The organism is Acetivibrio cellulolyticus CD2, from assembly GCF_000179595.2.
GTDB lineage: Bacteria > Bacillota > Clostridia > Acetivibrionales > Acetivibrionaceae > Acetivibrio > Acetivibrio cellulolyticus.
Genome location: NZ_JH556659.1, coordinates 632,006 through 689,676 on the forward strand (window position 1 = coordinate 632,006; position 57,671 = coordinate 689,676).

Below are 57,671 nucleotides of genomic sequence, written 5' to 3' on the forward strand. Positions count from 1 at the left end.
AAACTTGTTAACCTGTGTGGGATTAAGAACATGTATTTTAGTATTAAATCTATTTACAGAGGTATCTTGTTTTAAGAAATAAACAAGAGGATCACCATAGACAGAAGTAGATTCAAGACCAATAGTGATTGAGTCAAAGTTGTTTTTTTCAGCGAGTTGTGTAACTTTTTTAGAGAGAGTATTTGCACCTGGAACTGAGTTTAAAACAACAAATTTAGCAAGACTGGGTCCCTTCAGGATGGAGGATACGGACTTTATTGTCTTTGAGACTAACATCAATACCCACCAACAATGAATTTGACAATGAAATCACCACCTTTCTGATTAAAAATTTTGAGCTATTGAACTTAACTAATGCCCGTGGTACCTGACGCATCAACATCCTCGCAATTAGAATACACCTCTTGAATCTCTATGCACGACTCCTTGAACTGCCATACAGGAGAGAGATAAAAAGAGAAAAACACCCAGCGGTTTAAAGCTAACATCAGGCCAGGGGAACTGACTTTAACAGAAGCGACATAAAAATGCCCTACAGGAGTTGAACAGAACCATCCTCAATAGCCACTATTATTGTTACACGAGCATTAGTTAAGTTCAATAGCAACAAAATTAAGTTTTCAAGGAGCATTAGCTTTGAGTCAGTGCTAGAGAACAAAAAACTTTTTCAAGAATCCAGTTGACAACGAGCCTCCCCCATATGATTAGGCAGCCGAAGAGGCAGCCACCCTATCCCAGAAGAAGTACTTTGGAGAAGGCGCAAAGGGGATATGGCGGCTGCAGCCTTAGCAGGCTATCATATGGGCCCCACTCATTGTAAACCGCACTTAAAAAACTTTTTTGCACCCCAGCTACATTGCCTCAAAGAGTTTTCGTAAAGAAAACTCCCAGTTGATTTATGGTAAATGAACAAGGAAATGTAAGGGGTTCAACTGGAAAATCTAAGACTTAAACCTTACAAAATATATTATACGAGGAGTTATAATATTATGCTAAAGATGATATCATGGAATGTAAACGGTATAAGGGCTGTTATGGGGAAAGGGTTTACAGACTTCTTCCAAAAGGAAGATGCAGATATATTCTGCATTCAGGAAACAAAGGTACAGGAGGGACAAATTGAAATACCTTTTGAAGGTTATTATAAATATTGGAACTATGCAGAAAAGAAAGGTTACTCAGGAGTAGCGGTTTTTACCAAAATAAAGCCCATTACTGTATCTTATGGTATCGGAATAGAGGAACATGATAAAGAGGGAAGGGTTATTACTCTCGAATTTGATGAATACTATGTTGTAACAGTGTATACGCCTAATTCGCAGAGAGGGCTTACACGGCTTCATTATCGTATGAAGTGGGAAGATGATTTCCTTTCATATTTAAAATCTCTTGAGAGGTATAAACCGGTAATTGTTTGTGGGGATCTTAATGTAGCCCATAAGGAGATTGACCTAAAAAATCCTCAATCAAATAAAAAAAATGCAGGATTTACGGAAGAGGAAAGAAGCAAGTTTGATAGTTATGTAAATAATGGTTTTATTGATACTTTCAGATACTTTTATCCTGATAGGATAGGAGTATACACTTGGTGGTCATATATGTTTAATTCAAGGCAGAATAATGCAGGATGGAGAATAGACTATTTTATTGTTTCGGAGAGAATTAAGGATCGGCTTAAGGATGCGTTGGTTTATTCTGAAATCACTGGCTCTGATCACTGTCCTGTCGGTATTCTATTAGATTAAAACAGACTAAAAATCAGGAGCGGGTAAAAACGCTCCTGATTTTTATGAAGAATTTGATTTTTTATTTGTTATTCTAACTTATAGCCGTCTATTTCTGCTCTTCAAGCAGCAGACTTGATGTACTTGACAATTCTTGTTGTTTGGCGGTGATTTCCTGTATGGCGGCTGTAATATCCAGTATTTCATTATGGATGTTATGAAGGCTTCCGTCTAGAGTTTCTGATAGGGTAAGTATACTTGATATATTTTCAGATATTATTTTCTCATCTTTTTGTGTTGATTGTACTGTATTTCTTGTTTCTTCAGCGAGCTTTCTAACTTCATCTGCTACCACTGAAAAGCCTTTTCCGGCTTCACCGGCTCTGGCAGCTTCTATAGAGGCATTTAATGCCAGTAAATTAGTCTGCTCCGATATTCCAACAATCTGCTCTGTAACTTCTTTATAGTTATCGATGCTGTCTTTCATTTTACTTATGTTCAATTTTAGTTTTTCCGAAACAGATAATAATAAACTTGTAGACTCGGTTATATTGGTGACAGATTTAGCATTTTCGCAACTGCCGAGTGCTATATCATCTAAAAGTGCAATTATCTCATTAACTCTCTTGCCCAATATGCCAAGTTTTTGGTTTTTATCCTCATCCATTTTTTCAAGCTGATCCAGTACTCCCTGCAGATCGTGGTTTTTTTGTTCAACGAGTTCTTTTTGTTGAGATGCTTTCAAGTTGTAGTCAGCGCAGTTTTCAATGTGATTGAACCCGTTGAAAATTGATTTCACCATTTTGTGGCAATTGCCGTAACCACAGGAGAAACAATTTTTATTTTTGTCTTCATAAGTTGTCTTGAGCATTTTGCTAAAGATGTTATTATAGTCTGCTTCACTAGGTTCTTTAGGTAGCCCTATATCTTCTTTTGAATAATTTCTGGTAAAGTCCTCTAATTTAAGTTCTTTATTAAAATATTTAAATAGATTTTGAGGGTTTTTATTAAATTTTGAAGACTTGTTTGTTTTTAAACTGTGTACTTTTTCTTCAAGTTCAGTTATACTATTTTCTTTTATTGTGCCTGTTCCAATATTACAGCCGTTTTGACAATTTAAGATGTCAACTAAAAGTGGAAGAGTATTTCCGGAAGTGCATCTTTGGGCATACTCATCAAGGTACTTATAGGCCTGCTGTGGACCTTCAACTTGCTTAATAAAGGCATCTTTCGTATACAAGCAGACATTTTCCTTTAGTCCTCCAGGCATACTATAGATGTCACCTGCTAGATAAGAGTGGACGGCAAAATCCCATTTTGAAAATGATGATAAGTCTATACCTTTGCTTTTTATATAATCAAATAAATTTTTGAATGTAATGTTGTATTTCACAAGTTTATTGGTGTTAGGGTCTTGCATTTCTGATTTTTTAGCTATGCATGGGGACAAGAAGCCTAGTTTATCATTAACTTTAAGATACTTGTTTAGGTATATTGCAGTACACATCATTGGACTATGGATTGGAGACAGATAAGGTAGTATTTCATGTCTGTATTTTTGAACATAATTTACAACAGCAGGACATGGTTGCGCAACGACAGACTTTAGATTTCTATCTTTTATAGCACGAAGGTATGCCCATGTTGTTATGTCTGCACCTATCGAAACATCATAGAAATTAATTACTCCAAGACTCTTAAGAAATCCAAGAATCTGTTGATAGTTTGGGAAACTAATTTTAAATGCGGGGCCTGCAAGAATACTTATCTTTTCACCATTTTTAAGATCGTTAAGGAAGCTCTCAAGGTCATCCTGATATGATCTTGCCTGATGATCACAAGCATTTATGCATGAGCCGCATGTGATGCATTTAGATTCATCAATTTTGGTATAGCTTTTTCCATCTTTGATATAGGATATATTTGCACCTTCAACTGGACATACATATATGCACTTGTTGCAGCCAACACATTTCTCTTCTTTGCTGATTATGATATTATTATCCATATTATCTGCTCCTTGATTAACCCAAATTATTTATGATTACATATAATAGGTACTTTTATAGACTTCATATTTTGATTATCGGTTAATAAGAAAATTCTTTTAGTATTTTAGGGAAGAATTTTTTATGATAGTGTCTGGAAAAAATAGCGCGTTTTTTACATCAAAATAAAATAGGCCAACACATAACCAATGTTGGCCTATTTATTAAAAATTTGCGTAGCAAAAATTTAATAAACGAATATAATAAAATGTGCTAAATGCTCCAGAAATTTTTATTTAAGGATACTGGAAATATAACAACGGTTAGATTTTCACTTGCGGCCTTGTTTGTTCAAAAGAGTCCACGTGAAAAATCCGAAGTAATATTTCAGGTATTTCTTAACAATGAGCTTTAAAATGGAAGTTCGCTCACATCATTTTGTGAATTGTATTCTCCTACAGCACTTTGGAAAACTTCTGTGCCCGTATCTTGTAAAAGATCTGAAGACTTTTTACTGTCAGCGAAGGATACTTCTTCTGCGATAATTTCCGTTATATAATGCTTTTTACCTTCGGCATCATCCCAGGTTCGATTATGCAACCTTCCTATTACTGCAACTTGCTGTCCTTTACGGAAATAGTTGCTGCAAAATTCCGATGTTTTCTCCCATGCAACTACAGGAAAGAAATCGGCTTGTGGTTCATCTCCCTGCTTTGTAAATTTTCTGCTTACAGCAAGTCTGAACTGGCAGAGGGTTTTATTTGTGGTAGTGTGCCTTACTTCAGGGTCCTGGGTTAGTCTCCCAATTAGCATAACTTTGTTCATAAAATCAACCTACTTTCAAAAAACTTTCTATAAATAGTATATCAAACATATGTTCGGTTGTCCATAGTTTTTAAAAAATTTATTTACATTTTATTTACATTACATTAAACAAAAAAAGCAAAAAAATCACAGAATTTTTGCTACTGTAAGATAAAGTACTATTTCTTTTTATATAAAATACAATCTTTATCTGATAGGATTTTTATATAGTTAGCGTCACTTGATATATAGGTTTCAAGCAGATTGTTTTTTGAAATTATCAAGTATTCAAAGTCATATTTTTCGAATATATTTTTATAGTGTACTTTCCCTCTGATTGCATCAAGATAATCGGAATATACGGTGCAGTTACTATTATAGGCTTTCAAATAGATATCTTGTCTGGAGTCTATAAAAACCTTAAGGTCATTGAACATTATATATCCTCCATAGGCGTAATCATTGAAGAGGCTTATATTTTGATAATCTGTGTTTTCTTTGAGATATCTGATTGCGCTTACAGGGAATTTATCAAGATTAGCTGCTTCAAAATGATAGGTGAACTTAAAAAGTATAGAGAATAGCATTGTTGCTGCCATTATAGCATTAAAGGCTTTACTTATGGTTTTATCTGTGCCTGGGAATTTTATAGGTTTAAAATTGTGACTTTTATTTAGTATGTTTCCTAAGAGTGGACCTGTGAGTAGCATAAAATATGAATAGTATCTGATGCTGTATAAAGACATAAACATTAATCCAAAGTACATCAAAATGTGCTTAAGACTTATTTTGGATTTTGATAATATCATTATTACTATTCCTATAAGGAATGTTGCAAATATTAGCAGACCTTGAGCACCTTTAAAAGATGGGCTCTGCCATTCATAAACTGTTTGTGTATTGGAATCAAACAGTATAGTGAAGTACAGCATTTTTTGAGGACCATAAGGATTAATGAATGCAGCAGCGATGGAGCCTAAAAATACTAAAAATAGAAGCCTAAAGTCAGATTTATTACCTTCAGAGTATAGCTTTCCTTTTTCAAGTTTGATGATATTATCTGCAAGGTATGGAATGAAAAGAATTAGAAACATAGGAAGAGTACCAATATGAAGATTTGCCAAAATTATCGATAATATTGGAATAAATGCCAAGTATAGTTTTCGTTTGGATTTTATATAAGATTCGATAAGAAAGATTTCAAGCACAAATATTATGAAACTAAAGACATGGGGCCTAACTACAATAAATTTGAACAAATTTAATACATAAATAGACCCAAAAGTAAAAATGAAAGAAATATAGCTTAAATTACCGTTTAGCAGGTTGTTGGTTTGGTACAAAACAAAAATCAGGACGGACATCAGAATACATACCAATATAGCAAGTCCTTGAAAGCCAAAACTGCTGAATACCCTGTAAAAGATAAAGTCTGAAAGCCATTCATGGGGTGTATAACTCAAATGGTGTATTGAAAAAGGGTCTAGAGTTGGAAAGCCATGTTTAGAAATATACTCTCCAACCTTTATGTGAAAGAAAGTATCCCCATCGGATATGGTATAATTGGTGCTTATAACAAAAATGGCAATTAATAAAAAGAGGAGAACCATATGATATGTTCCTTTCAAGAGAAATTAATTTTGCGCTCATTATCAAGGTTCTTTTCCATATATTAGTTTTCCGTTTGTATATAATGTTATCTTATTTGAGGTGACATACCTTTGGGAAGGGTTGAAAGAATAGTCGTTTAATTGGCTAAAGTCTGTCCAGTTGTCTTTAGAAAGCCTTGTTTGTATCTCAATAATTTTTCCGGGTGATATAACTCCAGAGGTATTTGAGAAACCTATCTCAAGGTAATGGTCTGCATTACTTTTAGATGTGGATAGCTTTAAAAAGTTTCCGTAAACATTGGAAGATCCAGCAGTGCACCAATCGCACCAAAAGCTTTGTGGGATATTACTGTCAACAGTAAAGTAATATCTTATTTTTATTTCTGAAAGCTTTATGGCAGAGGCAGTATTGTTAATTAGTTTAAACATCGGGGTTATAGTGTTAGTAGAAGATGAAGAATTGCTACTGAAATACATTACCTGAAGCTCTCCTGAAGCTTTTGTAGAATTATTTACCTTTAGTGTAGGTGCAGAAAGTTTTTTTGTAGGAGTTGGATTAGCGACTTTGGTTGCAATAGGCATAATAACTTTAGTGGCAGATGTCTTAAGGGCATTTAAAGTAGTTGGAGTTGGTGCATTTTTTACTGTTTCAGAAGATGGTTTTGATGATTTTATTGCTTGAGAAATTGATGTTGATACAACTGACGGTGATACAACTGATGGTGATATGGCAGTTGATGGCAAAGCGGTAGCAGTCACGAGTACTTGATTTTTTTTATCAAGAGTGGTTTCAGGTAGTGTTTGACTGCTTGAGTTATTTATTGCAGTACTTTGAACTGATACAACTATTGAGTTTTGGTAATCAGTATTTGATGCTAATGTAGGAGTAGTTGAAGGAGGAGTGGAATAACTTTTCAGCATCATTACGACAGAAAACAGAAAAAAAACTCCTATTGCAAGCTTTATAATTATTCTTCTCTTTTTTACATCATAGAATATCCTCATTTAACATTTGTATATTGCACATTAAGCAATGTGAGTATACAATTTACCTCCTCTCTTATTATACAGATTTATATTTTCAGCATCCCTAAGTAAGTCCGCCCCATAAAGTGCTTATTATTAGAGGTACCATACCTAATACTGCAGATAAAACTACAGCCAATATTGGGTGAACTTTGAACTTAACTGTAGAAATAAGTATTATCAAAAAAACTGCAATACTCCATACATCTATTATATTATCGGAATTTGATAACTGACCTGTTAATAGAGATTTTATTTCGATAAAAGAAATTCCGGACTTAAAAATTGAGGTTCCTGCCATAAATACTACAGCTGAACCAACCATTCCTATCGTTACAGGTCTGATTCCTTGGAGTATTGATTCTATGATAGCATTTTCTTTAAACTGAATAAAAAAGTGGGCAATTATTACAATCAATATGAAGGAAGGCAGTGATACCCCCAGAGTAGCTGAAAATGATCCCAATATCCCTGCGGTTTTTGCTCCAACATAAGTTGCAGCATTTACAGCAAGCGGACCTGGAGTCATTTGTGATATTGCAATAATGTCTGCATACTCTTTTGCACCTATCCAGCCGTTTCGTTCAATTTCTGTCTGGATGAGAGGAATCATTGCATACCCCCCACCAAAGCTGAAAAGTCCTATTTTAAAGAAAGTCCAGAAAAGCAACAGTTGAATCATATCTTTTTTACCTTCCTTAACATATACATTATATAACCTGCAATTCCTCCGCCCAATACTATAACAATAGCATTTGTTTTGAAGAATACCATCAATATAAAGGCAATAGCTGCAAGAATGGCGGATACATAACTTTTTATTGTCTTCTTTGAAAGCTTTATTGCTGTTAAAAGTATTAGTGCAGTGACTCCTGCTCTTATACCTTCAAACGCTTTCTGAACAAATTCATTCTCATTTATCCCGGACATTACATAATAGATGGCAAGGATTATTAAAAAGGATGGAAGTATTACACCAAGGGCCGCAGATATAGCGCCTTTGATCTTAGCTATCTTATAGCCTACAAACATAGAGGTATTTATTGCAATTACCCCAGGTACTGATTGAACTATAGCAAAAATGTCTACAATTTCTTCTTCATTTACCCAATGCCTATGATCTACTACTTCTTTTTCGATCAATGGAAGCATCGCATATCCTCCACCTATAGTAAAGGCTCCTATTTTGAAAAAAGTAACGAATATTTCCCATAGTTCTTTTGTGTTTTTATTACTCATGAAATTTGAACCTCAAAATAAATTATTTGTTGTTATAATACCAATTAAAATAGGATTAGAAAAGGCCTTATGTTTAAAAAAATTACAAAGTACAATTAAATTATTTAAATTATAAATTTTAAAAAAATTTTTAAGACTTTTTTTTAGCACGTTCGTATTATATGTTGAGAAGAAAATGGTGTAGAGGAACATTATTTTGCAAGTATTTGAGTCTTGTAGTGTAAAAAGGAGTATTGCAAAATTGTATCCATTTTGATAAACAAAGTTTAAGGAGGAAAATATTTTATGGGACGCAAGTTGAAACGTTCAAAACACGATAAAGTTTTAGCTGGTGTTTGTGGTGGAGTAGCTGAGTATTTAAATTTGGATTCAACTATTATAAGGCTTGGTTTTGTGCTTCTGACTTTCTTTGGAGGGGTAGGTCCAATTGCTTATATAGTAGGTGTATTTATAATGCCTCAGCAGGAAAGCTATAAGCCTAACAACTTTTTTGATGAAGATAAAGATAACATAGGTGCGGAGTATGATAGTGAAAAAGACTTTACACAAGTAATGGGTGACAGTATGGACACTGGGAGTCAGGATTCTCAAAGAAGCGGAGCTTTTGTAGGCGTAAGTCTTATATTACTTGGGCTTATGTTTTTAGCAAAGCAATTTATACCCGCGATTAACTTTACGCAGTTAGTTCCTGTTTTGCTTATAGTAATTGGCATTTTTATTGTTTTCAGGAATGGGAGGAAATAGAAATGAGTAGAAAGGGCATAGGATTTGGGGTCTTTCTGATAGCCATTGGCATTTTAGCATTTTTGATTCAGTTTGGTATTTTGAGTGGATCTGTTTTAATGGTATTTATAAATCATGCTGAGTTGACTGTTTCTCTAATACTTATAGTAGTTGGTATAAACATGATTTTTAAAAAATACTCTTTTGTCAAAGTATTAACCTGGCTGGCATTTTTTGTAGTGATGATTGTATATGGAAATTACGCTGAAGTAGATGTAGAGAAAAGCAGCAATGATACAAGTAAAACTTTTGCAGTTGAACAGTATAAGGAAACGGGTAATGGTGAACTCAATCTTAGTGCTTCTGCAATTAACTTGAATGTTGGTTCAACCGATGCAAACTTGATAGATGGTATGGTTAAAAATGTAGGTATTGATCATAAAGAGAACTATAAAAACGATAATGAGACTGCAATTATAAAATTCGAAACAAACAGTAAGGATGTTTTCGAGAATTTCTTTAAGAACCTTTTTACAGCTGGTAAATTTTCTATTGACAGGAAGTGTAATTTAAATTTAAACAGTAGCGTTGTTTGGGATGTAAAAATGGACCTGGATGCTATCGATTCAGATATAGATTTGTCAGACTTAAAGGTTAAAAATTTGGATATTGATGGGGATGCAGGTAGTTTCAAACTGACATTCGGGCGGGAGTACAAAAGCACAAAAGCAAAAATAGATGCTGATGCAGCTAAGGTTGAAGTCTTCGTTCCGGTGGACTCAGGGATAAGGGTTAAAATTGACGGAGATGCAAGCTCTACCGATTTTAATGATATAAGTCTGGAGAGAAAAGGTGAGTACTATATTTCAAAGAATTATGAAGAGATGGATGAAAAAATTGAATTGGATGTGCAGATTGATGCAGGCAGTTTGAAGATAAGTGGTATTTAAGAAACGGTGGTTGATTTGTGGTTCTTTTTCGCAGAGCATGTTTTCTGTTCGCCAAATAAGTAATAAAATATAAGGAAAAAATGGATGCCAGTATTAGGTATCCACTTTTTGTTTTTTTAGTTAAATAAGTGAAATATGAAGTTAGATTAAGGACGAGCATAATAAAATTTTAGTACAAAAATGGTATTAGATATGATAAAATGTATTTGTTGTCTAGAGGTAATTGATAATTTTTGAAAGGGAAAAATATCACATGAAGCGTTTTACGAAGCTATTTGTTAATATATTCCGCATTTATAAAAGTTTATTTGTCAATATGGCAAGGAAGCTCAATGCCTTTAATATTATGATAATTTATACTATTATAGGAGCGCTTTGGATTACGCTTTCAGACAAGGTGCTAACTTTTTTTGTAAGCGACCCTCTGAAAATGATCAAAATATCTACCTATAAGGGATGGTTTTTTGTTATATGTACTGCAGTATTGTTATACATTTTGATTGATAGCAGCACAAATGAGATAAAGAAATCAAAGGATGAGCTCAGGGTAAGTGAAGAACGGTACAGATTGGTTATAAACAACACAACTGATGGAATGTGGGAATGGGATATAGCAAAAGACAAGATTATTTATCCTCTTGAATGGAAGAGATTACTTGGCTATAAAGATAAAGATTTCGCAGGTAATAGGACTGATATTGAACGTTTTTTACACCCAGATGATGTCATGGAGATGAGAGATTCAATATGGGAATATCTAAATGGAAAAATTCCTAAATTTAAATTGGAAATAAGAGTAAAGACTAAAATCGACGAATATGTATGGGCTCAAATAAGAGGACAGGCTATATGGGATAATGAAGGTAAACCTTCAGGAATGATAGGTACGGTTACCGATATTACTGAACGTAAAATAACCGAAGTAGCTCTGAAAAACACAATGGAAGAGAATAAAAAGCTTCTTAATGAAGTAATTGAGTATGATAGGCTCAAGACGGAATTTTTTACAAACATATCCCACGAGTTCCGTACTCCACTCAATGTGATACTTTCGGTAGTTCAGGTATTGTCAATTCATGAGAAGAAGGGAGAGGACACGGTTAATATTGAAAAGATAAACAGATATATGAAAAATGTTAGGCAGAATTGTTTCCGGTTGCTTAAGCTTATTAATAATATTATTGATGTAAACAGAATAGACTCGGGTTTTTTAAAATTGCAGTTAAGAAACGAGGATATTGTTAGAATTATAAACCAAATTGTAAGTTCTGTAAAAGAATTTGTAAGTGTCAACCAGCTAAAGATCACATTTTCATCAAATGTAAAACAAAAGGTCATGGCATTTGATGTTGATAAAGTTGAAAGATTAATGCTCAACCTTATTTCTAATTCCATTAAGTTTACCAAACCTGGGGGAGAAATATTTATAAATGTCTATGATCTTGGTGATCTTGTAAATATTTCAGTAAGAGATACAGGTATAGGAATTGAAAAAGACAAATTACCCATTATTTTTGCTCGTTTTAGGCAGGTTAACTCAACCCTTGTTAAAGATAGCGAAGGTAGTGGAATTGGGTTGTCACTTGTTAAATCGCTGGTAGAGATGCATAATGGTGATATAAGAGTTATCAGTGAACCTGGTATTGGAACTGAGTTTATTATTTCTTTCCCGGCGAAAATCCTTAGTGATGAAGAAAATGAATCTATGTCAGGGGTAGCTTTTGAGTTGAAAAACGAAGGTGTTGAAAGAGCTGAAATAGAATTCTCTGATATATATATTGCTGAACAGAGTAGTACAAGAAATTAGTTAATAAAAATAAGTACATTTGAACTTATGTACTTAAGAACTTGTTCACCAAAACAGGTTATTGGTTTTATTGTTTGCATTATATATCAAGTTCGGAAAGGCTAAGCTTTCCTGAATAGAGCCTTATAGGTATTGCACTATTCCTGCCAGATATATTCATTACAAAATTCTGGTTAGTTGATACCATAATACATGAACCTTCAAGATTGAGAATGCTGTTAAAAATTTCTGATATTTTACTAAAAGTATCATCTGCAATGGCTTCAAGATCTCCAAAGTTAAATACTACTTTTAGGGGCGTAATTGAAGATATCCTTTGTACACCTAATTTAAGCGCAGTAATGTTTTTATCACACATACTTTTTGATATATTGATAACTGATATACCATCTTTACTTTCAATGAAAAACGGCCTTAGGACTGTACTTTCGGGTTTTGTCTGCTGGATGGGTGGAACTGTAGGATAGTTAATCTGGGGCTTTTGAGCGCCTGAGCAGTTGATTTCGGTTTTTGCCAGCGGGCAGGAGATTTGTAAAACTTCATCAACAACTTCAATTACCTTTTCATAGGAAAAGGGTTTGACAATATAATGCTTTGCACCGTTTTGAAGAGCTTCAAGAATCATTAATTTTTGGTTTAGTGCACTTACCATGATAATTTTTGCATCTGGGTAGGCTGCAATAATTTTTTTTGTCCCGTCTATTCCACTCAATATGGGCATAGTTATATCCATAGTTACAAGATCTGGCTTGTGGGTTTCATATTCGACAAATGCCTGTACACCATTAGTTGCCTCTGCTAAAACAGTATGTCCTGCAGAGACCAGTATGTTCCTTACATTTCTTCTTGCCATGGATGAGTCATCCACAATCAAAACAGTAGCCATGCAATTCACCCCTTGCAGTTTATTTTATTTTAAAGAATTTATGAAATTTATTTCTATATTACCTTTATCCGATTCTAAAGAAGCATTCCATATTCCCGCACTTGAATGTTCAATTTTGGCTTCCTGTGAATGTAAAGTGACAGGGGTACCAAGTGTTATATAGTCTTCTATGTGAGGAATGGATTTTGAAAAGTTTCCCATAATCATATTTGTACATTCTGCCAGAACGTCTTCATTGCTTATTTGATCTTCCTCTGGGTTTATGGGATCTAAAACAAAATAAGAAAGTATACTTTTTAGCAGATTTTTATCAGCAGTGAAAAAGAATATGCCATTAATAGCGCCTTTTATTGCAATAATGACTGAAACTTCTCTTAAAGCAAGATTTTTGACTTTCTTAACACTTTCTACGATACCATCATTAGAAAGTGATACTTGCCCATCAAAGAAATTCTTTGTTGTATCAATAAGAGCGTTCATAAAATCAATTTCTGAGATTATAGGTAAGTCGGTACTTGATGCGTATGGAATAAGAAAAGTAAACTTAGTTCCCATCCCCGTTGATGTATTAACTTCAATGGTTCCACCCAGTTTATCTACTTCATCTTTAACTGCGCTTAATCCCATACCTCTACCGGATAATTCCGATATTTCGCAATTGGTTGAAAAGCCATCATAAAAAATTAAAGAGACTATTTCATGATCATTTTTATCATTAATTTCCTGTTTGGTAAAATACCCTTTTTCAACAGCAGTTTTCTTTATGAGATCAATATCTATTCCAAAACCATCATCCGTAATTGATAATTTGATTAGATTATCAACAAGCTCTACTGAACATTTGATGTTTCCAAATTCACTTTTACCTGATTTAACACGTTCATCCCAAGGCTCAATTCCATATTCCATAATGTCCCTAAATACATGGCCAAGGGATTTGGTAAATGAGCTATATTTTCCAGGATCTATGAAGAAGTCGCCACCCTCGATAACCAGCGGATTTACCTGTTTTATGAAACGGTCGGATAGTTGTAATACATAGTTTGTATATGATTTAAGTAGTTCCCTAAATTGCTTATACCTGAATTTTCTGATATCAGGTATAAGCAGGCTGTAATCTAAAGGAGAGATGAAGGACAACATTTTGTTTTCAATATCTAAAAGCTTTTGTTTATCTATTTTCACAACTTCATTATCTTGGAAAAATGAAGCTCCAAGAACACTTTTAAGCATAAAAAGATCTTCATTGAGCCATTCGCGTAAGTTGTAAATTGATAAAAATATGTCGAGATCCTCCAAACTCATATTGTTTGAATCATTTAGCAGCTCAGACAGTTCAAACTCAAATTGATGCAGATTGGCGGGAATATTTTTAAGTCCGAACTGGCTGAAACTTCCTTTAAAAGTATGTATTGACCTATAGAGTTTTATAATAATATCCTGAATACTGTAAGAGGTGTTAATTATATCAAACATCCCGCTTTTACAGAAGTTATCATAGTCTTTGACACAATCCATAAAATCTGAGTAGTTTGTAACTATATTAACGACCATTTTTAGCACATTTTTTTCTTCATCCATTTGTGCTTGAAGTATGCGAGTTTCTGTTATGTCTGTTAGGATTAACATAACTGCTTCAGTTTGATCCCGACTACTTATAGTTATAATTTTATAGTCCATTTGTATTTGTTTATTGTTAATCGTGGCCTCTTGTGGCAATAAGCTCAAATATGTGGCTCTTTTTGCCTGTTCTTGCTCCATTAAAACCATAGAGGTTACACTTTGTATTAGTTCTTGCTGCTCTAGATTCCCTGGGAAAATCAGTTTGGAAATATTTTCTCCATTAATTTGACGATTGAATATTCTTTTGCACTCAAGACTATAACCCTCATCTACCACAAGATCAGCACCAAAAGTTAAAAACCCCTGTTTTGCGTTGTCTAAAAGGTTTTGGATTGATTCGGTTTTTTCAAATACCTTTCTTTCGAGTGATTCGGAAAATATATCCAGTTTTTCTTTCGAGGCTTTAAGTTCATTAAACATATGCGTAAGAGCGAAGTTCTTATATTCAACTTCTTTAGATTGTTTTTTTATTTCTTTAAATAAGTTTGAATAGGAATTGACGAGACTAAACCCAAGTATGCAGATGAAAATAATGCAGAGAGATGCTACAGCAATATAATTCCAGGATGTTACAGTATTGTGTAAATTCTGTAACATAATTAAAGGCAGAACGAACAGGGTAAGCGGAGCAGATAAAGTAAGTCCTGTAATTAATATTACTATTTTATATTTATTTAAGAAGGAGTCTTTCTTAGGGTTTATTTTCATAATATACACACCTTGATGTGAAAAAATTTGTAAAACTACATCGTATCCAGTACTAAGGAATAGCAGCTACATTGTATGCTTTTTAGAGATTGTAGTAATTAGAACCATCTAAAACGCATTTTTAGCGCTTTTAAATAAGGAATCAGTTGTATTAAAAGGCAATTGATTATAGAGATTTTGATAAGAAACATATTATATATACTTTATATTATATCAGAAATATCTATATAAGGCTTATAGGTAATTAGTCCTAGTACAAATTTCTATCGATTTATGATGCTTTTGATTTAATAAATGTTCTTGGAATTTATTGAAAAATGTCGTATAATATTATTACTAGTCTGATTTGCATAGAAAATATCTACAGGAGGTGCTTGGATATGAAGATAAAGGATTTGCTTGAAAAAAGAAAACAGGCAAATAAAAAGGCTGCTAAAAAGAAAACTGCCAAGAGTATTGCAGTTGGAGCAGGGGTTGGAGCGGCTGTTGGCTTGACTGCAGGAGTATTATTGGCACCTAAGTCAGGTAAAGAAACGAGAGAAGATTTAGCTGAGAATGCAAAAGTAGCAGCAGAGAAAGTTGCAGAAGGTACTAAAGTAGCAGCTGAAAAAGTAGCTGAAGGGACAAAAAAGGCTGCAGTTTTAGTTAAGGGAAAAGTAGCTGAATTAAAGAATAAGAAAGTTGAAGAAGAGCCGCAGGAAGAACTAGAAAATGAAGTTCCAGAAAATTAAATGCTTAATAAAATTTCTTAACTATCAGAAAAAACAAATTGATTAATTTGTTTTTTCTTTATTTAGCCTCTTGGAGTGAAATGAAAGAGGCAAAAACGTAGGGACTCGATATCCCGGAGTTTTATTACTGCTGTTTATGGACTAAAACAGGAAGAAGGACTCAATTTTTGATTTAGTAAAGGTAATATATGAGGGGGTGAAATATGGATATTCTCATCAGTGTCAGAGATATAGCAAATTTTATAATTTATTCCCTAGGGGCAGCAGCTTTAATTGTGCTAATTATTGCACTGGTTTATGTTATAAGGTTTGTCAAGCGTTTGGACAAGCTTGTTGAGAAAAATACTGATTATATCAATAAGACTGCAAGTTTGCTTCCAGAAGTTGTAGATAATATCAACGATGTATCAGTAAGTGTGAAAGATGGAATAAATAAAGCTGAACAGACTGTTGAAACTATTGAAGAATACATTTGTGAAACAGTAACAACAGTTAGTGATACCACTGAAGGGCTATTTGATTTTATTAGTGTTGCAGGAGAAGTAGTGAAGACTATTGTTGGATTATTCCCAGTTGGAAAAAAGAAATAGAGAAAGAGTTTTTGGTGAATAAAAAATGCTTTTGAAAAATATAAAACAAATAAAAAAATAGCTATGGCGCTAGGCCATAGCTATTTTTAATTACCATTTGCTGTTGAAATTTCTATTGCCACCGCCGAATCCTCTGTTACCGCCGCCAGAATTGCCTCTTCTTTGTTGTTTTTTTGCCTGTCTGCAAGTTGGGCATCTCTGAGGTTCATTTTGGAATCCTTTTTCCTGATAGAATGCTTGTTCTCCTTCTGTGAACACGAAATCAGCACTACAGTCCTTACATGTAAGAGTCTTGTCGGGCATATTAATAATCCTCCTTAATGATTTGGATTTAACCTATTCTAGACATATTCTTCCAATCTATTAAGGAGAACATGAGTCTAAATATATTAAATCTCATTACTATTTTTATTATATCACGAAATTGATAAACAAATCAATATATTTTACTTATGCAATAAAATGTAAATAATGGAAAATTTAAATATAGCTGTAAGTGACCATCCTAGAAAAGTTTGTCACCTTTTTACAGTGTTTATTCATATTAATATATAAGGAATAACTGGAGTTTAAGGGCAAATATATGTATTATTGCAGAACATCATATATAGCTGATTATAATAGAGACGAAGCTGTGAAATATGCCATAAAATGGGCACTGAAGCGTAATCCAAGCTACTTTGACTTCGAAAAGCTTGGTGGTGATTGTACCAACTTTGCTTCACAGGTGATTTTTGCTGGAAGTGGTACAATGAACTATACCCCTATATATGGATGGTATTACATTAGTTCAGGCAAAAGAACAGCTTCATGGGCCGGTGTCAATTATCTCTTTGATTTTCTAACAGGCAATAAAGGAAGCGGGCCTTTTGCAGAGCAAGTAGATGTTAGGGATGTAAAGGCTGGCGACTTAATTCAGCTGTCTTTTGGAGGAACACCAAACTATAACCATACACCTGTTGTTATCAAAACTGGCTCAACTGCAAACCTTGACAATATCCTTATCGCTGCTCATACGGATGATAGATTTGATTACCCAATAACAAACTATAGCTGGGCAGATATAAGGTTTCTTCATATTCTTGGTGTAAGGAAGCCCTAGTTTGGGTAATAATGCAACACTAGAAGCTTATTTTGCAGCTTTTTGATAGATACATTCGTTTGAAGACTCAGTTAGCGATTCTAAATCCAGCAGGAGTATCAGTTTATCATTAACTTTAGCAACACCGCTTATATACTTTTTATCAAGATGAGCTGGGGTACTTTCTATTGCATCATCTTCAAACTGAATAATTTCATCAACAGAGTCAACTGACATACCAATATACATGGAGTTTACATTAACAATTAATACTTTAGAATCTTCATCATTGATGTTTGAAGGCGGAAGATTGAACTTTTTCCTTAAATTAAACAAAGTATACACTTTTCCCCTTAAATTGATTAAGCCATCAATGAATTCAGGTGCATTAGGAACTTTAAATACAGTTTGTGTTAGAATTATTTCCAATACACGTGCGATTTCTACTGCGAAATGTTCGTCATTCAGCTTGAAAATTACGTACTGTTGTGACATACAAATCCCTCCATATTAGTTTTTATTAACTGCTTGTAATAGTTTGATTCGGAATTATAAGTAGTGTGAGCTAAAAGATGGAATTTATTTAGAAAGCTATTGTACTATCTGGAAATTAAAAGAAGGGAAATAAAAATTGCCCTTAATAATATTATAGCAAGTAATATTATTAAGGGCAATGAAAACTTTATTTATATTACATTTATAAATAGATACTAAACTTGTGATTTATGATCTGTAGCTGCCGTTAATTTTTACATAATCATAAGAAAAATCACACGTCCAGATTCTATCACTTGAAGTTCCTTTTTTCAGATTTATCTTAATTTTAACTTCACTCTCTTTTAGAATCTGTTTAGCCTTAGCTTCATCGAATTTAAGTGCGGCGCCGTTTCTGCATACCATTAAGTCACCGATAAAAATATCAACAAGATTTGGATCAAAATCAGCTCCTGAATATCCTGCTGCTGTTAATATACGTCCCCAATTGGCATCTTCACCGAATATGGCTGTTTTTACCAGAGGGGATTTTGCAACGGAACTTACAACCTTGTATGCGTCTGCAGCATCCATAGCTCCATCAACTGTGACTTCAATAAGCTTGGTAGCTCCTTCTCCATCTTTGGCAATCATTCTTGATAGGTTTGTGCAAACATATTCAAGTGCAGATTTGAAGGTGCTATACTCAATATCTTCCTTTAAAATTCCGGCATTATCTGCTTCGCCATTAGCTAACATAATTACCATATCGCATACACTTGTATCTCCATCAACCGATACTCTGTTAAAAGTATGCCCAACTATATCTTTAAGTGCTTTATCCAAAAGACCGCGAGAAATGTTTACATCAGTAGTAATTATGCCTATCATTGTAGCCATATTTGGATGTATCATTCCTGAGCCCTTGGCCATACCTCCGATTTTTATTCTTTCTCCCTGTATTTCAATCTCTACAGCAATTTCTTTAGATACAAGGTCGGTTGTCATGATAGCTTCACAGGCATCATGTCCACCTTCAGGTGATAAAGCAGCGATAGATGTTCTTACACCTGAACGTACTTTAGGCATATTAAGGGGCATACCGATTACACCGGTAGAGCCGATAAGTACATTTTCAACATCACATTGAAGAAGTTGGGAGGTAAGTTCTGCTATTTCACGGGCATCCTTAAGGCCTTGTTCTCCTATACAAGCGTTTGCATTTCCACTGTTGATTACTACTGCCTGAGCATAACCGCTTTTAATGTGATTCATAGTTAATTGAAGAGAATGGCCCTTTACAACATTAGTAGTAAATACACCTGCTGCTACAGCTATTTCTTCAGAACAAACAACTGCAAAGTCTTTCTTTCCGTTGCTCTTTAATCCGCAGGCAACACCTGAGGCTTTAAAACCTTTTGGGGCAGTTACTCCACCATCTATTACATTTATCATTTCTTTTTCACTCCATTTTAGTTTAATATCATTTAGTTGTATTATACATAAATAATTACCTTCATTCAACGGGTTACGTAATTTTTTCCAAAGTTAAATTCTGCTTATGCTTATTCCTATTCCTATAAAAAAGGGTAGGAAGACCTATTTATCTTTTGACTTATGCATAATATAATAATTGTGTTATATGCAATTCGTTTTTTTCTGTATCACTCGTTTTTGTCAAGCAGTTGTTACCTTTAATTCCAGATAAAAAACATTGAAATTAAGAAGTATAGAGGTTATAATAGTGAAGATTCGTCGCTTTTAATTTCTAGTACTTGGCAACAGTATTGATTTCTAAGGCCATCGAGGTTTAGAACTTAGAAAGTAAATCTTCAACTTTTATCGCCGCTAGGAGTATGTAGTGTTATATTTGCAGGTTATTTAATTGGTTGGATAAATAGTTTTGATAAATTAGCGTAAGGGGATGGTTAAATGTCTGATGCAAGAAAGGTTGTAAAGAAACAGGAACTACCTTTGCTGCCTCTAAGAGGTCTTACAGTATTTCCCTATATGATTCTTCATTTTGATGTTGGTAGAGTGAAGTCTATAAAGGCTTTAGAAGAAGCAATGATAAACAACCAGCTTATTTTTCTTGTTACGCAGAGAGATGCAAAGAATGATTCACCGAATGCAGATGATATTTACAAAATTGGAACAATATCTAAAGTTAAGCAGCTTTTAAAGCTTCCAGGTGATACTATAAGGGTTTTAGTTGAGGGAATAAGCAGGGCTGAAATATCAGAATTTACTCAGACGGAACCGTTCTTCATGGCTGAAGTAGTTGAAAAAATATATGTAGATGATGAAGAAAGCAAAGTAGAAGTAGAAGCTTTAAAGAGAAGGGTGATATCTACTTTTGAAGAATATTCAAAGTTTAATAACAAGATTTCACCTGAAACAGTTTTGTCAGTTATGAGTATTGACGATGCTGACCAGCTTTCTGATATTATAACTTCAAATCTGTCGTTAAAGGTTGAACAAAAACAGGAGATACTTAATGAATTTCAACCTAAAGTTCGTCTCGAGAAGCTTTTAGAGATAATAGTTAAAGAAATTGATATTATGCAGATTGAAAAGGACATAAATATTAAGGTCAGAAAACAGATGGACAAGATGCAAAAGGAGTATTACCTGAGAGAACAGCTAAAGGCAATACAGAACGAATTAGGTGACAAAGAAGGAATTACAGGCGAGGTTGAAGAGTATAAGAGGAAGCTTAAGGAAGGTAATTTTTGTGAAGAAATAGAAAAGAAAGTGTTGAAGGAATTAGATAGACTGCTAAAGATGCCCTCAGGTTCTGCCGAAGGTTCGGTAATCAGGACATATTTAGACTGGATATTTGATCTCCCATGGAATAAAAAAACTGATGAAATAATTGATCTGGAAAGAGCTGAAACAATTCTTGATGAGGATCATTATGGACTTGAAAAGGTTAAGGAAAGAATTATTGAGTACCTTGCAATAAGGAAGCTTAAAAACGATTTGAAAGGGCCTATTCTTTGTCTGGTAGGACCTCCAGGGGTTGGTAAGACTTCAATAGCTAAATCAATAGCTAAGGCATTAAATAGAAATTATGTAAGAATGTCTCTTGGTGGAGTTAGGGATGAAGCTGAGATAAGAGGACATCGCAGAACCTATGTTGGTGCTATGCCGGGAAGGATTATAGCAGCTTTAAAGCAGGCAGATTCAAAGAATCCCCTTATCTTGCTTGATGAGATAGATAAAATGAGTAATGATTTTAGAGGAGATCCGGCTTCAGCTATGCTTGAAGTACTTGATGGTGAACAAAATTTTGCGTTTAGGGACCACTATATGGAACTGCCTTTTGATTTGTCAGATGTATTGTTCCTTACAACTGCAAATAGCCTTGATACTATTCCAAGACCTCTTTTGGACAGGATGGAAGTTATTTCTCTTACAAGTTATACTGAAGAGGAAAAAGTTAATATATCAACCAGATATCTTTTTCCAAAACAAATTGAAGCACATGGGCTGAAAAAGGAAAGTGTAAAAGTAGATGAGCAGGCCGTTAGAGACATTATCAATTGTTATACAAGGGAAGCTGGAGTTAGAAATTTGGAGAGACAGATTGCTACAGTATGCAGAAAAGTAGCTAAAAAGCTTGTTTCCTCAAAACAACACTCAATAAAAATTACTTCAGCAAATTTGGAAAAATTCCTTGGTACCAAAAAGTACAGGTATGACAAAGCTAATGAAAAGGATGATGTTGGTATTGCAACAGGTCTTGCATGGACTCCTGTTGGAGGGGATACCTTATCTATAGAGGTAAACCTCATGGAAGGCAGCGGAAAACTGGAGTTAACAGGACAGCTGGGTGATGTTATGAAGGAATCTGCAAGGGCTGCTATGAGTTTTATCCGTTCAAAGGCACAAGAGTATATGATTGAAAAGGATTTCTATAGCAAGTATGATATTCATATACACGTACCTGAAGGAGCTATACCAAAAGATGGACCATCAGCCGGTATAACTCTTGCAACGGCAATGGTTTCTGCATTGACAGGAATTCCTGTAAAAAGGAATGTAGCCATGACAGGTGAAATTACTTTAAGAGGCCGTGTTCTTCCAATTGGTGGACTTAAAGAAAAGGTACTTGCTGCTCATAGAGCGGGCATAGATACTATCATTATTCCTTTTGAAAATAAAAAGGATCTTGAGGACATACCTGAGGTTGTAAGAAAAAAAATAAAATTTGTTATTGCTGAAGGTATGGATACTGTTTTAAATACAGCTTTAGCAAAGACTAAGTTAAAAAGCATAAAAAATACACAGGGAGATGAGAAGGTGGCTGTTACAAAAAGTCATTCTCAAATCCATGAAGTATCACAACCTATAATTGAGCAGTAGTATTGAATTTTAGATCCACATCAAAGTTTATATAACGCAGTTTCATATTTCTATGAAGCTGCGTTTTTTAATGCCTAAGAAATTGCATTGATTTTTTTAATTGCATAGTTTTTATTAGAATGGTAAAATGGGAAGACAAAAGGTAAAATCACTTAAACTAATATCGATTGTGGTGTATTTATGAGGCTTAATAAACTTTGCGGCAAAATTATTCATAACTATAGCATTTTTGCTCTATTTGGACTATTATGTTTTATACCACTTATACCATTTGGTATTGTTTATCATCTTGAGGGTGCTTTTGCAAAAGTCATGAGCGTTTCGTCCTATCTGACTTGGCATAACATGTTTGAATTTGTCAGTATCCTTGTTTCTATATCTGTTTTCTTAGTTGCATATTATTCTTATGAGCAGACAGGCAGTTTAAGGACTATTTATCTTGGAAGTGTTTTTCTTACAATTGCTTTTGTTGATATGTTTCATACTTTAAGCTTTAAGGGTATGCCTGATTTCTTTGTTGCGAACACGACGTCAAATAGAGCTACTACACTTTGGATAATTTCAAGGGCTATTGCTTCAATAGGTTTTGTTCTTGCAGGCTATACCTCAAAAATGAAGAAGGAATGGAAAGTTGACAAAAATATCTTTCTTTTTATACCTGTAGGTTTAAGCACTGTTATATTAATAACAGTTACGCGGTTTCATGATTTTTTACCGCTAATGTATGAAGAAGGGGTAGGCTTAACAGACTTTAAAAAGAATTCAGAATTAGTGATTATATTTTTGTTTTTTATTAGCATTGTTAAATTTATTCATAGATATTACAAGGACAGAGAAACAGTGGAGTTGGGCTGTGCTTTTTCTATGGTGCTTAGCATTTATAGTGAGATTGCATTTACGCAATACGCGAGTGTATATGATATATACAACTATTTAGGGCATATTTATAAGTTCCTGGCCTTCTTTATAATTTTTAAGGTGATGTTTATTAATAACATCAGAAAGCCTTATATTGAACTGTATGATGCGAAGCAGGAAATAAAGCATTATGCTGATAATTTGGATTTGCTTGTCCAGACGAGGACTGAAGAACTTAGAAAGCTAAATAATCAGCTGATGGACGATTTGAGGTATGCAAAGGACATTCAGAAGGCTGTGTATCCGTCAAGATTGCCTCAAGAGAGAGAAGTGGTTTTTGATACCAGATATTTTGCAGCAGAGATTGTGAGTGGTGACTTTTACAATATATTTAGGCGTGATGAAGACAACATTGCTTTTTTTATTGGGGATGTATCTGGCCATGGTGTGCCGGCAGCTATGCTAACTGTTTTTGTGAACCAAACCGTTAGAACGATTTTAGATATTGAGCTAGGCATTATAAAACCATCAAAGGTTCTTAATAGTATATATAAATCATTTAATGAAACTAACTTTAAGGAAGAGGTTTACATTGTTATGATATATGCTTTGTACAACAAGAGAAAAAAGGTACTTACATATTCTTCAGCAGGACATAATGTAGAGCCTATTCTGATAAGGGATTCCGGGAACATAGAAGAAATAGATATCAAAGGATTCCCAATATGCAAGTTTGGAGAATATTATAATAATCAATATGAAGATGGAGAAATACCTCTAGGGTGCAATGATAAGATCCTGTTTTATACTGATGGCTTGATTGAAGCACGAAATGCAGATGGAGATTTCTACAGCAGGGAGAGGCTTCTAGATCTGATAAAAAGAAATTGCAAAAAAAGCGGTAAAGAGCTTAATGAGTTGATTTCAAATAGTTTGTTTGAATTTACCGCAGGGTTTGCATTAAAAGATGATGTGACTTTCTTTGTTATGCAGGTAAATGAGTAGAATTACAGTTCAAGACCTAGTATTTTTGATTGATATAACTGTCTACTAAAGATTTTTTTTCCTCATTAGTAAAAACGTTTTCCTGTATAAGCCTATTTAATATAGTCTCATTTACAGAATGAAGAATTAAGTTATCATAGTCCAATAAGACAATCTCAAACAGTTTTTTCTTTAGACTTGGTGACTTAACCTTTACATAATAAGATTCAACACCTATAAAATCTATTAATGTCAAAAGTTTCATAGTAACATCATCTTTTCTTGAGTAGTAATAGTTGGACTGCTCTAAAAAATCTTCTCTTGCGGCATTCTTTTTACTCAGGTCATGTGCTCTTTTTTGGTAATACTTTGCCAATACATTGTAGTATTGGTAATTGTATATAGCTTTTTTGACATTGTCTATTTTTTGAAAAGGTTTAATATCTAATGCATTTATACATCTATAATTTGCTTCGATGAATTCCTCTTTTGAAAGATCACCTTTGGAATATTGCTCAATTAAGCTGTTTCTATTGAGTAAAAACTCTTCGAATTTATTTGGTACAATTTTTTTTGGTGACATTTTCAACCTACCTGTCTAGTGCTTTTTTAACACAACTAATTTCTTGATTCCAAGTGTTAAAATACACTTTATTTGTTCTAATTTCCGCATACCATAAAAAATACGTGGAATTGATTTAAAGTATTGACCAATTGTTTTATTTTATATTAAAATATATAGTAAAAAAAGTAAAGCTGTTCTTTTACTTATTCAGTAATGTTTAGTATAATGATATATATAATTATTATGTTTCCAAATTATAAGTTCATGAAAGTCCATTTTGGGTCAGAGGATGTTTAGTAAACTTCTTATTCAATATTTTAACCCGGTGTTAAGTAAATCTGTTTTTTGAGATGCAAAGTGCAAAGTTATGTATTGTACTAAACCTAATAGCAATACATTTAGTTTCTGAAGTTCCTATGAGAGTATTCTAAAATAATGTAATACAGGAGGGCTGTATGGCTTTATACACAACTGTTGCTGTTTTAGTAGTAACCTTGCTGTTCTGTGTGAATCTAACGTTTTTTAACAGAATCAACCTTTTGAGTAAAAACAGTATTTTTGTTATTTCGCTGGCGTCTATTGTAATAAGCATATCGTTCCCTTTGGTACTAAATGGATTTATTAAAACAAGTATCTTATCGAACTTCAACTTTGCTTTATTTACAAGTATTATTACATGTTCTGCATTAATTGTAATTATGTCCTTGATTATTTCTTATATGGCTGGAGATGAAGAAAGTGGGGGTAAGCTTGCGAACTGGAAGTATAGTATGTTTTTACAAGCATTTCAAAAAAGTGATTATTGCAAAGAACTTATAACCAGTGAAAATACTAGCTTTTCTGAAGTTCAAAGCGCTGATTTATCGATACAAGGAAAAAATATCTTAGAAAAATCTGTTGACACTGAGCAAAATATTGATACAATGGGAATAGAAACTTTTAATAGTGAAAGTTTGTTTCTTGATGTTAATATAGCAAATCAAATGGATAATAAAGCTAGCGAATGTTGTTCGGAATATATGGATAACCTAAGTATTACTGCTTGGGATAGTGGATCTAATAGTACTGAAAATATAGGAAGCAATAGCTTTGTCGATGATTATGAAGTGTATGAGGACTATTTTGAAGAAGAAGTTCTAGATGAGTTTCAGTGTGATGAAAGTAAATATTGTAGTGAAAATGGTCAGATAGCTGAAAAGAAAGAAGTTGAAGGTATTACTTCTATTTGTGATGAAGTTAAATCTGATACTATTTTGCAAAACGAATTAATAAATGAGTACGAGGATGAATATTTAGACAAAAGTTTAGATATAGTATTTAATGAAATAATTTTGGATGATATAGGTCAAGATGAAATGCATACAGATTTTGATGGCAGTGATTACGAGTTAAGTGAAATTAAAGAAATAGATGCAGTTGATGAAGTTTTTGAGCTGGTTGCAGCACATATGGATGAGTTTGTTGAAGAGAATGAAACCATGAGTGTCGAATCGCCTCAGCCAAATGCTGTAAAATCGGTTGATGAAAGTATTGATGAAGCGTTTGGGCTGAAAGAAAAGGGTGATTTTGAAGGCGCAATATTAAGCTTCTTTTATGCTTTAGATAATGGACCTAGTGATGATGTGGTTTTTTGGATAGTTTTGGATATTTGCGTATTATATAAACAATTAGGACAAGTTGAACTTGCAAGGGAAGTGCTTGAAAGTTATATTTCTCAGTTTGGTGAGATTATGGATGAAGCAGTAAGACATGAAATTGAATTAAATTTACAATAGATTTGATTAATCCTAATTATAAGATCGAGTACTAAGGGGGTACGCAAAGTAATGAAAAAGACTCAGGAAATAATAGGTTTACCGATAATAAGTATTTCTGATGGGATTGAAGTAGGAAGAGTTAAGAATATTATTACCAACGCTGCAAAGGGTGCTATAGATTACGTTGTAGTAGATAGTGGAATTCAAATTCTTAGCGCAAAGATAATCCCTACAGTCAATATACTTGGGATCGGTGAGTATGCAGTGACAATTGAGAATGAAGAGGCAATCAATGACCTGAGCAAGATACCTGCTGCAATAGATTTGCTGCAAAAGAATATTCAAGTTACAGGAACTAAGGTTCTTACCAAAAAAGGTAGACTTATTGGTGAGGTTGGGGATATCTATGTAGATGAGGATGATAATTGCAACATATTGGGTCTAGAGTATATTGCTGACATAACTCACAAAAAGATTCGTATCATACCAAGAGCGAGTGTTATTACATTTGGTAAAAATCTTGTTGTTGTAGTTGAGGATGTTGAAAGCACATTACTTGATAAACCCTCAGATATTGGGACTAGTAACAGTGAACCTGAAATAGAAAAAAAAAATTTGATGAGTAATGACCGTGGATACAATAATGATACCGCAGAAAGTATTGTAATTGAAACGGACAAGCTAATAGCTGCAGAAGGTAATACCTTATTCAAAGAAATAGATACTTCTTTTCAAAATCAACAGCCGGATTTTGGTATGTTCATGGAATCAACAGGTGCAGATTTCCCGCTAGCTCAAAGTGATGACAATGATGCTGGTTATGAAGTCGCAGATGCAAATGATAACAGTATTAATCTTTCAAATGATTTTAATGATAATACTGAAAATACCATAATGCTGGATGATTCTAGTAATAAAGAAACCCTAAATGAAAATGTTGAGGAAACTTCAGATAACAGGGAAACAATTCAAAGAGCTCAATCTAATGATGCTAATAATACCAAGGCTTCTAATGCATCTTCCGGACAGAGCGGCGCAGCCAGCTTATTTGAGCAAAGACAGAAGCAGTATCTCAATGGAAGAAAGGCTACAAAGACAATAACTTCAAATTCGGGTACGGTAATTATCAGTGAAGGTTCTACTATTACTGATGATGTTATTGAGTTTGCTAAAGAGAATGGAAAATTAATTGAGTTGGTAATGAATAATAAGGCATAAAACTTATTTAATAGACATAAAAGTATAAAACATTTTTACGTTTTATACTTTTTATGTTTTTAGGAACAACCTAGAGTTTTTTATATATAAGAATAAATAAGAAAGCGTTTTGTATAAAAATTCTCAATAAAAAGTGAGAGTGAGTATAATGGCAAAACCTAACAAAAGCTACATTGTAATGCTCGTTCTACTTTCCCAGACTGTATTGTCGGTTTCTATAGGTATGCAAGCCCTTCATGCGTCTTCAAAAGAACATATTATACCGGATGTGTACATAGATTCATTAAACGTAGGAAATCAGACAAAGAGCCAGGCAGCATTAATGGTAAAGGAGCATTATGATAAATTGTATTGCAGCTCAAGTTTATTGATAAGATATGGTAAAGGCAAGAATTACAGTATCAAGTTCTCGGATATAGATTTCTCAATAGATTATGATGCTACTGTAAACGAGGCATATTCCATAAATGAACACAGTAAGCTTGCAACGTTAATCAAAGGGTTCTTTTCGTTCGATAGAAAGATGGTGTACCCTGTAATAAAGTTTAACGAAACAAAGCTTGAAAAGAAGCTAAAAGAACTTGGATTACTTATAGACAAAGCTCCTGTGGATGCGCAAATGTATTTGGAAAATGGTGTAGTAAGGAAAACTTCTGAGGAGATGGGAATTAAACTGAATATAGCTAATTCTATGGAAAAGGTAAAAAATGAACTTAGGAGCCACCTTGATTCTGCTATTGAGTTTGACGCCCAAAACAATTTCGAAATCACCACTGTGAGGCCTAAATTGGCTTTAGATGAGCTTAAAGGTGTGGATTGTATTATTTCGAGTTATACCACAAAAATTAAGTCTCCAGAGCTAAGAGAAGCTGTCAAGGAAGGTGCAAAGTCAATTAACGGATGTCTGATATTGAGTGCTGGCGTTGACAGTGAAAAAACTCATGGGTTTTCGTTTAACCAATGGTTAAAGAAAAAGGACCCTTCTTTTGAACCAAAGAATCAAGGATATAGCCAAGTGGCATCAACTCTTTATGCTGCATTGCTCAAAACTGGTATTGATGTTAATTGTATTGACAGAAAGAGGTATGAAACACCAGTAGATTACATTGAACCTGGTCTTGATGTAAAAATATCTGAAGAAGACGGTGATTTCCAATTTGACAACCCATTTGATTTTCCAATTGCAGTTTTTTCTGAATCTGATGATGAAAATGTTACAGTATATATAGTAGGCAGCAAGAGTCCTGATTATTCAGAAAAGGATATAGAGGTAAATATAGTACAGAGATTTGATCCACCTGTTTTGAGAGTCGTAAATTATGATCTGCAACCTCAGGAAGAGAAGGTTATAAGTAAAGGAAAACAGGGAATCGAGGTTGGAGTATATAGGGTTTTAAAAGAGAATGGGAAGGAAAGCCGTGAGCTTATATATACAAATAAATATGATTCTGAAGGAGCAATATTACAAGTAGGTCCAAAAACCAAACCTGATGATCAGGTGGATAAGTAGTAAATAGGTGAAATATTACTTCGGATTTTCAAAATAAAAACCCTAGTTGATAGGGTTTTTTATTTTGAAAAATTTGTGAAAAAGTATTCTGAAGATTGAATGAAGCAAATGCCATTAGGTTTTGATTTTGATCTAAAAGTAAGACGTTATAACTTCTACGGCGTTATACTCTGCTATTTTATCGGCATACTCTTCAAGGTAACCCTCGTAGTAGCTTGTATTAGATACCCTACTGCCATATTCATTAAGCAAAGATTCAAAGTACTTAATGCTATCTACCGAGAAGGTATTCTTGGTTAGTACCATATAATAGGTGCTCTTAAGCTTATACAAAGTGCTCTCACCTGTATACATCAATTTAATTCTGTTACATAAGCTCAGGATATGGTCAAAATGTTCGAAGGAATAAATTATTATAGAGGAACAGACTTTTTGACTTTTCTTTTTTACCCTTAGGTCTGACTTCTTAAATTTATTCTTTATATATTTTTGAATGGATTCAAAATCGCTATCTTCATCAAGCTTAGAGATAAAGATGACAAAACCATCACTATCATCGGGAGAAGCTTCGATTGCCAATTGAGACTCAGAGGTATTAAAACCGAACTGAATTTCAGCTTGTTCCATCATATCCCAAAATAATTCCTGAGTTGCAGGAGAATTATAATTTAGAGCTTCAAAATCAATATTTCTTTCCTGCAAATCACTTAATGAAATTGTAACTTTAATTTTATTATCATTAATTTTTTCTATTTTCATCGCGCATCACCATTAGTTATTTACATAATTGTATTTTTCTATATTATATTATACTTCCTATAAAACAAAATGAGAAGTATAAAAAAATTAACAAAAGATATTAGAAATTAAATATTAATAAAAATCAAAAGAATGTATTAACTTTCATAATATACATCGGAATTTTTTCTATTTCATTAAGCACATTTTTATTTCCCATGTTTTCTTGTTGAAGAAATATAAACTATTTTAGATTAAAGTAAATTTACAAATAATAAAAATATTGATTTATGCGTTTTATGTGATAAAAAAGGGAGATGGTGGGATGGCTGATGAAATAAATTCAACTGAGAAGACACAAGGTGACGAAGCAACTCAGGAGATTATATATAGTAAAGATAAGGATTATTATAAGGGTATTGGTGGAGAGTTGAGGATGAAAGCTGAGGGATTATTTAAAAAGGCCAAGGAAAAAGGAATATCAATTGAAGATATAGATATTGTAAAGTTGAATGAAAGAAGTGCTCAGTTCCCTGGGATAGGAGAAATTAATCTTCCGACTTTTGTTATTAAAGTAAGGGGAAGAGATGTAGCTACAGGTCAGGTAATTGTGGATGGAAAACAGGTTGATTTTTATAACAGATATCAGAAATATTTGGCTCAAAAAATTGAAAGCAGAAATACTGTTAAAGATGAAAACGGTAAGACAGTTTATAAAAACAGGAAGCCTAAGGTCAAGGAGAACCCTGATTTTTCCCTTAGCGAATGGGAAATATTTGATATAGGAAAAGAGCTTCTTGATGATAAGGAGTTTGGCTTGGAGAAGACTATAACTGGCGCTTGTGATAGGATAATAAGAAAATTAATGGGAGAAAATGATTGGCTGTATCCGGAAGAAGCACGAATGTTGGATGAGGAGTTTAGTATTGTTGAAAATAGAATACAAAAGGAGCAGGCCGAGAGAAAGGATGTTTCTGCAACACAAAAGAAGGCAACACTAAGACAAATTAATTACTTGAAGCAGAAGCTTAAAAATATGGGAATAGATCCTGATAATAATTTTGTGATGAATGGAATTATGAAAGAAATGGGGTTTAACCCTGTAGATATTAGTGAGCTTAGCGTTGGAGAGATGAGTAAAATAATTGATAGTCTAAATATAATTGTACCAAAAATAAAAGAATTGATGGCAAGAAAGGAAAAGACTGGGGATGTTAACGAAGGTAGTACTATTGAAGTGCCAGATAATTACAGGCAGTAAAGATATTATAATATAGCATTAAGTATAAAATATAATGATATTGTTTTTAATTGGTGGTTAAAATTGGTAATTGACTGCTGGTTTTTAAGTAGTATAATTAAGAAAATAAGTATATACGAAGAAATATAATGCACAATATATAAGTATATATGCTTTTTTATAAAAGTGGACATTAAGTTCTGCTAGATTTTAGGGGATTTGCCATGCAAATTCCCTAAATTAAGAGTGCTGCAAAATTATTTATCAAAAAGATTCATATTTTGTTGAAAAAGGATATTTGGTATGATTATAATAGTTATGACATAAATAAATGCTTTTTTACACTATATTTGTTAAAATTATTTTTTCATGATGAGGTGACAATGATGCAAATAGTACTTGCATCCCAATCGCCTAGAAGGTCTGAGTTGCTCAAACAGTTAGGTTTGGATTTTACAATTAAAACAGCTAACATTGATGAGAGTAATTCTATGGGGCTTAAGGCATCAGAGCTTGTTCAGCATTTGGCATTTGAAAAGGCGCAGGTTATAGCCTCAAGTATAGCTGAAGATTCAAGCTCTAATAAAGAATATATAGTAATTGGAGCTGACACAGTTGTTGTTAAGGATAGCATTATTTTAGGCAAGCCACAGGATATGAAGGATGCTTTCAATATGCTTAAATCATTACAGGGAAGATGGCATGAAGTTATGACAGGAATAGCTGTTATTGATGTCCAAAGTTCTAAATATGATACAAGTGTAGAAATAACCCGTGTAAAGATGAAAGAGCTCACGGACGGGATGATTAACGCATATATTGACTCGAGAGAGCCTTTGGATAAAGCTGGAGCCTATGGAATACAGGGGCTGGGAGCTGTACTTGTTGACAGGATTGACGGCTGCTATTTTAATGTTGTAGGTTTGCCTATTTCAAAGTTGAGTGATATTTTAAGAAATTACGGAATATATGTTTTGTAATAAATTGGTTTACGTGTACGTTGTAATGTGAATTTTTCCAAAGGATGCAATATAACAGCATAATCTGTAAAACAGATTGGGAGGAGAATTATTAAATGAGTTTATTTTCTAGAGATATTGGTATTGATTTAGGAACAGCTAATACATTAGTGCACTTAAAAGGAAAAGGTATTGTAGTCAGAGAGCCATCTGTCGTTGCAATAAATAAAAAATCGAACGATATACTTGCAGTAGGTGATGCTGCAAAGGATATGATTGGTAGAACACCTGGAAACATTGTTGCAATAAGGCCAATGAAAGATGGCGTTATTGCAGACTTTGATATTACTCAGGCTATGTTAAAGTATTTTATTAAGAAGGCTATGTCAAAAGGTGTAATTGGCAAACCCAGAGTAGTAATTTGTGTGCCTTCCGGAGTTACTGAGGTTGAAAAAAGAGCGGTAGAAGAAGCTACCATATCAGCTGGAGCCAAGGAGGCCTACCTTATAGAAGAACCTATGGCAGCTGCAATAGGTGCAAATTTGCCTGTTGAGGAACCATCGGGAAGTATGGTTGTTGATATTGGTGGTGGAACAAGTGAAGTTGCAGTTATTTCTCTTGGTGGTATAGTTACCAGCAAATCCTTGCGTATAGCGGGTGATGAGTTGGATGAAGCTATTGTACACTATGTTAAAAAAGAGTATAATTTGATGATAGGTGAGAGAACTGCTGAAGAGATAAAAATGACCATAGGGGCAGCTTATCCGAAGCCTAAAGAGGAGTCTATGGAAATAAGAGGAAGAGATCTTATAACTGGTCTTCCGAAGAATATAACCATAACCTCATCTGAGGTTGCTGAAGCTTTGAAAGAGCCTATAAATTCCATAGTTGATTCAATAAAGTTTACCCTTGAAAAGACTCCACCAGAGCTTGCAGCAGATATTATGGACAGAGGTATAATGCTTACAGGTGGTGGGGCTCTCTTAAGTGGACTTGACAGGTTAATTAAAGGTGAGACGGGTATGCCTGTGTCAGTAGCTGAAAAACCTTTAGATTGTGTAGTAATGGGTTCGGGAAAGGTGCTAGAAGAGATAGAAACATTAAAGAAAGTGCTTATTTCTCCTAAAAAACTAAGATAGAAGGGAGATAATGTATTTTGTTACGTCTTATAAAAAGCAAAGTGTTTATCTTATTAGTTATTACTTTAGCAATATTGGTTGTTATAGGTTTTTCTTCAATGCCAAATAACAAGGTTAATTATGTAGGGGATGTTTTTAGTACTATTTTATCTCCATTCCAGAGATTTATAGATTTTTCAGGCGGGAAGATTAATGATTTTTTTGCTCATTTTGATGATATTAATAAGTTGAGAAAAGAAAATGAGTCTTTAAAGAAAGAAAATAATGATTTGAAAAGTCAAAATAGGAAGCTGTCAGAGTTAGAAGATAAGAACAAAGAACTTAGAAAAGCTCTGAATATAAAAGATCAATATAGCAGTATGAAGATGATGGGAGCTAATATAATAGCAAAAGATATGGGTAACTGGTTTAATATTTTTACCATAGACAGGGGAACAAAGGATGGTACATTAAATGACTTTCCGGTTGTGACAAGTGATGGTCTTGTAGGAAGAGTTATGGGAACAGATGTTTTATCCTCGAAGGTTATATCCATAATAGATGAAGGCAGTTCCGTCAGTGCAAGGTTGACTAAGACCAGCGATTTAGTTGTTATAAAAGGTGATGCAAAGCTTAAAGACCAAGGTCTTTGCATAATGGAATATATTCCTGCTGATGTGGATATATCAGTGAACGACACTGTTGAAACTTCAGGTATGGGTGGAATTTATCCGAAAGGTATCGCTATAGGCAAAGTAAAGGAAGTAAGGCAAAGAACAAATGAGTTGGACAGGTATGCTATTATTGAGCCATCTGTCGACTTCAGAAGGCTTGAAGAAGTGTTTGTTTTAAATACCAAGAATACTAACAGTGAAGGCGAAGATAACAGATGAGAGGAAAAATAATTGCCTATACTATCCTAATTTTTCTGACAGTTTTGATTCAATCTACTTTAGGTAGTTCTATGAGTGTTTATGGGGTTAAGCCTAATATAATTTTAGTTGTAATAGTTATTGTAGGGCTTTTAAGAAATAATATTGAGGGTGCAATAGTAGGTTTCTTTTGCGGACTGTTGCAGGATTCAGTTTCAGGCATGGTTATTGGATTTTATACATTATTGGGGCTTTACCTTGGGCTTGTTATTGGTTCTATAAATAAAAAGCTTTATAGGGAAAATATTCTTATTGCAGTTTTTTTTACTTTTCTGTCGACAATAGTTTATGAGTATCTAGTTTACTTTTTAAACACATTTTTAAGAAGACCACTTGGTTTCATCTATCCGATGCAGAATGTAATTCTACCTGAAGCAATTTATAACAGTGTAATTTCTATATTTGTATTTATAATAGTAGTTAAATTGCACAGGCGTTTTGAGGAATTTGACAAAAGTTCCAGAAGGTATTGATTATTTCTTAGTTAAGTGTAATTCTTAATTTACTATTCGATATAACTGGTGGTGAGGTTATGGAAGAAAAAAGATCAAATGAAAGATATGTTTTACTTGCGATTATGTTTTCGCTTGTTTTTGGGGTAATTGTGGTTCAGTTGGTAAACCTTCAAATAATTCATGGAAAAGAGAATGACGAAAGTTCCCAGCAAAGGCTTTATCAAGAAAGGGAGATTGTTGCATCAAGGGGTATAATAGCAGATACCTATGGGGTACCTATTGCTACAAATAGAGTTGGGTATACAGTTCAGGTGGCAAAAACTGGCCTTAAAGAAGCTGAAGTTAATGTGATGATCCTTAAATTAATTGATATTTTTAAAAAAAATGGCGATTCATACGAATCAGGACTTGCAGATTATCTGACTTTTAACCCTATAGCATATGGGAATAAAATTAAAAAATCGGATAAAGCCCTGGCAAAGTGGAAGAGTGAGATGGTTTTAAAGGATAAGGATATAGCGTTGTTGAAAACACCTTTGGATGTTTTTAAGTATTTCAGGGAGAAAAAGTTTAATATTGATAAGAAGTATACTGACGAAGAAGCTTATAAAATAATGTGCATGCGTTATGACATGCTTATCAAGGGGTATACAGCATCTAATCCACTTTGTATTGCAAAGGACGTGGACTCCAAGACAGTGGCTCAGATTGAAGAACGAAGTTATGAGTTCCCAGGTGTTCTTATTGATATGGAGCCCGAAAGAAAGTATGTTGATGCATCTGATTTTGCACACGTATTAGGTTATATAGGTTTGATGACTGACAAAGAATACGAAGCCAATAAAGATTCTGGATATAAGTTTAATGACAAAATTGGTAAGATAGGTATTGAGCAAGCTGCCGAAAAATATTTAAGAGGAATAAATGGAAAGAAAAAGGTTGAAGTGGACACCAGCGGCAGGCTGACTGCTGAATTAAACAGTGAACCGGCAATACCGGGAAATGATGTTTATCTTACTATTGATTCAAAGCTTCAAAAGGTTGCAATGGAATCTTTACAGCGTAATATTGAGGAGATTAAGTCGGAAGCCGATTTTAAAAAGAATTTTGGGGACGCTTTTGCAGGGGCAGTTGTTGCAATGGATGTCAATAATGGTGAAATCCTTGCGATGGCAAGTTATCCGACATACGATCCTAGTGTTTTTTTGGCAGGGGCTGATGATACTGAGGCTGAGAAGAAAAAAATGGAGTATAATACTGATAATAAAAACACACCTTTGCTCAATAGGGCTATTGGGGGGAAATACACCCCTGGGTCAATTTACAAGCCTATTACCGCAGTAGCTGCACTTGAAGAAGGAGTAATAACTCCAAAGACAAAGCTTTATGATAAGGGATATACGACAATTGGTGGTTGGAAGTTTTACTGCTTGGAATATAGAAATCATCAAGGTCCCCATTATGAAATAGATCTCAATGAGGCATTGATGACTTCATGCAATATATACTTCCACGAAATTGGCTACAGTACAGGGATTGATAAAATAGATAAGTGGGCAAAGTTATTTGGACTTGGAGAACTCACAGGTCTTGAAATAGGTGGAGAGAAGAAAGGTACAAGAGCTAACAAGGAAACAAAAAAGGCGACCTGGAATGATGATTGGAGGCCGGCAGACACAGCGCAGGCAGCAATAGGACAATTTAACAATGAGTTTACTCCTATTCAATTAGCAAACTATGTTAGTACTCTTGCAAACGGAGGGAAAAAATATAAGCCTCATTTGATAAAACGTGTAAAAAAATATGATGGTTCCATTGTGATGGAAACTAAGCCGGAATATGAAACTGTTCCTGTTAAAAAGGAAACTCTGGAGGCTATTAAAGAGGGTATGGTTTTGGTTTCAAACTCAGTTGAAGGAACTGCATCTTCCACTTTTCAGGGTTTTCCGTTCACTGTTGCATCTAAAACTGGTACACCTGAAACAGGAAATGAATCTAAAGGAAGTTCATCAAATGGTCTTTTTATTGCCTACGCCCCAGCAGAAAATCCTCAAATTGCAGTAGCTGTAGTTGTGGAACATGGTGTATGGGGGACAAACACTGCACCGATTGCGCGTGATGTACTGGAAGAATACTTTGGATTAAACAGTGATGCGCATAGTGATGATCAAATTGCAGTGGAAAGAGTTGGATTTACACACTAATCGACTAAAAATTAAACAATAAATTAATGCAATGGGGGTTATTATAAATGAAGGAAGGCAGTGTAGTTTTTAAGGGGTCTTTAAACTGTCTCACTATTATTTTTAAGGAAGATGTTGAATTTAATGAGATACTAAGGCAGATAGAGGAAAAGGTATTATCTGCGGGGAAATTTTTTAAAGGTGCTACGCTTTTGATTAAGTATCGGGGCAAAAAGTTGTCATTTGCAGAAGAGGAGAAAGTATTTCAACTTCTCCAAAATAAGAGCGGGGCAAAGATAACAGGTATTGAAATGGATACGGAAGAACCGCCGAAAGTTGAAGTTGAGCCACACCCTCAACCTCACGCAAAGATCAGGATGAGTAATTTTTTCTTTAAAGGGTTGGAAGAAGGAATAACCAAATTTTACAGGGGGACTGTCAGATCGGGTCAATTGGTCAATTTTGACGGTAATCTGGTTGTTGTAGGTGATGTAAATCCCGGAGGCGAAATAATTGCAACGGGAAATGTTGTGATTATGGGATCATTAAGAGGTATTGTACATGCAGGTGCCAATGGAAATAAGGAAGCAATTGTAGTAGCTCTAAATCTTCAACCTACGCAGTTAAGGATTGCTGATGTAATAACACGTGCTCCGGATGAAAAAGATACTGGAGGTCAGTTTACACCTGAACTTGCGTATATCAAGGACGATATTGTATATATTGAGAGATATTTACCCTCTCGGTAAGTCTTGTGTGTAATGATTAATGAGGAATTGACAAATGATAAAAAGAAATATATAGTGTTATTAATGATAAAAATAGAATTTATATACAACATGTATTTATGCAAAAGTATTTTATAGAAAATAGGGCTATTTCTCGATTACGAAGTAGCATTTTTTCTGAATATATGGCGGGAGGTAGACATAGATGGGAGAGGTTATTGTAGTAACTTCAGGCAAAGGCGGTGTAGGAAAAACTACAACGACAGCTAATATTGGTACCGGATTAGCGCTTCAGGGTAAGAAGGTTGTTTTGATTGATACAGATATAGGGCTTAGAAATTTGGATGTTGTAATGGGGTTGGAAAACAGAATTGTATATGATCTTGTTGATGTAGTTGAAGGTACTTGCAGAATTAAGCAAGCTTTAATAAAGGACAAGCGATATGAAGGACTTCATTTGCTTCCAGCAGCGCAGACAAGAGATAAGTCTGCTGTGACTCCAGAGCAGATGGTAAAACTGACAGATGACTTAAAGCAGGAATTTGACTTTATACTAGTAGACTGTCCAGCTGGTATCGAACAGGGTTTCAAAAATGCGATTGCCGGAGCTAGCAGGGCGATAGTTGTTACTACGCCTGAGGTTTCAGCAGTAAGGGATGCTGACAGAATAATAGGATTACTCGAAGCTAATGAACTGAAAAACCCTAAGTTGCTTATAAACAGGGTAAGGCCTGATATGGTAAAACGCGGGGATATGATGACAATTGACGATATAATTGACATACTTGCTATTGACTTAATTGGAGTTGTTCCGGATGATGAAAAGATCATTGTTTCTACTAATAGGGGTGAACCAGCGGTAACAGATACTAAATCTCTTGCAGGAGAAGCATATAGAAGTATAACCAGAAGAATACTAGGTGAAAATATTCCTATACTTAACCTTGAATCGGACGAAGGCTTCATGTTTAAAATTAAAAAGTTGTTTGGTTTGAAAGCGAATTAATAAAGGAGGAGAATTATGTTGCTAGATTTATCGAAGATATTTGGCAAGTCTAAAAATTCTAAAGACTTTGCGAAGGAACGACTGAAGCTAGTACTAATCCATGACAGAGCAAATGTCTCTCCTCAGTTTTTGGAGATGGTTAAAGGAGAAATCATCAAGGTAATATCCAACTATATGGATATAGATGAAGATACACTTGACATACAGATGACCAGAACAAAAAGTGAAGAGGGCGACCGTATAGTACCTGCTTTGGTTGCAAATATACCTATTAGGAATGTAAAAAACAGCGGGAAGTAATAATGTTCTTGTTAACAAGTATTAGATTTTTCAATACTGGCGGTGTTTCATCAAATAACTAACTTAATTTGATTTTTTGAAACACCAATTGTATATTTTTTTGTGTACCTAATTTTAAACTACTGGATGGAGTTATAATGAATATTGCATTAATAGCACATGACAAAAAGAAGGAATTAATGGCATCGTTTTGTATAGCTTACAGGAGCATATTAAAAAATCACACTTTATTTGCTACTGGTACAACAGGGGCTATTATTATTGAGGCAACTGGATTAAACGTGCAAAAGCTTTCGCCAGGTTTGATGGGTGAGCAGCAGATTAGTGCCAGGGCCGCATATAATGAGCTTGACCTTGTGATTTTTTTCAGGGACCCTGTTACAGCTCAGTCTCATGAGCCTGATATAAGTTCTCTCTTGAGATCATGCGATATTAATAATATTCCATTTGCAACAAATATCGGCACTGCAGAGATGCTGATCAGGGGTCTTGATAGAGGAGATCTTGATTGGAGAGAGATTATCGGAAAACAATAAAAGAGTTTACCCCCCCCCTTGCAGGGGGTTTTTTAGTGTGTTCAAATATCTTTAGATATTTTTGTTAGTAGAATTAGTCAAGCGAATTTCTTAAAATCCAGTTAGATTCAAAACTCTCGAGATTTTTATTTTTCTTGGAACTTGTAATATTTCTTTTTTCTCTTAAATATAATCTTAATATAAAGCTGTTTAATTTATCTTTTCCCTTAAAGTTACTTTAGCTATAGATAAAGAACACTAAAGTTAAATCTATATAGCGCTTAAACGTTATCTATTTTAGATGAAAACATTCTTTAAATTTAGTTTTAGAGGTTTCTATCTATAAATTTAATTGTGCTATATATGTGTAATTTGAGCTAATGTGTTAGCGAAGGTTATACAGAGGAAGGACAGGTTGAGGTGCACCAATAATTTCATAAGTGATTTGAGATACAGATTAAGGAAAAAGAGGTGTTTTACAAGTGGAGGATATAGTTTATAGACCAAGGTACTCGAGACAATTAACAGGGCAGACCAGAAGAAAAGCAAGAAAAAATAAAAAGGATAAGGATGGTTTTGCTCGTAGGCTGCTTGCAAAAACAATGCGACAGGTTTTGATCTGTGTAATTGTTCTTGCGGTTATAGCTGCAGTCGTAAATATAGATACTCCGCAAACTGACTTTTTGCAAAATAAAATAAAGGGGACTCTGGCATATAACATTGATTTGAAGGGCGTTTATAGTGGAATACAGAGTGTATTTAATAACCTTGCAAATGGAAAAGATGAAAGTGATGGTTTAGATGAAGGAGTATTAGGTGCAAAATCTTTCCCTGAAACTGAAAAACAGGAACAAGTGGATAAAGAGCTTGAGCCTGCAAGTGCGGTATATACAGAAGAAGGATCTTTAGTAGAAGGTATGGAGTATAACAATAGTGAAGATGGCCAGGAGAAGGCTGAAAACGAGGAAGTAGCTGAAAATCAGGTGGAATCGGAGAATACTGAAAGCGAACAGGTCTTTGGGGGCGCAGGATATTCCTTTATTATTCCCGTTGGAGGAATAATTGGGTCATTTTATGGGGAACGGATGCATCCTATAAAAAATACTATATTATTTCATAAGGGAATTGATATTGAAGCTCAAAGTGGGACTCCCATTAAAGCCGCATATGGTGGGGAAGTATTGGAAGCGGATAAGGAAGAAACGTATGGGAACTATGTGAAATTAAAGCATATAGACGGTTTAACGACATTATATGCGCATTGCTCTAAATTGCTTGTAAGTAAAGGTCAAAAGGTTAAGCAAGGTGATATTATTGCAGAAGTTGGAAGCACAGGAGCTGCAGAAGGTCCGCATTTGCACTTTGAGGTAAGAAAGGATAATACGGCGGTTAATCCTCTTGACTATATAACACTTTCGGTAAATTAACCTTACAAAAATTAATAAAAATGCCAATCAGTTGTTTATAATTATGGAAGGCGGTGAGGCTAAGGTATTTTAATACAAGTTACTGAAAAACCCTTTAAAGTAGAAGTTGATCCTTTATTTTTTGTTACAGTAATATTAATGATTACTTTTAATTATCATATTAAATATCTGCTGACTTTTATTGCTTTAATAATTCATGAGGCATCGCATATATTAGTTTCATTGGCTCAAGGTGGAAAGTTGGATTCTGTAAAGGTATTTCCTATAGGATTAAATGCTGTTTTTAAAGACGATTTTTATGGAGAGTCCAATAGATTTTTTATTAATATAAGCGGCCCGTTGACAAATTTACTGATATTTTTAGTGTGTTTTTCGATAAACACATATTATTTGCATAGATCAGATAATATGCGTTTTTTTATCTTAATAAATATATTCTTGGCGATATTTAATATGCTTCCGGTTTTACCTCTTGATGGAGGTAGGATATTTAGAGATATCCTTACTTCGAGAATAGGTTTGTTTAAAGCGTATAAGTACTCCAGGAGAGTGTCAAAAGGACTGGGATTATTCATTATTCTTATAGGTATAATTCAGTCATATGACAATATTTACAACTTTAGTTTGATCTTTTTGGGGATTTACATTTTTCATTTCTTAAAATATGAGGAGACGGAGGTATATTTTATGAATATCAAAAACCTTGTTTACAAACGTTCCAGATTTCTCAAGAAAGGAGTATACCCTGGCAGAGAACTGGTTGTAATTAAATCTATGCGTTTGGGGGATATTTTAAAAGATATGGACTTTGATAGATTTCATATAATATATGTACTTGATGAAGATATGAGGCTTGCAAAAGTTTTTACCGAGCAGGAGGTTATTGACAATCTGGCAAAGTTTGATGCCGAGATAAGCTTTGATGAGCTTATGAAGTCTCTGGCATAGTATACGAAAAAGTTGATCCCTATTAGTATGTTCATCTAAAAAGTTTGTTAGTTGAGCAAACTTTTTAGATGACATAGTAACTCATGAGGGTGCCTGTAACAGGTGCTAAAGATAGATTACAGAATATCGAAGCTGCATTTTAAAACTATGAGAAAAAGCAATGTTTAAACCTTAGTTTATAATAGCCCTGCATTTTGGAGTATTTCTTTACTTGACTTAGGTCTGTTCATTGTCAGCAGGTGTATCCCATCAACTCCGTTATCAATTAGATTGCGGATTTGTGAGCTGGCATACTCTATGCCGGCTTTTCTCATATCTTCATCATTATTACCGTATTTATCCATCAATAATACAAGTTTTGCAGGTATGGATGCTCCGCAAAGTGATGCAATGCGTTTAATCTGATCTGCTTTGAAGACCGGCATAATGCCTGGTGTTATAGGACAATTTATACCGATTGCAGCTGTTTTATCCAAAAAATCATAGAAATTTCTATTTTCAAAAAACAGTTGTGTCACTAAAAAGTCAACACCCGAGTCAACTTTCTGCTTAAGATAGACTAGGTCGTCCTTTAACCGAATACTGTTTATATGACCTTCAACATAAGCAGCTGCTGCTATACAAAAATCATTCTTGCTTCTTATATGGGATATTAGCTCATTTGCGTATTCGAAAACATTTTTACTAAAATCAAAATCCGGTTGACCTATTGGAGGGTCTCCGCGCAGGGCGAGTATATTTTCTAAATTATTTTCATGTAATGAGACAAGCAGTTTATCAATTTCTTCTTTAGAATGTCCTACACATGTAAGGTGTGCCATACTTTCAATAGAATACTCATTTTTAATCTTTGATGCTATTTCAATTGTTCTGTCTTTTGCGCTTCCACCTGCACCGTAAGTGACACTTATGTAGTCAGGTTTTAAAGCTTTAAACTGCTCTAATGCATCAAAAATAGACTCAATAGGAGTATCCAATTTTGGCGGAAAAATTTCAAAAGAAATTACTGGTTTTTTTGTTTTAAATAGTTCTACAATTTTCATTTTACCCTCCACAAAATAAAAAGATGCTTTAAATGTTATTATAACATAACAAAGGATACTGACAAGTTTAATTATATAATAATCAATGCTCTTACTTGCGTTTGGGCTTGTGGAGTCCTAAATTGTATATTATAATTAAATTAAAATATATCGTATTTCAACGTTTTTTTATTATCTTATTTGTTGTGGGGAGACCATCATGCAAAGTCTTATAGCAATATTTCCGTCTTTCATATCAAAGTATAATTCATCCCCTAAAAACGATGAAAAAGGCGAATAAATATATTGTAAAGTTTTGAAGGGAGGAATTTAGTGGTATGGGAATTGTGAAAAGTTTAAAGAGAATCGCCATAATGGCGGCAGCATTAGTAATTTTGTCTTCATATTGTATACCCGAAGGTTTTTTGTCAGACTTCTCTCCGGTTGTGAATGCGGAGGAAGCGGTAGGTAATGACGACTGGCTTCATGTTGAGGGTAATCAGATCGTCGATATGAGTGGAAAACCTGTTTGGCTGACTGGTGCAAATTGGTTTGGTTTTAACACCGGTACAAATGTTTTTGACGGTGTCTGGAGTTGTAACATGAAAAAGGCATTAATAGGAATGGCTGACAGAGGGATTAATTTCTTGAGGATACCTGTTTCAACAGAAATTTTAACTAAGTGGAAAAGCGGATCACCTCCGGCGCCAGGCAGTCTAAACGATTTTGTAAATCCTGAGCTAAAAGGCATGGATAGCTTGGAGCTTTTTGATTTTGCTTTGAATGTATGTAAGGAAGAAGGCATTAAAGTAATGCTTGATGTACATTGTCCACAATCACAGGCGATGGGGCATAATTATCCTGTTTGGTATGATGGGGCATATAATACTGAAGCATGGATGTCAGCTTTGGAATGGATGGCTGAAAGATATAAAAATGATGATACTATACTTGCGTTTGACCTTAAGAATGAACCTCATGGTAAACCAACAGATACAGTTATGGCAAAGTGGGATGATTCTAAAGATTTAAACAACTGGAAGTATGCTGCCCAAACTTGTGGAGAAAGAGTTCTTGCAATAAACCCAAACCTGCTTATTATGGTAGAAGGAATTGAAGCCTATCCTAAAGAAGGTAATGACTACACTGCAGTAGATGAGTGGGGAAAAGAAAGTCATTACTACTTCAACTGGTGGGGTGGAAACTTTAGAGGAGTAAAGGACAATCCTTTGGACTTAGGTGAGAATCAGGATCAGTTAGTATACTCACCACATGATTACGGCCCGATGGTATATAAGCAATCCTGGTTTTATGATGGGTTTACAAAGGAATCGGTGTATAATGACTGCTGGAAAGATAATTGGGCATATATATATGAAGATGGAATAGCACCTCTCTTGATTGGGGAATGGGGTGGATTTATGGATGGCGGAGACAATGAAAAATGGATGACAGCCATGAGGGATTACATAGTAGATAATAGAATTCACCATACATTCTGGTGCTACAATGCAAACTCAGGAGATACAGGTGGCCTTGTGTCTTATGACTTCATGACATGGGATGAAGAAAAATATGCATTGCTAAAACCTGCTTTATGGCAGTATGATGGAAAGTTTGTAAGCCTTGACCACAAAGTTGCGCTTGGTGCCAACGGAATATCGGTAAGTCAGGTTAATGGTGAAGTTATTCCAACACAAACAATACCTAAAGTGACACCTTCATCAACAACACCTACACCAACAAATATACTTCCTGAATTAACACCAACTACAACATTTAAATATGGTGATGTTAATTATGACGGATCTTTCAACTCAATTGACTTTGGAGTTTTTAGAATGGTATTACTAGGTATTACGCCTCAAAAAGAAATCGATATAGAAGCTGCTGATGTTGATGACAACGGACAGGTTAATGCTATAGATTTTGCATATATTAGACAACGTTTGCTTGGTATGATAGAAAGTTTTCCTGCTGAAAATAATTAAATAAAAAATTAAATACTTTTATGAGAGTCGTTTTTCGGCTCTTTTTTTATTGCTATTAAAATAACTGCCTTAAATAATACACTTTACTTGTCTGAGATTAAATGGTATAATATAACTATAAATAGAATTCTATAATATACCCTTAAGGGTGTATATTAAAAGCATGAATTACAAGAAGTCAATAATAAATTTCTTTTCTTATATCATTTCATCGGGAAATTTACTTTGGATTTACTATCTGTTTGTATCCGCAAAATATTTAAACATAGTGTTATTGAACATGATTAATTTCAGAATTAATTATGGAAAGTACACGATTCATAACTAAAGTGCTAATTATTAATATTTAATTAGCTATTAGTGTTATTTATTCACTATTAAAATTAAATATGCCAGTTTGGATTTATAGACTAAAAAAGAGGGAAAATGAGTCTGTTTCATGTGTTTTGAGTATTTATAAAATGCTTTTTTCTTATGTACAAATTTAGGTTAAAGGAGGAATGTTGTATGAGAGGTTTTATTAGGTATAGAAAGCTGATTTCTTTATTGGTGGCAGTTTTATTTATCATATCAACTCAGGTTTCAATAGTTTTGGCAGCAAGTGGGAATATTTTAATGGATTATACATTTGATGCATATAATGCTAATTTGCTTGATACGGGTACTGCTACCTATTCTATGTATGGTAATCCAGTGAATTTGGGGACATCTGGAAGGGAAATAGTAGTAGCTGTCGATACAACATACTCTATGAAATATGATTTTGATGAAAACTATGATTATACTACCTTTGCAGATTATGCAATTATAACTTTATCTGAAGACACATCTAAAGAAGTTTTTTCAATATCAGGAAGTGAATCTAAAGTATTTGGTAAAATTCATTCAAACAGTGATATTGATGTGTTTGGTTATAATGTAGGTTTGTATGATAAGAGTTCCACATATTCTGAAACAACAAATCCAACTGGGACTCTTATTAACGGTACTGCAGAGGCATCAGGCTCAACAATACAATGGCCTGTAAGTACTACTAATCCTATAAATAAGGTTACAGGCGCAGCTAAAATAAAGATACTTAATTTTTGTGAGGCTGTAAAAGCTGATCCAAACACAGTAACATACAGTGGTAATAAAGTATTTGATGGCGCTAGTGTTACTTTTAATGCGCCTATTTATGTTGATGGTAATCTGACAATAGCAACTTCAAATATAACATCAAATGGAGTTATAGCTGCAAAAGGCGACATAACTTTGAATACAACCAATTGTTTAATTAATGGACCCCTTTGCTTGTATTCAGGGACTGGAAATATTTCGCTGTCTGCAGATATAGCTACCTTTAATGGAATAGTAATTGCCCCTAATGGTAAAGTTAACTTTTCAGCTTCTCAACCGATTATTCATGGTAGAGTAATAGCAAAAGAAATTGGTTTCTATATGTATAAATTGACAGTTGACTCACGGGGAACAGATAGTTATTTGCTTCCTTTCTTAAAATATGTAGAATATGAAACTCGTTTATATAAGGAAAAAACGGCTGTTAAAAGTTTTATTGACAGTTTTTCTAGTGATGATAGGACAAAAGTCGGAGTTGTAAGTTATGCGGAGAAGGCGAAAATTGTAAGTGGCTTAACTTCTACATTAGATACTACAAATGTAAGTATAATGAAAGCCAATATTGATGCCCTGTCTCCAAGTAATGCGATTGTATCAAATGTTGATGGCTCTTACAAGAGTTCAAGACGTAATATCGGGGATGCAATGAGAAGAGCGTATTATATGTTGAAAAACTCTACAGATGCAGGTGCTTCAAAATATATAATTGTACTAACAGATGAAATATCCAATTCGTGGACTTGGGATAGTATTACTTCTAATCCTGTTTATAAAGTGAGTGATGGTGATTCTCCTCATGAAGCTTGGGATGATATTAGTGGTGCAGAGGGATATGCTAAAAATATAGGTGATTATATTCTAGGTAAGTATAAGCCATTTTTTATTACACTTCCTGGAGTGACTTTATCGTCTAACAAAACAAGTGCGCAATCGCAGTTGACAAATATAGCAAGTGCGGCAGGAGCAAGTTCTATAGCTGGAGGAAGCTTATTTTATAGTACTTCAACGGAAACAGATGTTGCAAGTGCCTTTAATGGAATTAAGGCTTGTATACCTGAGGCGCTAGAGTATCCAAATGAACTTCCGTTCCAGTCGGTGAGTTTTTCACAGGTTTTTCCGCAAGGTGTGAAGGTATTATCTGCACAATATTCGGGGAGCAACCTAGCAATTTCAAAAACTGGTGAACAGTACTCTGTATCAGGAAATTTAGGTGGATTTAAACTGGTCAAAAACTCAACTACAGGTCTATACCAGCTATCAACAGTACCGAATATTATCGTTAAATTCAGATATACCTCCTTATCAGGAAGCGGAGGAGTTTGGACAAATGGCGTTTTGAATTCCAGCATAACATTTCAAGGAGGAAAGTTAAACTACATAGACTACTTGGGAAATACTGGTTTAGCTATTGCTCCTGATTATACTATTGGTCTGAAATTCTTTGCAGATATTAACTAAATCGAAATTTAATATCACAAGCTAGTTGCAAGTAGAGCAGCTAGCTTTTTTGATTAGCCTCTTGGAGTGAAATGAAAGAGGAAAAAACTTAGGACTCGATGTTCTGGAGTTCGATTTGAGAAATTTGCAAAGCTAATATTGTATTAAATTGGTTGAGAGTAATTATTCATTATACAATACACTTTACAGCACTTTTTCGAAGTACTATAATATACTTGGGTGATGTTATTTGCAAATACTTGCAATTAAGACTCCGTCAAGGACGGCAATGATAGATATTACTTCAAAAATACAGGAAGCAGTAAGTAAAAGTGGTGTAAAATCAGGCATTTGTCATATATTTGTTCCTCACACTACAGCAGGTCTGACAATCAACGAAAATGCAGACCCTGATGTTGTAGATGATATTCTAAAAGAGATTAATAAAATAGTGCCGTTTGGCGATGGATACAAGCACTGCGAGGGGAATTCTGCAGCGCATATCAAAGCCAGCATGTTTGGATTCTCCCTACAGATTATAATTGAAGAAGCAGAACTGATGCTTGGAAGATGGCAGGGGATATATTTTTGTGAGTTTGATGGACCTCGCAACAGAGAAATTTATATCAAAGTATGTTGTGGATAGAGGTATATGCTGTTCTAAGGGTACATGTTATATATGCCGATAATAGGAGGAACTTTGATGGAACTTATAAATCCCGGAGATGTTATATCTGTCCGCCACTATTCCGGAGTAAATCCATTCAGAAGTATTGTAATTGGAACAAGTGAAGATATTTTGAAGATTAAGCTTACTAAGGATTTTGCAATATTGAATTTTTGTGTAGGCGATCCTGTGGTAATTGGGGTTGAATCACAAGCTAGGCTCCAGGTTCTAGGATGCAAGATTTTAAATATAAATGCTAAAGAAGGAACAATTGAAGTAGTTATGGACAAGATTGACTCCGAGGCGGATCAGAGAAGACATGAACGCTTTCCTGTATCTCTTTATGCAGATATTCGTGTTAAGCATGAAAAAAAGAAGTGTTTAGCTACAATTAAAGATATTAGCTACTATGGGATGCTTATTTATTGTAAGGCTGAATTTTCACTGGGAGATCAGCTAGAGGTTGATGTTTACATGGAAAAGAATATGTTATTTTTGAAATGTGAGATTATGAGGAAGGTTTCAAGTTCTGTGTATAATAAGTATGGACTTAGAATAATGTATGAAGATGTAAATTCCATGAATTTTATGAAGGAGTATTTGAAGAGACTGAAAGAGGATCAAGAGGATTCTATAAAAAAGCAAAAAGAGTAGAAAGTTTTATTAAAGAAGTATATGTATGTAATAATAGCAGGAATTTGATTTGAGTGAAATGCATTCCTAAAATTTGGATTGACATCTGCTAAATAATTATGGTATATTTGTATAAATTAAATAATAAGATTTGTATTATTTATCTTCAGGGACAGGTGAGAATCCTTACCGGCGGTAGGCAGCTACAAGACTGCAAGCCCGCGAGCCGTTATGGCAGATCCGGTCAAATTCCGGAGCCGACAGTATATCGTGTTTAGTTAATTAATAAATACGAAAAGTCTGGATGAAAGAAGATGAATTATTATTCGTTGTTTGAATGGTAATGTATCCCTGGAAGAGTTAATCCAGGGTTTTTTTAATTTTCTTTTAGTTAGGGATGCTGAAAAATTTTAAGGTGAATGGTGATATAGTTGAATAAAAATGATTACTATATGAGCAGAGCAATTGAACTTGCTAAAAAGGGATGGGGCAGAACAAATCCGAACCCTTTAGTAGGTGCAGTAATAGTAAAGGATGAAAGAATAATTGCAGAGGGTTTTCATGAAGTTATAGGCGGCGCCCATGCTGAGGTTTCTGCATTCAAAAACGCTGTTGAGGATGTGGCAGGTGGAACGCTTTACGTTAATCTTGAACCATGTTCGCATTACGGAAGGACTCCACCCTGTGCTAAAGCAATAATTGAAGCTAAAATTAAAAAAGTTGTAGTAGCGATGATTGATCCTAATCCCAAAGTATCGGGAAGAGGGGTCCAAATGCTCAGGGATGCAGGTATAGAGGTGGAAGTAGGAGTCCTTGAGGACGAAGCCAAAAAACTTAATGAGATATTCATTAATTATGTTGTAAATAAGAAGCCTTTTGTAATATTAAAAACTGCAATGACCATAGATGGAAAGATAGCATCAGTGTCGGGGGATTCAAAGTGGGTAACCTCAGAAGCTTCGAGAGGATATGTACATATTATCAGAGATAGGGTTGCTTCTATAATGGTTGGAATAAATACAATAGTAAAAGATAACCCTATGCTTACTACGAGGCTTAATGATAAAGTTGGAACTGATCCTATAAGGATAGTTGTGGACAGTAAAGGAATTATTCCAGAAGATAGCAGGGTTTTGAATTCGGACTCAAAAGCAGTAGTTGTTTTGGCAACCACATCTAATATACTTAAAGAAAAGGAAATGTACCTTATTGATAAGGGTGTAAAAATAATTAAAGCTGATGGTGCAGATGGACGTGTAGATCTTGTAAAATTAACAGAAGAGCTGTATAAACTTGAGATAGACAGCATACTTTTAGAAGGTGGCGGAAATCTGAATGCTGCAGCTTTGGAAGCAGGTATAGTTGATAAGGCTATGTTTTTTATTGCTCCGAAAATATTAGGTGGAAAAGAAGCTGTTACACCTGTTGAAGGAAGAGGTATAAATTTAATGAGTGATGCAGTAAAACTTAAAGATGTTTCTGTTTCAAGGTATGGGGAAGATATACTTGTTGAAGGTTATACAGAAATGTTGAAAATATAAGTTCCACTACTATCTCATATATTTTTTAGAGAAGTGATTTTGTGTAAATCCAAGGAGCGAATTATGTTTACAGGTATAGTTGAAGAAATTGGAAAGATTAGAGGAATAGTTCACGGCAGCAAGTCTATCAAGCTTGCAATACAATGTGATAAAATAATGGATGATGTTAAGTTGGGTGACAGCATTGCTGTGAACGGAATATGCCTTACTGTGACGGAGAAGGGCAGTGATCAATTTACTGCAGACGTAATGCCGGAGACAATGAGGAAAACCGGATTAGAAAACCTTAAAGTTGGAAATAGTGTTAACCTTGAGCGTGCTTTAAGGCTGGTTGATCGGCTGGGAGGCCATATAGTTACCGGGCATATTGACGGAACAGGAGTTTTAGTTGATAGGGCAGCAGAGGATAATGCGATCTGGCTTACTATTGAGGCTAACCCTCATATTTTAAAATACATTATCATGAAAGGTTCTGTTGCATTAGATGGTACCAGTTTGACTATTGCTTACATAGATGACAGGTGTTTTAAGGTTTCACTCATACCTTTTACGGCCGGGGTGACAACTTTAGGTTCTAAAGAAGTGGGAAGTAAGATAAATATTGAGTGTGATATGCTTGGAAAGTATATTGAAAAACTAATTTTTAACAATATTCCGGAGGAAAATAGCAAACCGAACGCTTTATCACTTGATTTTCTCAGAGAAAACGGATTCGCTTGATTTGATAAGAAAAAACAAATAAAACAGGGAACAGCCAATTCGGTTGGGCCCTAGCATAAGGAATAATAGATTTGGGAGGTGCTTTTTATGAAGTTTGATACAATAGAAGCTGCTATAGAGGAAATTAAGCATGGCAGGATGGTGGTTGTTATTGATGATGAGGACAGGGAAAATGAGGGAGACCTTTTAATGGCTGCAGAGCTTGTTACGCCTGAAAGTATTAATTTTATGGCGCGATATGGAAGAGGATTGATTTGCACGCCTATTACAGAATCGCGGGCAAAAGAGCTGGGAATTAATATAATGGTAGAAAAAAACACGGAACAAATGAGAACAGCTTTTACCATAACAGTGGATCATAAATCTTCTACAACAGGTATTTCAGCTTATGAGAGGTCAAATACAATAAAAGAGCTTACGAACTCCGATTCTAAACCAGCTGATTTTGTCCGACCGGGACATGTATTTCCGTTGATTGCGAAAGATGGTGGAGTTTTAAAAAGATCGGGACATACAGAAGCTGCAGTTGATCTTGCCAGACTAGCAGGACTTTTTCCGGCAGGAGTTATCTGTGAGATAATGAATGAGGATGGAACAATGGCAAGGGCTCCGCAGTTAATTGAATTTGTAAAAACTCACGGTTTGAAGATTATTACTATAGCTGACCTTATAAGCTATCGTAGGAATACAGAAAAACTTATAAGCAAGGCTGCAGAGGCAAAGTTGCCTACTGAATATGGGGATTTTAAAATTGTTGCTTTTGAAAATGGAATAAATGGTGAACATCATGTAGCATTGGTAAAAGGAGATGTTGCAAGTTCAGATGAACCTATCCTGGTAAGAGTGCATTCTGAATGCCTTACCGGAGACGCTTTTCATTCCTTAAGATGCGACTGTGGGGAACAACTTGATGCAGCGCTTAGAGAGATAAGCAAGGAAGGCAAGGGTGTTTTGTTGTATATGCGTCAGGAGGGCAGAGGTATAGGTCTTGTGAACAAGGTACGTGCTTATGAACTTCAAGATAGAGGCAAGGATACAGTAGAGGCAAATGTGCTTCTTGGATTTCCACCAGATTTGAGAGATTATGGGATTGGGGCTCAAATATTATATGATCTTGGAATAAGAAAGATCAGGTTGCTTACCAATAATCCCAAAAAGTTGGTTGGTCTCGGGGGATATGGACTTGAAGTGATTGAACGGGTTCCGCTTCAGATAAAAGAGAACGAGGTTAACAGGTTTTACTTACAAACAAAGAAAGAGAAGATGGGACATCTGTTAAATGAATTAAATACTATAGAACATCAGGAGGAAGATGAAAATGGAAATTAAGACAAACGAAGGAAAACTTATTGCTAGCGGGTTAAAATTTGGAATAGTAGTTGGGCGTTTTAACGAGTTTATAAGCAGTAAGCTTTTAGGTGGAGCAATAGACGGTTTGATCAGACATGGTGCGGAGGAAGAAAATATTGAAGTTTCCTGGGTTCCAGGAGCGTTTGAAATACCTTTGGTGGCTTCAAAAATGGCTGCTTCAAAAAAGTTTGATGCTATAGTATGTGTGGGTGCTGTAATAAGAGGGTCAACACCGCATTTTGATTATGTATCAAGTGAGGTATCAAAAGGAATTGCAAAGGTATCGTTAGATTCAGGGTTGCCAGTTATTTTTGGAGTATTGACAACCGATACAATTGAGCAAGCTATTGAAAGAGCTGGTACAAAGGCTGGCAATAAAGGATATGAAGCAGCAGTGACAGCAATTGAAATGGCTAATCTTTTAAAGAACTTATAGGCAGATTTTAAACACTATTTAAATGATAATTGGGAGTTATACATTTATCATCTTTTATGTAACATAGAGGGCGTAATAAAAGCTATGGGGCGCTTCCATAGCTTTTCGTTTTTTTACCTAAAAGCCTACTCAATAAGTCCTGCATACTTTAACCTGAGGTCGTCAACATTTCGTACAAAACCCACGCTAATTGTGTTATCCTTATCGTTATTTTACAGATTTTCAAAATGAACTGAGTTTATTTTTGGCATCTACGCGCCTATTCAACATTTCTATCATTGCAAACATGAGTACGAGTATACTGCCGGTGAAGAAAGGCATAAGTGAATATCCTATTTTTGATGCAAAAATACCAAACAGTGGGGGCATAAATGTACTCCCAACATATGCACATGCCATTTGCACACCCATAATTGACTGAGAATATTCCGCCCCAAAGTTTGCCGGAGTTTCATGTAACAAGCTTGGGTAAATTGGTGCGCAGCCTATTCCTGTCAATATCAAGCCAATTAATGAAGTAACCTGCCCAAATGGCAGCATAATCATTAGTATGCCAGATGCCAGTAGAACTTCTCCTAAATGAATTATCTGCCTGTTATTCATCTTAAGTGTAATAAATCCTGATAAAAATCTGCCAAAGGTAATGCCAAAAAAGAAAAGAGATGCCCATTTTGCCGCTGTTTCTACCTGAATTCCATGGGCCATGACCATAAAGCTGCTTCCCCACAGGCCTGTTGTTGATTCTATGGAACAGTAGCAGAAGAATGCTACTAATGCTTGTTTCGCTCCAGGCAGTTTCAAAAGGTCTTTTTTACTTATGATTTTATGTTCGTGTGCTATTTCACCGGATTGTTCTTTATTGGGGTGAAGCTTATTAAGTGAAGCTGCTTTTTTCCAAAATGGCAAGCTGGCAATTAATATTACAACAAGAGTAAACTGAATAATTGCTACCGCGCGATAACCTGATTGAAAGAAATATCCTCGTTCCAAGAAATAAGACATGATGATTGGACCGGTCATAGCTCCAACACCCCAAAAACAATGAAGCCAGCTCATATGCTTTGCTTTATAGTTAAGTGCGATAAAATTATTAAGAGCAGCATCTACCGAACCAGCCCCAAGTCCTAACGGAATTGCAAACAGGCAGAGCTGATAAAACTCACTACTTACCGAAAATCCCAGTAATGCTCCAGCTGTTATCAATACACTAATGGAGGTAACCAAGCCGGTTCCAAACTTTCGAATAACCTTATCACTAAATAAGCTTGATACAATTGTTCCTCCAGCAATAATCATAGAAATAATCCCAGCATATGAGATTGGTACCTCCATATTGGGATACATGGATGGCCATGCTGAGCCAAGCAATGAATCCGGTAATCCTAGACTGATAAATGCTAAATAAATTATGATAAGTAAAATTGTTAATACCATTCTGCTATTACCCCTTTTCTCTCTAATTCACTGAGTGCTATTTGTGTCATTCCACATTCAAAGTCCTTTTCCAGGTTTTTTTCAAATTGAATATATGGTGAAAACTTTCCCTGAAGGAGTTCTTGTACCCGTAACACTAAATTTTCAAAGATCTCCTCTGTCAAAAAGTCTCCATAGAACACAATGCATTCCGGTGCCAGTATGCAACTGCATACAACAGCAATTTGGCTAAACATAAGAACTATTTCTGCCGGATTATCATAATCCACTTCATTCCAGGCGGGCTTTAGAGGTATCCAGCCAACTTCACCGGCAAAGTTTTTACGTCCCTTGTATATGTCCCCATTTATAACAATACCTGCTCCTGGGCCATAGACTCGTGGATAATAAAGTCCAACTACAGTATGTAATCTTTCAGTATTTTGACGTGCATAATATCCAAAGACGGTAGCATTGATATCATTTTCGTAGAGCACCGGTACCCCGTACTTTTCTTTATAATGAGATAAGAATTTGTCCCCTACGATACCAGGATAATCATGCACATAAATAACACCATTTTCCTCTGCACCGGGAAGACCGAATACTATTGAACAAATGTTTTCATGAGTTTTAAAAGCAGACTCTATCCATGTATCAAAAGTATCTGTAACAACATTTGAATAATATCCCTTTTTGCGATCTATGCATTCTCCGAATGAATTAATAATCAACATGTTAAAAAGATTCTGATAATTATCTTGATGTCCGTAAATGATGATTGCTTTTCTATAGTTTCCGTCATAAACATATTGCTTTGAAGGTCTCCCCCCATTTGATGGAATTTCATCACCTTTTATTACTTCACCTGCAGAAACCATTTCACTAATCAGCGAATTAACAGTGACTACACTTAATTTGGTTAATGTAGACAATTCAGGTTTCGTAGCTTTTCTACGCTCTTTTAAGACTTGTCTTAAGATATTCTTATTTATCTCTTTCATTTGTGTTCGATCTGCTTTTAACAATTATTGCACCCCTTTTGATTAGTCTGCATGATGTAATTATCAAAATGCAAACTTAATACAACAACTTTATAAAGTTGATATATTAAGTGTACGCTAACTTGTAATAAAAGTCAAACACTGCAAAAGGAACTTTGTATGGAGTTTCGCTTAAATATAAAATTAAGAAAGGATAATAAACTCTAAAATTAGAGTGTCGAGGCTTTTATTTCTAAGTGCTTCGACACTCTAATTATTTTTAAAAAATAGCTGATTTTGTTTTTGAATAAGATCTAACTTAACTCCTTGAACTTCCTTATAGATTCTTCCTGTTCTTTCTTAAGCAGCACCAAGTATTTCTTTAGGAGGTTAGGAGTATGTACATCCGTATAGACGATTTTAAGACCATACTCGTAATTATAGGTATCCTTTACCTTCCTGATTATAGTGGCTTTAAGATTAATTGTAACACCTGCACCTGCGTGTATTTCAAATTTAAGCTCTTGGTATAAAGGAAAGTCAGCTTTTGAGAATATCATCATACCACTATAGCTGATGTTCTTAACTATAGCAAGATGCTTCTTTTGCGATTCTCCAATTCTTGCTTCGGCGTAAAGTGATACAGGAAATCTTACAAACAGTCTTTTGTTTGTAGTTGTTTCGTAATTATCGATTTTTATTTCAATTGTATTTTCATCTTTGTCCAAATTCAAAATTGTACAACTTGAAATATAAATCTCGTTTTCCAATTCTGACCCGAGTACCAAAGGGTCTCCTTGCGAACAATTGAGAAGTGTTATATCTTCAACAGGCTTTACTAGTATTACTTCGTTTCGAGAGTCCAGTACCAGACTTTTAAACAGCTTTGTTCCGGAGAAATGACGAACAGATACAATGTCTCCTGTCTTAATTTCCATTAATATCACTCCATTACTATTATTGAAGTAAAATGCGTGAAAAGTCATATTCGTGCCATTAAGATCAAAATAAAAGAGAAAGCTTATAAATTAATAATATATCATAAAATCATTTATAACAAGATAAAAAATAAAAATAAAAATATGCAAAAAACGACAAAAAATCATTTTATAAAATAATAACATATTGCAGCAATGGTTGCAAGTAAAATGGTAGAATATACCTATAAAAAATATGTTGACAAAATATTTATAAGCCTGTATAATTACTTTTGCAATTGTTGATATGCGGGTTTAACTCAGCGGTAGAGTGTCACCTTGCCAAGGTGAAAGTCGCGAGTTCAAATCTCGTAACCCGCTCCAAAAAAATGTAGGATAATTGTTGGATTAATTCCTACATTATATGCGGGTGTAGTTCAATGGTAGAACATCAGCCTTCCAAGCTGATTGCGTGGGTTCGATTCCCATCACCCGCTCCATTTGAAGAGTCGTATGAGTATTTATTCGTACGGCTTTTCTGTTATATATACTCTGTTTCATAAGAAGCGAGTTATGCTTTTCGAAATTATACCATTTTTGTTCGAGATATTTTTATTGGAATAAAAATTTAATATGTTATAATAATTGTGGATTAGGTTATCATTAATTGGTGTTTCAGGAGAACTTAATTTTATTGCTAAATGTAGATTTTTGAAATGCCTTGGAACAATAGATTTTTATTTAGGGGGAATTTGATGATGTTTTCTGTTACTTTAAGGGAAGTCATGGATGAATTTCAGCTTGAGGATATATCTAGCTGCAAAAGGATTGATGACATTGTAATTACTTCATCTGATATAAACCGTCCTGGTCTTCAGCTTGTTGGTTATCTGGAGTACTTTGGAACAGATAGAATTCAGATTATAGGGAAAGTTGAAACTACATACCTTGCGGCTATGTCATCTGAGGAAAGGTATTCTCGTTTGGATGAATTCTTCAAATGCGGCTTCCCATGTATGGTTGTTGCAAGGGGATTGGATGTTTTCCCCGAGATGATAGATGTATCACGCAAGTATGAAATACCTATCCTTAGGACTAATGATATTACTTCGAGGTTTTTAAGCGGAGTTATAAGGTACCTCAATGTGCAGTTGGCTCCAAGGATAACCAAGCATGGAGTATTTGTTGAAGTATATGGGGAAGGTATTTTGATACTGGGAGAAAGCGGAGTTGGTAAAAGTGAAACTGCCCTTGAGCTTGTAAAAAGAGGGCATAGACTTGTAGCTGATGACGTTGTTGAGATAAGGAGAGTGTCCGATAAATCGCTTGTTGGTACAGCACCTGATATCATTAGGCACTTTATTGAAATAAGAGGGATAGGAATCCTCGATGTTAAGAATCTTTATGGAGTTGGATCTGTAAAGGTTACTGAAAATATAAATTTGGTTATTCAGTTGGAATTCTGGGATGAAAAGAAGAACTATGACCGTTTGGGTTTGGTAGATGAGTATACGGATATTCTTGGTATAAATGTGCCTTGCCTTATTATTCCAGTAAGGCCAGGAAGAAATTTGGCTATAATAGCTGAGGTCGCAGCAATGAATAACAGACAGAAGAAAATGGGTTATAATGCTGCTAAGGTTTTAAATGAGAGGGTTCTAGGGGAAAT

General features: G+C 34.6%; 50 protein-coding genes, 2 tRNA genes, 1 pseudogene and 1 riboswitch (1 of these 54 cut by a window edge). Of the genes and pseudogenes, 35 read left to right on the forward strand and 18 right to left on the reverse strand.

Annotated features, from left to right (window positions below; all coding sequences use genetic code 11):
• Positions 1-276 (reverse strand): annotated as a pseudogene (locus ACECE_RS30780) (hypothetical protein); the annotation flags it as partial.
• 713 nt (positions 277-989) lie between these two features.
• Between ACECE_RS30780 and ACECE_RS0222680 the strand changes: the two are divergent.
• Positions 990-1,745 carry an exodeoxyribonuclease III gene (locus tag ACECE_RS0222680; protein WP_010251390.1) on the forward strand — a complete coding sequence of 252 codons (756 nt, stop codon included), beginning with the start codon at positions 990-992 and terminating at the stop codon, positions 1,743-1,745.
• An 88-nt stretch (positions 1,746-1,833) separates the two neighbouring features.
• Here the strand turns inward: ACECE_RS0222680 and ACECE_RS32455 are convergent, their stop codons facing one another.
• From ACECE_RS32455 to ACECE_RS0222715, 6 genes are all read right to left on the reverse strand, one after another.
• On the reverse strand, positions 1,834-3,732 hold the full coding sequence (locus tag ACECE_RS32455; protein ID WP_010251391.1) for a [Fe-Fe] hydrogenase large subunit C-terminal domain-containing protein: 1,899 nt from the start codon (positions 3,730-3,732) through the stop codon (positions 1,834-1,836).
• A gap of 391 nt (positions 3,733-4,123) precedes the next feature.
• Positions 4,124-4,537 (reverse strand): single-stranded DNA-binding protein, encoded by a 414-nt coding sequence (locus tag ACECE_RS0222695; protein ID WP_010251392.1) that lies wholly within the window; start codon positions 4,535-4,537, stop codon positions 4,124-4,126.
• A 158-nt stretch (positions 4,538-4,695) separates the two neighbouring features.
• Positions 4,696-5,775, reverse strand: a complete 1,080-nt coding sequence (locus tag ACECE_RS0222700; protein WP_162862624.1) for a hypothetical protein — start codon at positions 5,773-5,775, stop codon at positions 4,696-4,698.
• 393 nt (positions 5,776-6,168) lie between these two features.
• The gene (locus ACECE_RS29825; protein ID WP_010251395.1) at positions 6,169-7,131 is read right to left on the reverse strand and encodes a cellulose binding domain-containing protein; all 963 of its coding nucleotides are present in this window, start codon (positions 7,129-7,131) and stop codon (positions 6,169-6,171) included.
• An 85-nt stretch (positions 7,132-7,216) separates the two neighbouring features.
• On the reverse strand, positions 7,217-7,834 hold the full coding sequence (locus tag ACECE_RS0222710) for a chromate transporter (protein WP_010251397.1): 618 nt from the start codon (positions 7,832-7,834) through the stop codon (positions 7,217-7,219).
• Positions 7,831-8,391 carry a chromate transporter gene (locus ACECE_RS0222715; protein ID WP_010251399.1) on the reverse strand — a complete coding sequence of 187 codons (561 nt, stop codon included), beginning with the start codon at positions 8,389-8,391 and terminating at the stop codon, positions 7,831-7,833. Before ACECE_RS0222715 ends, ACECE_RS0222710 begins: the two co-directional genes overlap by 4 nt.
• 285 nt (positions 8,392-8,676) lie before the next feature.
• Between ACECE_RS0222715 and ACECE_RS0222720 the strand changes: the two genes are divergently transcribed.
• From ACECE_RS0222720 to ACECE_RS0222730, 3 genes are all read left to right on the forward strand, one after another.
• A complete protein-coding gene (locus ACECE_RS0222720; protein WP_010251401.1) occupies positions 8,677-9,135 on the forward strand; it encodes a PspC domain-containing protein in 459 nt (152 codons plus the stop codon).
• 2 nt (positions 9,136-9,137) lie between these two features.
• Positions 9,138-10,064, forward strand: a complete 927-nt coding sequence (locus ACECE_RS0222725; RefSeq protein WP_010251403.1) for a hypothetical protein — start codon at positions 9,138-9,140, stop codon at positions 10,062-10,064.
• Positions 10,065-10,410: 346 nt separating this feature from the next.
• The gene (locus ACECE_RS0222730; protein ID WP_456049043.1) at positions 10,411-11,871 is read left to right on the forward strand and encodes a PAS domain-containing sensor histidine kinase; all 1,461 of its coding nucleotides are present in this window, start codon (positions 10,411-10,413) and stop codon (positions 11,869-11,871) included.
• A gap of 79 nt (positions 11,872-11,950) precedes the next feature.
• On the opposite strand, the gene ACECE_RS32005 is transcribed toward ACECE_RS0222730, so the two are convergent.
• Together ACECE_RS32005 and ACECE_RS0222740 are read right to left on the reverse strand one after the other, a co-directional pair.
• Complete coding sequence (locus ACECE_RS32005) at positions 11,951-12,757, reverse strand: response regulator (RefSeq protein WP_010251407.1); 807 nt, start codon at positions 12,755-12,757, stop codon at positions 11,951-11,953.
• A gap of 24 nt (positions 12,758-12,781) precedes the next feature.
• Positions 12,782-15,088 (reverse strand): chemotaxis protein CheX, encoded by a 2,307-nt coding sequence (locus tag ACECE_RS0222740; RefSeq protein ID WP_010251409.1) that lies wholly within the window; start codon positions 15,086-15,088, stop codon positions 12,782-12,784.
• Positions 15,089-15,468: 380 nt separating this feature from the next.
• Between ACECE_RS0222740 and ACECE_RS0222745 the strand changes: the two genes are divergently transcribed.
• Both ACECE_RS0222745 and ACECE_RS0222750 read left to right on the forward strand, forming a co-directional pair.
• Positions 15,469-15,819: a YtxH domain-containing protein gene (locus ACECE_RS0222745; protein ID WP_010251411.1), complete on the forward strand. Its 351-nt coding sequence runs from the start codon at positions 15,469-15,471 to the stop codon at positions 15,817-15,819.
• 203 nt (positions 15,820-16,022) lie between these two features.
• On the forward strand, positions 16,023-16,409 hold the full coding sequence (locus ACECE_RS0222750; RefSeq protein ID WP_010251413.1) for a hypothetical protein: 387 nt from the start codon (positions 16,023-16,025) through the stop codon (positions 16,407-16,409).
• Between the two features lie 90 nt (positions 16,410-16,499).
• Here ACECE_RS0222750 and ACECE_RS28675 read toward each other — a convergent pair whose 3' ends face one another.
• Positions 16,500-16,712: a zinc-ribbon domain-containing protein gene (locus ACECE_RS28675; protein ID WP_010251415.1), complete on the reverse strand. Its 213-nt coding sequence runs from the start codon at positions 16,710-16,712 to the stop codon at positions 16,500-16,502.
• 280 nt (positions 16,713-16,992) lie between these two features.
• Here ACECE_RS28675 and ACECE_RS0222760 point away from each other — a divergent pair, with 280 nt between their 5' ends.
• On the forward strand, positions 16,993-17,511 hold the full coding sequence (locus tag ACECE_RS0222760; protein ID WP_010251417.1) for an amidase domain-containing protein: 519 nt from the start codon (positions 16,993-16,995) through the stop codon (positions 17,509-17,511).
• 27 nt (positions 17,512-17,538) lie between these two features.
• Here the strand turns inward: ACECE_RS0222760 and ACECE_RS0222765 are convergent, their stop codons facing one another.
• Positions 17,539-17,985: a chemotaxis protein CheW gene (locus tag ACECE_RS0222765; protein WP_010251419.1), complete on the reverse strand. Its 447-nt coding sequence runs from the start codon at positions 17,983-17,985 to the stop codon at positions 17,539-17,541.
• Positions 17,986-18,213: 228 nt separating this feature from the next.
• Complete coding sequence (gene argJ, locus ACECE_RS0222770) at positions 18,214-19,419, reverse strand: bifunctional glutamate N-acetyltransferase/amino-acid acetyltransferase ArgJ (RefSeq protein WP_010251421.1); 1,206 nt, start codon at positions 19,417-19,419, stop codon at positions 18,214-18,216.
• Between the two features lie 477 nt (positions 19,420-19,896).
• Between argJ and lon the strand changes: the two genes are divergently transcribed.
• The gene (gene lon, locus ACECE_RS0222775; RefSeq protein ID WP_010251423.1) at positions 19,897-22,332 is read left to right on the forward strand and encodes an endopeptidase La; all 2,436 of its coding nucleotides are present in this window, start codon (positions 19,897-19,899) and stop codon (positions 22,330-22,332) included.
• Positions 22,333-22,512: 180 nt separating this feature from the next.
• The gene (locus tag ACECE_RS0222780) at positions 22,513-24,195 is read left to right on the forward strand and encodes an MASE3 domain-containing protein (RefSeq protein WP_010251424.1); all 1,683 of its coding nucleotides are present in this window, start codon (positions 22,513-22,515) and stop codon (positions 24,193-24,195) included.
• Between the two features lie 16 nt (positions 24,196-24,211).
• Here the strand turns inward: ACECE_RS0222780 and ACECE_RS0222785 are convergent, their stop codons facing one another.
• Entirely contained in the window at positions 24,212-24,757 is a 546-nt protein-coding gene (locus ACECE_RS0222785) for a DUF6648 family protein (protein ID WP_010251426.1), read from the reverse strand.
• Between the two features lie 437 nt (positions 24,758-25,194).
• Between ACECE_RS0222785 and ACECE_RS0222790 the strand changes: the two genes are divergently transcribed.
• The 3 genes from ACECE_RS0222790 to ACECE_RS0222800 all read left to right on the forward strand — a co-directional run bounded on the left by ACECE_RS0222790 (position 25,195) and on the right by ACECE_RS0222800 (position 29,224).
• Positions 25,195-26,514, forward strand: a complete 1,320-nt coding sequence (locus tag ACECE_RS0222790) for a tetratricopeptide repeat protein (RefSeq protein WP_010251428.1) — start codon at positions 25,195-25,197, stop codon at positions 26,512-26,514.
• A 51-nt stretch (positions 26,515-26,565) separates the two neighbouring features.
• A complete protein-coding gene (locus ACECE_RS30785) occupies positions 26,566-27,714 on the forward strand; it encodes a PRC-barrel domain-containing protein (RefSeq protein WP_010251430.1) in 1,149 nt (382 codons plus the stop codon).
• Positions 27,715-27,862: 148 nt separating this feature from the next.
• Positions 27,863-29,224 (forward strand): VanW family protein, encoded by a 1,362-nt coding sequence (locus tag ACECE_RS0222800; protein ID WP_010251432.1) that lies wholly within the window; start codon positions 27,863-27,865, stop codon positions 29,222-29,224.
• A 132-nt stretch (positions 29,225-29,356) separates the two neighbouring features.
• Here the strand turns inward: ACECE_RS0222800 and ACECE_RS0222805 are convergent, their stop codons facing one another.
• Positions 29,357-29,983 (reverse strand): adaptor protein MecA, encoded by a 627-nt coding sequence (locus ACECE_RS0222805; protein ID WP_010251434.1) that lies wholly within the window; start codon positions 29,981-29,983, stop codon positions 29,357-29,359.
• Between the two features lie 304 nt (positions 29,984-30,287).
• Between ACECE_RS0222805 and ACECE_RS0222810 the strand changes: the two genes are divergently transcribed.
• From ACECE_RS0222810 to ACECE_RS0222865, 12 genes are all read left to right on the forward strand, one after another.
• A complete protein-coding gene (locus ACECE_RS0222810; RefSeq protein WP_010251436.1) occupies positions 30,288-31,223 on the forward strand; it encodes a hypothetical protein in 936 nt (311 codons plus the stop codon).
• 362 nt (positions 31,224-31,585) lie between these two features.
• Complete coding sequence (locus ACECE_RS0222815; protein ID WP_026073966.1) at positions 31,586-32,182, forward strand: Maf family protein; 597 nt, start codon at positions 31,586-31,588, stop codon at positions 32,180-32,182.
• A gap of 95 nt (positions 32,183-32,277) precedes the next feature.
• Complete coding sequence (locus tag ACECE_RS0222820; protein WP_010251440.1) at positions 32,278-33,300, forward strand: rod shape-determining protein; 1,023 nt, start codon at positions 32,278-32,280, stop codon at positions 33,298-33,300.
• A gap of 41 nt (positions 33,301-33,341) precedes the next feature.
• Positions 33,342-34,172, forward strand: a complete 831-nt coding sequence (mreC, locus tag ACECE_RS0222825; RefSeq protein WP_456049044.1) for a rod shape-determining protein MreC — start codon at positions 33,342-33,344, stop codon at positions 34,170-34,172.
• Complete coding sequence (gene mreD, locus ACECE_RS0222830) at positions 34,169-34,684, forward strand: rod shape-determining protein MreD (protein ID WP_010251445.1); 516 nt, start codon at positions 34,169-34,171, stop codon at positions 34,682-34,684. Before mreC ends, mreD begins: the two co-directional genes overlap by 4 nt.
• 59 nt (positions 34,685-34,743) lie before the next feature.
• The gene (gene mrdA / locus ACECE_RS0222835) at positions 34,744-36,870 is read left to right on the forward strand and encodes a penicillin-binding protein 2 (RefSeq protein WP_010251447.1); all 2,127 of its coding nucleotides are present in this window, start codon (positions 34,744-34,746) and stop codon (positions 36,868-36,870) included.
• Positions 36,871-36,917: 47 nt separating this feature from the next.
• Positions 36,918-37,598, forward strand: a complete 681-nt coding sequence (minC, locus tag ACECE_RS0222840; protein WP_010251449.1) for a septum site-determining protein MinC — start codon at positions 36,918-36,920, stop codon at positions 37,596-37,598.
• 184 nt (positions 37,599-37,782) lie between these two features.
• Complete coding sequence (gene minD, locus ACECE_RS0222845; RefSeq protein ID WP_010251451.1) at positions 37,783-38,583, forward strand: septum site-determining protein MinD; 801 nt, start codon at positions 37,783-37,785, stop codon at positions 38,581-38,583.
• Positions 38,584-38,598: 15 nt separating this feature from the next.
• Positions 38,599-38,883: a cell division topological specificity factor MinE gene (gene minE, locus ACECE_RS0222850; RefSeq protein WP_010251453.1), complete on the forward strand. Its 285-nt coding sequence runs from the start codon at positions 38,599-38,601 to the stop codon at positions 38,881-38,883.
• A gap of 137 nt (positions 38,884-39,020) precedes the next feature.
• Complete coding sequence (gene mgsA / locus ACECE_RS0222855; RefSeq protein ID WP_010251455.1) at positions 39,021-39,419, forward strand: methylglyoxal synthase; 399 nt, start codon at positions 39,021-39,023, stop codon at positions 39,417-39,419.
• Between the two features lie 461 nt (positions 39,420-39,880).
• Entirely contained in the window at positions 39,881-40,825 is a 945-nt protein-coding gene (locus ACECE_RS0222860) for a M23 family metallopeptidase (RefSeq protein ID WP_010251456.1), read from the forward strand.
• A 72-nt stretch (positions 40,826-40,897) separates the two neighbouring features.
• A complete protein-coding gene (locus ACECE_RS0222865; protein ID WP_268871034.1) occupies positions 40,898-41,773 on the forward strand; it encodes a M50 family metallopeptidase in 876 nt (291 codons plus the stop codon).
• Positions 41,774-41,949: 176 nt separating this feature from the next.
• On the opposite strand, the gene metF is transcribed toward ACECE_RS0222865, so the two are convergent.
• Entirely contained in the window at positions 41,950-42,816 is an 867-nt protein-coding gene (metF, locus tag ACECE_RS0222870; RefSeq protein ID WP_010251458.1) for a methylenetetrahydrofolate reductase [NAD(P)H], read from the reverse strand.
• 317 nt (positions 42,817-43,133) lie between these two features.
• Between metF and ACECE_RS0222875 the strand changes: the two genes are divergently transcribed.
• The 8 genes from ACECE_RS0222875 to ribH all read left to right on the forward strand — a co-directional run bounded on the left by ACECE_RS0222875 (position 43,134) and on the right by ribH (position 52,689).
• The gene (locus ACECE_RS0222875; protein ID WP_010251459.1) at positions 43,134-44,786 is read left to right on the forward strand and encodes a cellulase family glycosylhydrolase; all 1,653 of its coding nucleotides are present in this window, start codon (positions 43,134-43,136) and stop codon (positions 44,784-44,786) included.
• A gap of 507 nt (positions 44,787-45,293) precedes the next feature.
• Positions 45,294-47,363, forward strand: coding sequence for a vWA domain-containing protein (locus ACECE_RS0222880; RefSeq protein ID WP_010251460.1), 2,070 nt, complete (start codon positions 45,294-45,296; stop codon positions 47,361-47,363).
• Between the two features lie 229 nt (positions 47,364-47,592).
• On the forward strand, positions 47,593-47,988 hold the full coding sequence (locus tag ACECE_RS0222885; RefSeq protein WP_010251461.1) for a secondary thiamine-phosphate synthase enzyme YjbQ: 396 nt from the start codon (positions 47,593-47,595) through the stop codon (positions 47,986-47,988).
• 57 nt (positions 47,989-48,045) lie between these two features.
• Positions 48,046-48,663 carry a PilZ domain-containing protein gene (locus tag ACECE_RS0222890; protein WP_010251462.1) on the forward strand — a complete coding sequence of 206 codons (618 nt, stop codon included), beginning with the start codon at positions 48,046-48,048 and terminating at the stop codon, positions 48,661-48,663.
• Positions 48,664-48,800: 137 nt separating this feature from the next.
• A riboswitch (FMN riboswitch) is annotated at positions 48,801-48,962 on the forward strand.
• 111 nt (positions 48,963-49,073) lie between these two features.
• On the forward strand, positions 49,074-50,183 hold the full coding sequence (gene ribD, locus ACECE_RS0222895) for a bifunctional diaminohydroxyphosphoribosylaminopyrimidine deaminase/5-amino-6-(5-phosphoribosylamino)uracil reductase RibD (protein ID WP_010251463.1): 1,110 nt from the start codon (positions 49,074-49,076) through the stop codon (positions 50,181-50,183).
• Between the two features lie 63 nt (positions 50,184-50,246).
• Positions 50,247-50,903, forward strand: coding sequence for a riboflavin synthase (locus ACECE_RS0222900; protein WP_010251465.1), 657 nt, complete (start codon positions 50,247-50,249; stop codon positions 50,901-50,903).
• Positions 50,904-50,990: 87 nt separating this feature from the next.
• Complete coding sequence (locus ACECE_RS0222905) at positions 50,991-52,232, forward strand: bifunctional 3,4-dihydroxy-2-butanone-4-phosphate synthase/GTP cyclohydrolase II (RefSeq protein WP_010251468.1); 1,242 nt, start codon at positions 50,991-50,993, stop codon at positions 52,230-52,232.
• The gene (gene ribH, locus ACECE_RS0222910) at positions 52,222-52,689 is read left to right on the forward strand and encodes a 6,7-dimethyl-8-ribityllumazine synthase (RefSeq protein ID WP_010251471.1); all 468 of its coding nucleotides are present in this window, start codon (positions 52,222-52,224) and stop codon (positions 52,687-52,689) included. The genes ACECE_RS0222905 and ribH overlap by 11 nt, the downstream gene beginning before the upstream one ends.
• Positions 52,690-52,911: 222 nt before the next feature.
• Here ribH and ACECE_RS0222915 read toward each other — a convergent pair whose 3' ends face one another.
• From ACECE_RS0222915 to ACECE_RS0222925, 3 genes are all read right to left on the reverse strand, one after another.
• Entirely contained in the window at positions 52,912-54,123 is a 1,212-nt protein-coding gene (locus tag ACECE_RS0222915; protein WP_010251474.1) for an MFS transporter, read from the reverse strand.
• The gene (locus ACECE_RS28685; RefSeq protein WP_010251477.1) at positions 54,114-55,130 is read right to left on the reverse strand and encodes an ROK family protein; all 1,017 of its coding nucleotides are present in this window, start codon (positions 55,128-55,130) and stop codon (positions 54,114-54,116) included. Before ACECE_RS28685 ends, ACECE_RS0222915 begins: the two co-directional genes overlap by 10 nt.
• Before the next feature lie 269 nt (positions 55,131-55,399).
• Positions 55,400-56,023, reverse strand: a complete 624-nt coding sequence (locus ACECE_RS0222925) for a PilZ domain-containing protein (protein ID WP_010251480.1) — start codon at positions 56,021-56,023, stop codon at positions 55,400-55,402.
• Between the two features lie 288 nt (positions 56,024-56,311).
• On the opposite strand from ACECE_RS0222925, the gene ACECE_RS0222930 reads away from it, so the two are divergent.
• The 3 genes from ACECE_RS0222930 to hprK form a co-directional block, all read left to right on the forward strand.
• Positions 56,312-56,386: transfer RNA gene (locus ACECE_RS0222930), tRNA-Gly, on the forward strand.
• A 42-nt stretch (positions 56,387-56,428) separates the two neighbouring features.
• Positions 56,429-56,502: transfer RNA gene (locus ACECE_RS0222935), tRNA-Gly, on the forward strand.
• Between the two features lie 258 nt (positions 56,503-56,760).
• On the forward strand, positions 56,761-57,671 hold the 5' portion of the coding sequence (gene hprK, locus ACECE_RS0222940; protein ID WP_010251483.1) for an HPr(Ser) kinase/phosphatase. Its footprint extends 22 nt past the window's final position; only the first 911 of its 933 coding nucleotides appear in the window; its start codon is at positions 56,761-56,763; its stop codon lies beyond the right edge, outside the window.

Excerpts from the sequence above, each read along its gene's own strand:
- ACECE_RS0222680 (WP_010251390.1), top strand. The coding sequence starts at position 990 with ATGCTAAAGATGATATCATGGAATGTAAACGGTATAAGGGCTGTTATG.
- ACECE_RS32455 (WP_010251391.1), bottom strand. The coding sequence starts at position 3,732 with ATGGATAATAATATCATAATCAGCAAAGAAGAGAAATGTGTTGGCTGC.
- ACECE_RS0222695 (WP_010251392.1), bottom strand. The coding sequence starts at position 4,537 with ATGAACAAAGTTATGCTAATTGGGAGACTAACCCAGGACCCTGAAGTA.
- ACECE_RS29825 (WP_010251395.1), bottom strand. The coding sequence starts at position 7,131 with ATGAGGATATTCTATGATGTAAAAAAGAGAAGAATAATTATAAAGCTT.
- ACECE_RS0222710 (WP_010251397.1), bottom strand. The coding sequence starts at position 7,834 with ATGATTCAACTGTTGCTTTTCTGGACTTTCTTTAAAATAGGACTTTTC.
- ACECE_RS0222715 (WP_010251399.1), bottom strand. The coding sequence starts at position 8,391 with ATGAGTAATAAAAACACAAAAGAACTATGGGAAATATTCGTTACTTTT.
- ACECE_RS0222720 (WP_010251401.1), top strand. The coding sequence starts at position 8,677 with ATGGGACGCAAGTTGAAACGTTCAAAACACGATAAAGTTTTAGCTGGT.
- ACECE_RS0222725 (WP_010251403.1), top strand. The coding sequence starts at position 9,138 with ATGAGTAGAAAGGGCATAGGATTTGGGGTCTTTCTGATAGCCATTGGC.
- ACECE_RS0222730 (WP_456049043.1), top strand. The coding sequence starts at position 10,411 with ATGATAATTTATACTATTATAGGAGCGCTTTGGATTACGCTTTCAGAC.
- ACECE_RS32005 (WP_010251407.1), bottom strand. The coding sequence starts at position 12,757 with ATGGCTACTGTTTTGATTGTGGATGACTCATCCATGGCAAGAAGAAAT.
- ACECE_RS0222740 (WP_010251409.1), bottom strand. The coding sequence starts at position 15,088 with ATGAAAATAAACCCTAAGAAAGACTCCTTCTTAAATAAATATAAAATA.
- ACECE_RS0222745 (WP_010251411.1), top strand. The coding sequence starts at position 15,469 with ATGAAGATAAAGGATTTGCTTGAAAAAAGAAAACAGGCAAATAAAAAG.
- ACECE_RS0222750 (WP_010251413.1), top strand. The coding sequence starts at position 16,023 with ATGGATATTCTCATCAGTGTCAGAGATATAGCAAATTTTATAATTTAT.
- ACECE_RS28675 (WP_010251415.1), bottom strand. The coding sequence starts at position 16,712 with ATGCCCGACAAGACTCTTACATGTAAGGACTGTAGTGCTGATTTCGTG.
- ACECE_RS0222760 (WP_010251417.1), top strand. The coding sequence starts at position 16,993 with ATGTATTATTGCAGAACATCATATATAGCTGATTATAATAGAGACGAA.
- ACECE_RS0222765 (WP_010251419.1), bottom strand. The coding sequence starts at position 17,985 with ATGTCACAACAGTACGTAATTTTCAAGCTGAATGACGAACATTTCGCA.
- argJ (WP_010251421.1), bottom strand. The coding sequence starts at position 19,419 with ATGATAAATGTAATAGATGGTGGAGTAACTGCCCCAAAAGGTTTTAAA.
- lon (WP_010251423.1), top strand. The coding sequence starts at position 19,897 with ATGTCTGATGCAAGAAAGGTTGTAAAGAAACAGGAACTACCTTTGCTG.
- ACECE_RS0222780 (WP_010251424.1), top strand. The coding sequence starts at position 22,513 with ATGAGGCTTAATAAACTTTGCGGCAAAATTATTCATAACTATAGCATT.
- ACECE_RS0222785 (WP_010251426.1), bottom strand. The coding sequence starts at position 24,757 with ATGTCACCAAAAAAAATTGTACCAAATAAATTCGAAGAGTTTTTACTC.
- ACECE_RS0222790 (WP_010251428.1), top strand. The coding sequence starts at position 25,195 with ATGGCTTTATACACAACTGTTGCTGTTTTAGTAGTAACCTTGCTGTTC.
- ACECE_RS30785 (WP_010251430.1), top strand. The coding sequence starts at position 26,566 with ATGAAAAAGACTCAGGAAATAATAGGTTTACCGATAATAAGTATTTCT.
- ACECE_RS0222800 (WP_010251432.1), top strand. The coding sequence starts at position 27,863 with ATGGCAAAACCTAACAAAAGCTACATTGTAATGCTCGTTCTACTTTCC.
- ACECE_RS0222805 (WP_010251434.1), bottom strand. The coding sequence starts at position 29,983 with ATGAAAATAGAAAAAATTAATGATAATAAAATTAAAGTTACAATTTCA.
- ACECE_RS0222810 (WP_010251436.1), top strand. The coding sequence starts at position 30,288 with ATGGCTGATGAAATAAATTCAACTGAGAAGACACAAGGTGACGAAGCA.
- ACECE_RS0222815 (WP_026073966.1), top strand. The coding sequence starts at position 31,586 with ATGATGCAAATAGTACTTGCATCCCAATCGCCTAGAAGGTCTGAGTTG.
- ACECE_RS0222820 (WP_010251440.1), top strand. The coding sequence starts at position 32,278 with ATGAGTTTATTTTCTAGAGATATTGGTATTGATTTAGGAACAGCTAAT.
- mreD (WP_010251445.1), top strand. The coding sequence starts at position 34,169 with ATGAGAGGAAAAATAATTGCCTATACTATCCTAATTTTTCTGACAGTT.
- mrdA (WP_010251447.1), top strand. The coding sequence starts at position 34,744 with ATGGAAGAAAAAAGATCAAATGAAAGATATGTTTTACTTGCGATTATG.
- minC (WP_010251449.1), top strand. The coding sequence starts at position 36,918 with ATGAAGGAAGGCAGTGTAGTTTTTAAGGGGTCTTTAAACTGTCTCACT.
- minD (WP_010251451.1), top strand. The coding sequence starts at position 37,783 with ATGGGAGAGGTTATTGTAGTAACTTCAGGCAAAGGCGGTGTAGGAAAA.
- minE (WP_010251453.1), top strand. The coding sequence starts at position 38,599 with ATGTTGCTAGATTTATCGAAGATATTTGGCAAGTCTAAAAATTCTAAA.
- mgsA (WP_010251455.1), top strand. The coding sequence starts at position 39,021 with ATGAATATTGCATTAATAGCACATGACAAAAAGAAGGAATTAATGGCA.
- metF (WP_010251458.1), bottom strand. The coding sequence starts at position 42,816 with ATGAAAATTGTAGAACTATTTAAAACAAAAAAACCAGTAATTTCTTTT.
- ACECE_RS0222875 (WP_010251459.1), top strand. The coding sequence starts at position 43,134 with ATGGGAATTGTGAAAAGTTTAAAGAGAATCGCCATAATGGCGGCAGCA.
- ACECE_RS0222880 (WP_010251460.1), top strand. The coding sequence starts at position 45,294 with ATGAGAGGTTTTATTAGGTATAGAAAGCTGATTTCTTTATTGGTGGCA.
- ACECE_RS0222890 (WP_010251462.1), top strand. The coding sequence starts at position 48,046 with ATGGAACTTATAAATCCCGGAGATGTTATATCTGTCCGCCACTATTCC.
- ACECE_RS0222900 (WP_010251465.1), top strand. The coding sequence starts at position 50,247 with ATGTTTACAGGTATAGTTGAAGAAATTGGAAAGATTAGAGGAATAGTT.
- ACECE_RS0222905 (WP_010251468.1), top strand. The coding sequence starts at position 50,991 with ATGAAGTTTGATACAATAGAAGCTGCTATAGAGGAAATTAAGCATGGC.
- ribH (WP_010251471.1), top strand. The coding sequence starts at position 52,222 with ATGGAAATTAAGACAAACGAAGGAAAACTTATTGCTAGCGGGTTAAAA.
- ACECE_RS0222915 (WP_010251474.1), bottom strand. The coding sequence starts at position 54,123 with ATGGTATTAACAATTTTACTTATCATAATTTATTTAGCATTTATCAGT.
- ACECE_RS0222925 (WP_010251480.1), bottom strand. The coding sequence starts at position 56,023 with ATGGAAATTAAGACAGGAGACATTGTATCTGTTCGTCATTTCTCCGGA.